The following is a 56710-nucleotide window of genomic DNA, read 5'->3' as shown; positions in this document are numbered from 1 at the left end:
GGCGGGCACGAATCAGGCGCAGGGAACGGTGACGGCGGTGCGCGCGACGGGCGGAGACGAGGTGGGCCAGGGAGGCGTGCTGTACGAGGTGGATCTGCGGCCGGTCGTCGCAGCCGCCGGTGCGACGCCGGCGTTCCGGGCTCTCTCCCGCGGCATCGAGGGTGCCGATGTCGCCCAGCTGCAGACGATGCTCGCCGCCCTGGGCTTCTACGACGGCGAAGCCGACGGCGAGTTCGGTGCGCAGACCCAGGCTGCGGCCCGGGCCTGGCAGGAGTCCCTCGGCTTGGACGGCGACGGCACGGTCAGGGCGGGCGACCTCGTCTTCATCCCCAGCCTGCCGGCCCGGGTCACGCTCGACACCGAGGTCGTCTCCCGCGGCGCGTTGCTCACGGGCGGCGAAGCGGTGGTGTCGGGTCTCTCGCCGGAGCCGGTCTTCACGATCCCCGCGACGGTCTCCCAGGCCGCGGGCATGCCGGCCGGCACCGCGGTCGAGATCACCTTCGAGAACTCGGTGTGGTCGGCAACGGTCGCCGGGCAGACACCCTCGCCCGACAGCGGGGACCAGGTCGATATCGCCCTGCAGGGCGTCGACGGCGCACCCGTCTGCGGCGACGAATGCGGCCTGCTGCCCATCGAGGGCCAGAACCTGCTGTCTTCCAGGATCATCACCCAGGAGACCGTACGCGGCATCGTCGCCCCGTCGGCGGCGCTGCGCTCGGACGCCGACGGCGCGGTCAGCGTGATCGACGAAGGCGGGGATGCCCACCCGGTACGGGTCGTCGCCTCCGCCCGTGGGATGTCGGTGGTCGAGGGGGTGGATGCCGGAATCAAGGTGCGCATCCCGGCATCCACCGCTGGCGCCGTCGAATGAATCCGCGCCTCGCGGCCGACGGGCTCACCTTCCGGTACGACGCGGGGACTCCGCTGATCGAAGGGTGGGCTGCGGAGTTCGCCGCCGGGGAGGTGGTCGCCGTGACCGGTCCGTCCGGTCGCGGGAAGTCCACCATGCTCTACCTGCTCGGGCTCATGCTGAGGCCCACAGCGGGTCGCGTGCTCGTCGACGGCGAGCCCTTCCACGGGCGTGCAGATGCGGACCGGGCCCGATTGCGCGCGGCTCGCTTCGGATTCGTGTTCCAGGATGCCGCGCTCGACCACTCGCGTACGGTGCTCGACAACATCCTCGAATCCACCCTCTATCGCCGCGGGGACCGTCGTGCCGACACGGAACGCGCGCACCGGCTGATGGACCGCTTCGGGGTCGGGCTCCGGGCGAACGCGAAACCCGGGCAGGTCTCCGGGGGCCAGGCCCAGCGCATCGCGCTCTGCCGTGCGCTGCTCGGCGACCCCGACATCGTCCTCGCCGACGAACCGACCGGCAATCTGGATCCCGACTCGTCCGACGTCGTGATCGATGCCTTCCACGAACGTGCCGCCGCCGGTGCGACCGTCGTCGTCGTCACCCACGATCCCGCACTCGTGCAACGCTGCGACCGGAACATCCGGCTATGAGACGACGCCCCGGCCGACACGCAGCCGCACTCGTCAGAGAGGCGGTCGCCGCCGCGATCGCCGCACCCGTCGCCTCGCTCTTGACGATCGCCATGATCGCGGCGATGTGCCTCGCCGTGCTGCTGACGGCCGGCCGCACCGTCGGCGCGGAACAGGCGGTGATCGGCTCCATCGACTCGGCCGGGACCCGATCGATCGTCGTGCGGGCGGACCCCGCGGCAGGGCTCGACAGCAGCGTGCTCGACCGCATCGCGAACCTCGAAGGCGTCGAATGGTCCGGCGCGTTCGGCTATGCCGAGGATGTGCAGAATGCCGCCTTCCCCGGCGGCAACCGCGTCCCGCTCCGGCTCGCGTACGGCACCGGGTGGGCGGAGCTCTCACTCCCGGACGAACTGCCGGGCGCAGGCGATGTCGCCTTCGCTTCCGCCGCGGCGCTCGAGCAACTCGGCATGACCGATGCCGTCGGCAGGATCGACGGCGGCGGCAGCGGGTTTGCGATCGGCCGACGCGTCGCCGTGCCGGACCACCTGCGCTTCCTCGAACCGGTCCTCATCGCGCCCCAGCCCGGGAACCCGGCCGAACCGGTCGGAATCGTCGTCGTCACCGCCGCGCGACCCGACCTCGTCGCCCCCGTGGCGAGCGCGGTGACCGGCGTCCTCGGTGTCGCGGATGCGACGAAGGTCACCGTCGAGACCAGTGAAGACCTTGCGACCCTTCGCGCGCTCGTCGAGGGGCAGCTCGGGCAGTTCGGCCGGGCGCTCACCCTCGGCATCCTCGTCCTGACCGCGCTGCTGACGACGGCGATCCTGTACGGCCTCGTCATGATGCGCCGCAAGGATTTCGGGCGACGGCGAGCGCTCGGGGCGAGCCGTTCGCTCATCATCGCCCTCCTGTTGACGCAGACCGGGCTCCTGGCGTTGCTCGGGGCATCCGTCGGCAGCATCGCCGCCCTCATCGTCCTCGGAGCGACCGGCGACCCGCTTCCGGGGGCCGCCTATACGTGCGCGATCGCGGTGCTCGCAGTGGTCGTCGCCGTCGCCGCGGCGCTCCTTCCCGCGACCGCCGCCTCACGCCGGGAACCCATCGCCGAGCTTCGCGTGCCCTGACCTCGGGCGCGCGGCCGCGCTCACTCGGCAGGGGCGAGCCGCTCCAGGAGTTCGTCCATCGTGCGGCCGACGATGGCGGGCATGTCGACGGCGTCGGGGTTCAGGAGCCACCGCATCTGCAGGCCGTGAGGGTGGATGCGGGGCTCGCCGCCCGACCTGGCCCGCCTCGGCGGCGGCTGCCCGTTCCGCGCCCGGTGCGCCTTCGCCTGGGACGCCTGCGCCGCCGTGACCCCCGCGCTCACCGCCCCCGCGCTCACGGCCCCCGGCCTGCCTTGCCCCCTCCGCCGGGACCTTGGAGTGCCGATCTCCCGTTCAGCGACGCGCAGGAGTGCCGATCTCCCGTGGGAGTACCCGGAAGTCGGCACTCCGGCGGGAGATCGGCACTCCTGCGGGAGAGCGAGGCTGCCCGCTACGCGGCGGACGCCGGAGCGGTGCGCGCGAGGCTCAGGCGGCACTCGACGGGGGCGGGCTCGAGCGAGGCGACCTCGAGCGGCCCCTCGGAGCGGGCGAGCACGCTGCGGATGAGGCGGAGGTGCACCTGGCAGAGCACCGGCCCGGCGCTTTCGTAAAGGTCTGCGAAGGGGCAGCGCAGTCGCACGTCGAGGGGGCTTGCGGCATCCACACCCGGCTCGAAGCCGCAGCGGTCGAGGTGGTCGATGAGCACGTCGAACTGGGCGGCGGCGTCTTGCAGGTTGGCCGTCTCCTCACGGATCGGAGTCGCGGCCTGCGGAGTGCCGGTGCTCGCCGGGCACGCGTCCGGCGCTCCGCCGGACCCGCCCGCGGGCGCCGGCACCCCGGCGGCGCCGCCGGCACCGCTCCCGTACATCGCCCGGTACGCGCGCCCGATCGCGAGCGCCCGCGCGGTCTGCGCGTCGGCGCCGGGGGCGCGGCGGTCGACGCCGTCGGCCCAGGCGAAGAGGACGCGGGGGCGGCCGCGGGTGCCGCGGTGCTCGCGCTCGGCGACGACGAGCCCGGCGTCCATGAGGCGGCGGATGTGATCGCGCACGGTGTTCTCGTGCGCGCCGATCACCTCGCCGAGCATGCCGGCGGTCTGGGGGCCGTGCCGTTGCAGGGATTCGAGGATGGCCAGGCGCGGCTCGGAGTCGAGCACTCCCCGCATCTCCGCGATCGTCATGGCTGGATTCTACGCCTCGTAGAAGCATCTCGATTTTTCACGGCTGTCGCCGGAGCACCCCGCACGGGCGCCCGGATAGCGTGCGAATGCGCCCGGCATCCACCCCCCGACGCGGGCACACCGGCATCCACCGAGGAGGAACAGCCATGCTCACCGAGCAGACCCGCACCGTCGTCGCCGCGACCGCCCCCGTCATCGCGGGGCGCATCGACGACATCACGCCGCGCTTCTACGCGCGCATGTTCGCCGCGCACCCCGAACTGCTCGACGGCACGTTCAGCCGCGCGAACCAGCGCAGCGGCGAGCAGCCCAAGGCCCTCGCGGGCAGCATCGTGTCGTTCGCCGTCGCCCTGCTCGAGACCTCGGTCGCGCCGGCGGCCGTGCTCGAGCGCATCGCGCACAAGCACACCTCCCTCGCCGTCACGCCCGAGCAGTACGCGATCGTCTACGAACACCTCTTCGCCGCGATCGCCGAGAACCTCGGCGACGCCGCCACCCCCGAGGTCGTCGATGCCTGGACCGAGGTGTACTGGCTCTTCGCCGACCTGCTCATCGCCCGCGAGCGCAGCCTCTACGGCGCACAGGCCAACGACCGCATGTGGATGCCGTGGCGCGTCGCCGCGAAGACGCTGCGCACGGCATCCATCGTCGAGTTCACGCTTGAGCCGGCCGACGACACCCCCGTCACCGACGCCGTCGCCGGTCAGTTCGTGAGCGTGCGCCTGCCCGTCGCCGACGGGCTCCGCCAGGCGCGGGCGTTCACCCTGCTCGAGCCGGGCGCGACCCGCCGCATCGCCGTCAAGCTCGACGAGGACGGCGAGGTCACCCCGCTGCTGCACCGCGATGTCAACGTCGGCGATGTGGTCGAGCTGTCGAACCCGTACGGAGCGGTCACGCTCGGTTCGTCGGAGGCGCCCCTCGTGCTGGTGTCGGCGGGCATCGGCTGCACGCCGTCGCTGGCGTTCCTCGAGGCGCTGGCCGCTGCCGGCTCGGAGCGCGAGGTGCTCGTGCTGCACGCCGACCGCGACGCCGCCCAGTTCGCGTACGCCGAGCGCATCGCCGAGCTGGTGGATCGCCTGCCGAACGCCCGCCTCGACGTGCGGTACACGGGCGATGCCCGGGTGGATCTCGCCGCCGAGACCCTGCCTGCCGGTGCCGAGATCCTGCTGTGCGGGCCGCTCGGGTTCATGAAGTCGCAGCGGGACGCCGCGGTGCGGGCCGGCGTGCCCGAGATGCGGATCCGCTACGAGATCTTCGGGCCGGACGTGTGGCTCGCGCAGCCTGCCGCCGCCGCACCCTCCGAGGCCGAGGCGGCGTAGCACCCTCCGGTGGGGCGGCCGGCCCGGCCTCCCCGCCGCCGTCGGGCCCTGCGCCCGACCCCAGAACCCAGCCGGCTCCCCGAATGCCCCTTTCATCCTCGGGGAGCCGGCTGTCTGCATGCCCGGGTGGATGCCCCGGCGCGCCCCCGCCGCCCCCGCACGGTGCTAGACAAGACGGATGACCACTCCCGATGTGCGCTGGCCCCGGGCATCCGGCCCCCTCGAACTGCGCCCGGCGACGGCGGCCGATCTCGACGCGGTGCTCGTGTGGCGCAACCGCCCCGAGGTGACGCGCTGGTTCATCAACACCGTCGTCGACCCCGATGCGTTCCGGGCGCGCTGGCTGACCGCCGTCGACGACCCGAAGGACCATTCGGCGATCGCCGTCGCGGGCGGCGACGTCGTCGGCTTCGGCACGCTCGAGCTCGACGACGGGCTCGGCCAGACCCACGGCGACCCCGCGAACACGCGCCTGGTCGAGGCGCAGCTCGGCTACATGATCGACCCCGCGCACGCCGGCAGGGGGTATGCGACGGCGCTGGCGCGCGGCCTGCTCGAGGTCGCGTTCGAGGAGGTCGGCGTGCGCCGCGTGACCGCCGGATGCTTCGCCGAGAACACCGCCTCATGGCACGTCATGGAGCGGGTCGGCATGCGCCGCGAACAGCACGGCGTGCGCGACTCCTGGCACGCCGAGCTCGGCTGGATCGACGGCTACACCTACGCCCTCCTCGCCGACGAGTGGATGCCGGGGGCGGCCGCTGACCGCTGCTCCGCGTCAGCCGGCGATGAGCGGATCCGCGACGGCACGTCGCCGGTTCGCGACGACGAGGAGCCAGATCGCGGCGCCGACCCAGGCGACCACGATGATCCCGAAGGCCGTGATCGGAAGCACCGGGGAGGGGCACTTTTCACGTCCAGGACGTAGCGATCAGGCCCCTACCCCGTGAAAACCCGAGGTTAGGGGCGGGTGTAACTCGCGACCCTCGAATGGGTCTGGTGATGGAACAACCAGCGACTACATTCCGGGCTCGGCTACACGCCCGAACCATCCACTATTTCCTGCCTATAGGCCCCGAACAGGCCTACCAACCCGCAACGAAAAACGGCCGAACCCGCGACAACCGCGGGTTCAGCCGTTCGCAATGTCCTGAGACATCACACCGAGCCGATGACGGGAATCGAACCCGCGCTGTCTGCTTGGGAAGCAGAAGTTCTACCATTGAACTACATCGGCGTGCGGCATCCGGGGGATGCGCCAGCCCATCGTAGCAAGGCGTGCGGCCGTGCGCCGCATCGGCGTGCGCCGGCGCGGCCTGTTTTCGGAACGCGGCGGGCACGAGCGCCCGACCGCCTCGCGTCAAAGCGCGCCCCGGCGCGGCGCGCACCGGCATCCACTCGGGGAAGGGACGGCCGCGAGGCGTTAGTCTTGCCCCGTGCTTCTCTCGGATCGCGACATCAAGGCCGAACTCGATCAGCAGCGCATCCGCCTGGAGCCGCACGATCCGTCCATGCTGCAGCCGAGCAGCGTCGACGTGCGCATCGACCGGTATTTCCGGCTGTTCGACAACCACAAGTATCCGTTCATCGACCCGGCCGAGGATCAGCCCGAGCTCACCCATCTCATCGAGGTGAAGCCCGACGAGGCGTTCATCCTGCACCCGGGCGAGTTCGTGCTCGCATCGACCTACGAGTCCGTGACGCTGCCCGACGACGTCGCCGCGCGCCTCGAGGGCAAAAGCTCGCTCGGCCGCCTCGGCCTGCTCACGCATTCGACCGCGGGATTCATCGATCCCGGCTTCACCGGGCACGTCACTCTCGAGCTCTCGAACGTGGCGACGCTGCCGATCAAACTGTGGCCGGGCATGAAGATCGGGCAGATGTGCTTCTTCCGCCTGTCGTCGCCGGCCGAGCAGCCCTACGGTTCGGCCGGATACTCCTCCCGCTACCAGGGCCAGCGCGGGCCGACGGCGTCGCGCTCGCACCTGAACTTCCACCGCGTCGACGTGAGCGTCACCGACGCGGGGGCCTCGGGCGAGTAGCGCGCCTCGCGCGGGGCGGGCGCGCGGCGGCATCCATCGGTGGATGCCCCGGCGCACCCGGCCCGGCCGTGCCGGCTCCAGCGCTCGCCGCTGAACCTTCCCGGGGTCGGATCCCGCCATCGCGAAGCGGAACCCGCGGCCGAAGTGGCGGGATTCGACCCCCGGAAGCATGGTTTGCCGGGCCTGTGGACAACCGCGGATGCCGTTCGCCGGGTCTGGCTACGCTCGACGCCCATGACCCGAACACGACGAATCCTGCCGGCGGCTCTCGCCGTCCTCGCCCTCGGTGCCGCGCTCAGCGGGTGCGCCGATGCGGAGGAGAAGAGCGCCGCAGAACGTAGCGATGACGAGCTGCGCACCGTCGCGGAAGAGCAGTGGCGCACACCCGTGACACCGGTGGGTTCGTCGACCCCGATCGTCGACGGGGTCGCGATGGCGTACGCGACCGACGATGCCGGCGAGCTGCTGCTGATCGGGGTGGACGTCGAGACCGGCGAAGAGGCCTGGAGCTGGCCGGCGAGCACGGCGGACGTCGGCGCGGGCACGGTCCTGTACCCCCGCATCGTCACCGCCGACGACCGTGAAGCGCGCGTCGTCGTCATCACCCCGCCGTCCGTGAAGGTGAATGAGGACTACGGGCACCGGTTTCGGATGATCGAACCCGGTACGGGGTCGCAGATCGCCATCAGCGATCCGATCTGGGTCACCGACCCTCGCAGCTGCGAGACGGTCTCCGGGATCTGCTTCGAAGGCCGAACGGATCCGGAGGCCGAACCCGTGACGATGCGGCTCGACAGCCAGACCGCCGAGTTCGCACCGTCGACGAGCGGGGTCTGAACGGGTACGCCTCGTCGAGGAACCTCGGCGGGGGCGTGTACGCGGTGGATGACGACGGCACCGAGAAGCTGATCAGCGTCGAGGATCACGACATCGACACCGATGCGGCGGACGTCGCCGACGACCCGGTATGGACGGTCGATGCGGCAGGGCTCTTCGGAGATGACCGCTCCCCCACCTACGGCATCGGCAACGAGCAGATGCATGTCTCCGACGACGAGCGAACGCTGCTCGTGTGGCGAGGGTCGCTTGCGCTCGGTCAGGACGCGGTCCGGCTCGAGAGCAGCCGCCTCGTCGCCATCGATGCGGACTCGGGCGACGAACTCTGGCGGAAGGACGGGGTCTCGCTCTGCAAGTGGTCGTCGATCTGCACGGGCGACATCTCCTGGGAGAAGATCGAGGGCAGCACCCTCGGCACGAACACCAGGTTCCGTTCGGTGATGGGTGCGGTCGAACTCACGCACATCGACCCGCGCACCGGTGAGGGCGAGTGGGATCTCGCGATCGACGACTTCAGCGACGACACGGTCGATGCGGCGTCGTTCGCCGGCATCGACGGGTACTACCTGATCGGCGACGGGGGTCGTGCCCTACTCGTCGATGAGGAAACGGGTGAGACCCGCGGCCTCGAAGAGGGCGAGCATGCGGCCTGCCAAGTCGACATCGGCTTCTCGGCGCCCGAGGGCTCGAACCCGCTTCGTCATCAGGTGTCCTTCGTGCGTTCGGGCATCGCGGCGCAGTCCTGCGGCGCGGACGGACCCGACGACTCGCCCCTTTCGATGGCGGCGGTGCGGACGGCCGGCACCACCTGGGCACCCGAGGACGAGGAGTGGCGGACGCTCGAGGACGGCCCCGGCGACGACGACCCGATGGACCATTGGAACGACGATGCCGACGACGACGCACCTCGCTGGCGCGTGGTGCAGACGGAGGATGCGCTCATCGGGTACCGCTTCTGACGGTGTGTCGCGCGGGGCGGGCGGGCGACGGCATCCACCGGTGGATGCCCCGGCGCACCGCTTCCCTCGCGCGCAGCCGCGCAGCCGCGCAGCCGCCGACTGGCATCGCGCCTATCCGCACACCGCGCACCCGTTCCGGGGGTCGGATCCTGCCACCGCGAAGCGGATTTCGCCGGCGATGTGGCGGGAATCGACCCCCGGAAGCGCGTTATGCGGATCGGCCGACCCGCGGCATCCACTCGCGGACCGCGCCAATCGTGCCGCGCACGACGCGGGCGCGCGCGCTCAGAACCCCGAGGTCGCCACGAGGCGGCCGACGACCTTGCCGTCGGCGAGGCGCTGGATGCCGTCGGGGATCTCGTCGAAGGAGATCTCGGTGATGGCCGGGTTCAGCTCGCCGGTGGCGAAGTAGTCGTAGACGCCCTGCACGTCGTCCTTCGTGCCGCCGACCGAGCCGGCGAGGGTGACGGCCTTCGTGATGAGGTCGCGGGTGTTGATCGTCGCCTCGAGGCGGCCCATGCCGACCTGCACGACGCGGCCGCCGGGGCGGACGGTCTCGATCGCGTCGGCGGTCGTCACGCCGAATCCGGCGAAGTCGACGATGACGTCGAGGCCGACGTCGGCGAAGTCGCGGATGCTCTTCGCGACCCCTTTCACGCCGGCGGCGCGCACGTTGTCCCACACGGATTCGTTGACCTCGGCGACGTACACTTCGGCGCCGGCGAGCACGGCGACCCGTGCGCCGATCTGCCCGAGCCCTCCGAAACCGATGACGCCGAGCTTCGTGCCGGCCTTCACGCCGCCGGTCGCGATGACCGCGTGGTGCGAGGTCATGCCGGCGTCGGTGCCGGCCGCGCCGTAGGCGAACGACACGTTCTCGGGAATGCGCACGAGCGCGATCCGGTCGACCGCCATCTTCGGCGCGAATCCGCCGTCGAACGCGTACCCGGGCGCCCCCGCGTCGGTCGTCGGGCAGACGCCGACGCGGTCGCCGACCTTCCAGTCCGTGACGCCCTCGCCGACCTCGGCGACGACGCCGGCGACCTCGTGCCCGATCGTGATCGGGCGCTTCGCGAGCAGCGCGAGCCAGCCCTCGTCCTCGAGCAGGCCGACGTCGGAATGGCACAGGCCCGCGGCCTTCACCTCGATGACGACGCCGCCCGGCGCCGCGGTCGGCTCAGGCACGTCGTTCATGACGAGCGGCTCGTGCGTGTTCGTGAACTGCCAGGCGTGCATGTGCGTTCCTTCCCCAGAGGATCGTTCGTCTCGATCGTCCCACGGGCCGCCGGTCGGCGCCAGGGGTGCGGATGCCGCGGCGCGCCGGGGCGAGGGGTGCGGATGCCGCGGCGCGCCGCTACCCGACGAACGCCGCGACCGCGTCGAGCACCGCGTCGTCGCCGAGGATGCGTGCATGCCCGGCACCCTCGGTCAGCAGCAGCCTGCTGCCGGGGTTCGCCTCGTGCAGGCGGAGGCTCTCGCCGACGGGCACCTGCCGGTCGCGCCGGTCGTGCACGATGAGGGTCGGCACGGGCAGCGCCGCTGTCGTCGCGTCGAACCGTTCGTAGGGTGCATCGATATCGCGCAGCACCCGTCTGGCGTACCGGCGCGAGATGCCCTCCGCGGTCTCGGCGCCGAGCCCGATCGCACCGGTGAATGAGTGCGTGACCGAGCGCGCGGCCGAGAGTCCGGCGATCGTCACGAGCCGGCCGGTGGTCGCGGCGCCCTCGTGCACGGCGACGGCCGCGGCGAGCGCCCCGAGCGAATGCGCGACGATCGCGTGGAGGCTTCCGTGGCGTGCGCTCACGGCATCCACCGCGGCGAGGTAGTCGCGCATGTCGGTCGTGCGGCCGGGCGAAGCGCCGTGCCCGGGCGCGTCGAAGGAGACGAGCCTGAAGCCGCTGCCGCGCAGTTCGCGGATGAGCGGGGCGAACTGGGCGGCGCGCCCCCGCCAGCCGTGCATGAGCAGCACCGTGTCGCGGCCGCCGCCCCATTCGTAGGCGGCGAGTTCACGCCCGCGCACGCGGAGCACGGATCGGCGCGCCTGCTCGTGCACGCCGCGCTCATCGCGCGCGACGGGCAGGCGCGGCGCGGTGGAACGCATGAGCGGCAGCGCGAGCTCGGCCGCGAGGCCCGGGGAGACGCGTTCGGCGGCGCGGATCGCGGTGACCGCGATGCCGAGCGCGCCTGCGGTCCGCGGGGGTGCGGCGGGTGGTTCGGGTGCGGATGCCCGGGGGCGCCCTTCAGCGCCGCCCAACCGTTCCGGGGGTCGAATCCTGCCACCGGAATGCGGTTCCGGCACCGAATGTGGCGGGATTCGACCCCCGGAAGCAGTGGAGGTTCCCGCAGGAACGAGTGCGGGGTGGGGATCGGGCGCGGTGGACAGGCGCTCAGTGGGCGGGCGCTCGGCGAGCTCCGGGGGTGCGGTTCTGCGGTCGGGCATCGGTGCTCCTCGTGGTCGGCGGCGCCGGAGCGACGCAATGTGTACGAACGGTCGTGCGTTGAGTATACGAACGATCGTGCGTAAAATCGACCCCATGACGGACGATGGGCGGCGACGGCGCGGCGACGCATCCCGCCGCAACGTGCTCGAGCACGCCGCCGACCTCGCATCCATCGCCGGCCTCGACGGCCTCTCCATCGGCCGCCTCGCGACCGCCGCCCGCGTCAGCAAGAGCGGCGTCGCCACCCTCTTCGGCAGCAAAGAGCAGCTCCAGCTCGCCACGGTCGCCGCCGCGCGCGAACGCTTCATCGACACGGTGATCACCCCCGCCAGGCGAGAGCCCCGCGGCATCCACCGCGTGCTCGCGCTGCTCGACGCCCAGCTCGCGTACTCGCAGGGCCGCGTCTTCCCGGGCGGATGCTTCTTCGCCGCCGCCATGGCCGACGTCGACGCGAAGCCCGGGCCGGTTCGGGATGCCGTGATCGCGGCCGACGCGGAGTTCGCCGGATACCTCACGGCATCCATCGGATACGCCATCGAGCTCGGCGAACTCGCCGCCGACACCGACGCCGCCCAGCTCGCCTTCGAACTCGCCGCCCTCTACGAGCACGCGAACACGCACGGTGTGCTCACCGATTCCGAGGAACCCTATGCCCGCGCCCGCCGCGCCCAGGCCGCCCGGCTTCGCGCCGCCGGTGCGCCGGTGGATGCCCTGGCGCGCTTCACCCGCTGACCCGCCGCGCGCCGGCGCGCGCTCCGTCGGCTGCCGGGCCGCACGACGGCGCGGCAGCCCCCGCGGCCCCCCGGGGCGGGCCGCGCCTCAGGCGGGCCAGGCGTCGACGAAGCGGCGGAGGAGCGCGGCGAACTGGGTGCGCTCCTCGTCCGAGAAGCCGGCGAGGGCCGTCTCGATGGATCCGCGGCGCATGCTGCGCGCCTCTTCCAGATGCGCGCGCCCCGCATCCGTCAGGACGATCGAGGTGCGGCGGGCGTCGTCGGGGTCGGCCTCGCGGCGCACGTGCCCGATCTCGACCGCGCCCTGCACGAGGCGGCTCGCGCGCGGCTGGTCGACGCCGATCGCCGCGGCGATCTCGCCGACCGACATCGGAGCATCCGACCGGGCCAGGGCGACGAGCATGCGATGGGCGGCGCCGAGCATGTCGCGCCCGCGCGGGCCGCGCATGCCGCGGTGGATGCCGGGTCCGCCCTCATGCGGGCCGCGCCCGTGCGGGCCGCCGCCGGAGGGCTGCCCGAAGGGTTGACCCGAGTGCTGGCCGGGCTGCTCGCCCTCGGCGCGCGGGCGGCGCCCCGCGCGCGGATCGCCCCAGGGGCCGCCGCGCCGGCCGTCCGCACCGCCCCACGGCCCGGGCCGCCCGAAGGGGCCGGGGTGACGCAGGCGGGCGATCGAGGTCTCGATGTCGGCGAGCGGATCTTCGGCGGGCATGATCCGATTTTACATGTATGTTGACATCTAATCGGGCGCATGTCACACTACATATACATGTCATTCGACATGCATCGGCGCGACCGGTCCGGTTCCGCCGCACCGCCCGATCCGGGCACGAGCCCACGGGCCACTCGAAAGGACCACCCCATGACTTCCCAGAACGACACTCCAAACACCCCGAACACCCCCGAGGAGCAGGGCGAGACGGCATCCGCACCCCGACGCCCCCTCGGCGCCCTGCTGAAGCGCGTCGACCGGCTCATCCGCCGCGAATTCGACGAGCTCTTCGCCGGCCGCGGCCTCACCCGCGGCGACTGGCGGCGCCTGAACCTCATCGCCGGCCTCGTCGACGACCCCGAGGCCGCCGACCGCCTCGAGCGGCGCCCCGACCGCGTCGAACGCCTCGTCGCGCGCGGCTGGGTCGCCGGCCGCCCCGGCGAGCGCCGCCTCACCGACGACGGCCGCACCGCCCTCGACGAACTGACGGGGCAGGTGAGCGGGCTCCGCGCACGCATCGCCGGCACCGTCTCCGACGAGGACTTCCGCACCACGCTGCGCACCCTCGCATCCATCGCCGACGAGCTCGGGGGTGCGGATGCCGGGTCGCGCCCCGACCGCCCGCGCCGCGGGCACCACGGGCGCGGCCGCCGCGGCCGCCGCTTCCGGGGCGGCTACGCCCCCGTGCCCGGCTTCGGGCCGGAGCCCTGGTTCGGCCCGGCCCCCGGCGCCTGCGGGCACGGCCACCAGGGCCGGGCGTTCCAGGGCCGCGAGCCCTACGCCGGCTGCGAGCACCCGCACCACCACGGGCACCCGCACCACGAGCACCCGCACGGCGCCGACCGGCGCGCCTGACCGTTCCGGGGGTCGAATCCCGCCGCATCGGGCGCCCCATCCGCATCCGGATGGCAGGAAACGACCCCCGGAACGCGTGCGCGCACCGGCATTCACGCACCACCCGGGCGCAACGCGCCACGGCATCCACACCCCGGCCGAGCACACTGCGCACCGGCATCCGCACCCCGCCGACGCGGCCCGCGCACCGGCATCCGTTCGCCCTGCGAGAACTCGGCCGACAGCCTGCTCTCGCGGCTTGACTGCCCCCCGGCCCCGTGCGAGGCTCAACTTCTCTGCATGTCGCTTCGGGGGCGCGACACCCCGCATCCGGCCTCGCGCTCACGCGCCGTCCCGGATCCGCGACCACTGCACGCTCCCTCCACGATGCCGCCGGCCCGCGACAGCTCCGAGGGCGCCTCGACCCCGTCCACCGAAGGACCTCATGCTCGGAAAACTGCTCGTCCGCTATCTGAAACCGTACGTCTGGCTGCTCGTCGGGGTGCTGGTGTTCCAGCTCGCTTCCGCGTTCGCCAGCCTCTACCTGCCGACCCTGAACGCCGACATCATCGACAAGGGCGTCTCCCAGGGCGATGTCGGCTATATCTGGGCCCGCGGCTCCCTCATGCTCGCGATCTCGCTCGGGCAGATCGCCTGCTCGATCACGGCGACGTACTTCGCCGCCCGCACCGCGATGTCGCTCGGCCGCGACATCCGCAACGACGTGTTCGAACGCGTCGCGTCGTTCTCCGAGCGCGAGGTCACGCGCTTCGGTTCCGGCTCCCTCATCACCCGCAACACGAACGACGTGCAGCAGGTGCAGATGCTCACCGTGATGGGCGCGACGATGCTCGTCATGGCGCCGGCCCTCGCGATCGGCGGCGTCGTCATGGCGTTGCTGCAGGACGTCGGGCTGAGCTGGCTGATCGCCGTCTCGGTGCCGGCGATCCTGCTGATCGCGGGCCTGGTGATCAGCCGCATGGTGCCGCTGTTCCGCAGCTTCCAGCAGAAGCTCGACAACGTCAACCGCATCATGCGCGAGCAGCTGACGGGGGTGCGCGTCGTGCGCGCCTTCGTCCGTGAGGGCATCGAAGAGGAGCGGTTCCGCGGCGCCAACACCGACATCATGGTCGTCGGCCGCAGGGTCGGTTCGCTGTTCGTGCTGCTGTTCCCGCTCGCGATGCTCGTGCTGAACGTCACGGTCGTCGGGGTGATCTGGTTCGGCGGCATCCAGGTGGATGCCGGGAACGTGCAGATCGGAACCCTGTTCGCGTTCATGCAGTACGTCGGTCAGATCCTCATGGGCGTGCTCATGGCGAGCTTCATGACGATCATGATCCCGCGCGCCGCGGTCTCGGGCGAGCGCATCGGCGAGGTCCTGGATGCCGAGAGCACGCTCGTCGCCCCCGAGCACCCGGTCACCGAGTTCCCGGAGCACGGCACGGTCTCGTTCCGCGACGTCGAGTTCTCGTACCCCGGCGCCGAGCAGCCGGTGCTCTCGGGCATCGCGTTCGAGGCGGCGCGCGGCGAGACCGTCGCGATCGTCGGCTCGACCGGGTCCGGCAAGACGACCCTCGTCTCGCTCATCCCGCGCCTGTTCGACGCCACCGGCGGCGAGGTCTTCGTCAACGGGGTGGATGTCCGCGAAGCGGATCTGCAGACGCTGTGGTCCACGATCGGACTCGTTCCGCAGCGACCGTTCCTGTTCACCGGCACGGTCGCGTCGAACCTCCGCTTCGGGCGGGAGGACGCCACCGACGAAGAGCTGTGGCACGCGCTCGAGATCGCACAGGGCCGCGACTTCGTCGAGGAGATGGACGGCAAGCTGGACGCCCGCATCGCCCAGGGCGGCACGAACGTGTCGGGCGGGCAGCGGCAGCGCCTCGCGATCGCCCGCGCCCTCGTGCACCGGCCCGAGATCCTCGTCTTCGACGACTCGTTCTCGGCGCTCGACCTGCGCACCGACGCGAACCTCAGGCAGGCGCTGTGGCGCGAGCTGCCCGAGGTGACGAAGATCGTCGTCGCCCAGCGCATCTCGACCGTCACCGACGCCGACCGCATCATCGTCCTCGACGACGGCCGCATGGACGGCATCGGCACCCACGAGCAGCTGCTGGAGACATCCGCCACATACCGGGAGATCGTCGAGAGCCAGCTCGGCGCCGGTCAGCAGGGAGTGGAGGCCCAGGCATGACGAACCAGACTCCGCTCACGGCGGAAGAACAGGAAGAGCTCGAGCTCGCCGAGAAGGCGCGTCTCGGCTCCGGCGACGTGGACGGCGGCGGGATGCCGCCCGGCAAGCCGGCGAACTTCGGCAAGAGCTTCGCCCGCCTCATCGGGCTGCTGAAACCGCACGCCTTCGCGTTCGCGTTCGTGTCGCTGCTCGGCGCGATCGGCGTCGTGCTGACCGTGGCCGCCCCGAAGGTGCTCGGCGAGGCGACGAACCTCATCTTCGAGGGCGTCGTCTCGAAGCAGATGCCCCCGGGGGCCACGAAGGAGCAGGTCGTCGAGGGCCTCCGCGCCGGCGGCCAGGACCAGGTCGCCGACATGGTCTCGGCGATGGACAGCCTCGTGCCCGGGCAGGGCGTCGACTTCGTGGCGCTCAGCCGGGTGCTCATCATCGTGCTCGCGCTCTACATGCTCGGCTCGATCCTGACCTGGCTGCAGGGGTACGTCATCAACGTGATCATGGTCCGCACCATGTGGACCCTGCGCGAATCGGTCGAACGCAAGATCAACCGGCTGCCGCTCTCCTACTTCGACAAGGTGCAGCGCGGCGAACTGATCTCGCGCGTCACGAACGACATCGACAACATCACACAGACCATGCAGCAGTCGCTGTCGACGGTCGTCACCTCGGTGCTCACCGTCATCGGCGTGCTCATCATGATGTTCTCGATCTCGTGGCAGCTCGCGCTCGTCTCGCTCGTCTCGCTGCCGCTCATGGGCGTCATCTTCGGCGTCATCGGCCCGAAGTCGCAGAAGGCCTTCGGCATCCAGTGGCGCAAGGTCGGCCGGCTGAACGCCCGCGTCGAGGAGTCGTTCTCGGGCCACGCGCTCGTGAAGGTCTTCGGCCGCGAGGAGTCGAGCCGCGAGGCGTTCAAGAAGGAGAACCAAGAACTCTTCGAGGCCTCCTTCAAGGCGCAGTTCCTGTCGGGCATGATCATGCCGGGCATGATGTTCATCGGCAATCTGACCTATGTCGGCATCGCCGTGCTCGGCGGCCTCATGGTCGTCACCGGTCAGCTGCGCCTCGGCGACGTGCAGGCGTTCATCCAGTACTCGCAGCAGTTCACCCAGCCCCTCTCGGAACTCGGCGGCATGGCCGCGGTCGTGCAGTCCGGCACGGCCTCGGCCGAGCGCGTCTTCGAACTGCTCGACCAGGACGAGGAGTCGGCCGACCCCGAAGACGCCCCCGAGCCGGCCGCCGGAAACGGCACGATCGAGTTCGAGAACGTCTCGTTCGCGTACACGCCCGAGCGGCCGCTCATCAACGACCTCTCGTTCCGCGTCGAACCGGGTCAGACGGTCGCGATCGTGGGCCCGACGGGTGCCGGCAAGACGACCCTCGTGAACCTCATCATGCGGTTCTACGAACTCGACTCCGGCCGCATCCTGCTGAACGGGCAGGATATCGCCGACCTCACCCGGCGCGACGTGCGCGCGAAGACGGGCATGGTGCTGCAGGATCCGTGGCTGTTCGCGGGCACGATCCGCGACAACATCCGCTACGGCCGTGAGGACGCCACCGAGGACGAGATCCTCGAAGCGGCACGTGCGACCTACGTCGACCGATTCGTGCACTCCCTGCCCGACGGCTACGACACGGAGCTCGACGAGGATGCGTCGAACGTGTCCGCCGGCGAGAAGCAGCTCATCACGATCGCCCGCGCGTTCGTCGCCCGGCCCTCGGTGCTGATCCTCGACGAGGCGACCTCCTCGGTCGACACCCGCACCGAGCTGCTCCTGCAGCACGCGATGAACGCCCTGCGCCAGGGCCGCACCTCGTTCGTCATCGCGCACCGCCTGTCGACGATCCGGGATGCCGACCTCATCCTCGTCATGGAGCACGGCGACATCGTCGAGCAGGGCACGCACGACGAGCTCATCGCGAAGAAGGGCGCCTACTGGCGGCTCTACAACTCGCAGTTCGAGCAGGCGGCGACCGATCTCGACGCCGAGCTCGAGGCGCTCTCGGGCGCGCCGGCGGACGCCGCGGCCGAGGCCGAGCCGGATCGCACCGCCGAACTCGCCGAAGCGGGCGCCGCGGTCGGCGAATCCCAGGGCGCGGTCGGCGCGAACCTCATGGGCGCATCCGCTGCGGACGCGGCCGCCGAGGCCGACAGCGACGGCGAGGACGCCCCGAAGCAGGGCTGAGCTTCCGGGTGCGGATGCCCTGGGGCATCCGCACCCGGTCGTCGCCGCTCCGGTCGCGCCCAGGATGCGGGTCTCGAGACGCTCGCTCCTCGACCGGCGGAGGGTCGCCGGTCGAGTAGGCCGCTCCGCGGCCGTATCGAGACCCGGTGCGCCCCGGGGTGCGGGTCTCGAGACGCTCGCTGCGCTCACTCCTCGACCGGCGGAGGGTCGCCGGTCGAGTAGGCCGCTCGCGGCCGTATCGAGACCTCCGGGCGGAGCCTACGCGTCGAGGCGCGCGACGCGGAGCACCTCGAGGGCGCGGTAGCCGAGGCCCTCGTAGAGGGCGATCGCCCCGTGGTTGACGCCGAAGACGTGCAGCCCGATCGAGGCGGCGCCGTGGCGGCGCGCCTCCGACTCGGCGGCGAGCATGATCGCGCGGCCGTGCCCGCGGCGCCGGTGCCCCTCGTGAACGGCGACGTCGAACACGAAGGCGTGTCGCCCGTGCCCGCGATCCTCGAACCCGAGCCAGAGAATGCCGACGTCCTCGCCGTCTGCGCGCGCCGTGTACAGCGCATGGCCGGGGGTCCGGATGCCGTCGGGGAGTGCCTCGTCGAACTGGCGGTGCGACTCGGCATCCGCCTCGGCCCGGGTCATCCGCCCGGTCGCCACCAGGTCGTCGGCGAACTCCGCGACCGACGGTTCGACGTACGCCTCGAACTCGGCCGGCGTCATCGGGCCGAGGCGCAGGGCGCCGGCGGGCGCTTCCCGGTCCGGCAGCGGATCCCGCACCATCTGGATCGACGACGCCTCGTAGCGCGGGCTCCGGGTCAGCGCGGCAGCTGCAGCGTCCTGCACGAACACGTCGACGCTCAGCCGCGTCGCCCCGAGCTCGCGGGCGATGCGTTCGATGCCGACGGCGATGCGCGGCAGGGCTTCGTTCCCTGCGGCATCGGCGGCATCCGCACCCGACATCCGGTAGTCGACGAGCAGCGCCTGTTCCCCGGCGACCTCGAGCCAGGCCGTGCCGATCTCGCGGCCGCCGACCGTGACGGCGAACACATGCTGGTGTTCGCTCGCCGGCCCGTCGCCGAGGCGGTTCGCGACGATGCCCTCCGCCTGCTGCACGGCAACCTCTGGCGTGCGGAGCCCAGAATCGCGGCGGAGGGCCGCGAGGTGGGCGACCGTCTCAGCCTTCCACCCGTCGAATCGCTCGGGCGGCAGCGCACGGAACTCGGGTTCGGGATGCATGCCCCTACCTTCCCATCCCCGCGGCGGCCGCACCGCGCGGCGAAGTGGCGCAAACGGTCGCTCGCCCAGAGCACGAGGCACCGATTGCGTCACCTCGCGGGCGCGGCAACGACGACCTCGACAGCCGGCGCCGGGGGTGCTCGCCGGTCGAGTAGGCCGCTCGCGGCCGTATCGAGACCCGGTTGCGCCGGGGTGGGGGCGGCCCGCGACGAACGGCGGCTCAGACGGGCGCGATGGATGCCGTGAGCGCGGCGACCTCCTCGGCGCAGCCCCACGAGGTGGTCACGCCGGCGCCGCCGTGGCCGTAACAGGCGATGACGGCGCCCGGGGCATCCACACCCGAGATACCCTGCGCCGCACCCGCAGGATCAGAGCCCCACGCGGCATCCACACCCGAAGCAGCAGCCCCCGCCCCGGTGGAGACCGTGCCCGACGCACCCGAAGAGCCCGCCCGGCGCACGACCTCGAGGCGCACCTCCGTGCGGCCGGGGCGCAGTCCCACCGCGCGCGAGACGATCGGGGCGTCGGCGAGGGCCGGCACGAGGCCGCGTGCCCGTTCGAGGATCGCGGTCTCCGTCGCCGGGTCGACGGCGGTGTCCCCGGAGGCGGTCGCCGTTCCGCCGCAGACGACGTCGCCGCTGCGCGGGATGACGTAGGCGAGGCCGTCGGCGTGCTGTTCGTCGAGCGTCCATTCGTCGATGCCGGGGTTCGCGAGGCGCACCACCTGGCCGCGGATCGGCGCGAGTTCCGGGTCGCCGCCGAGCAGTCCGCCCGAGGCGAGGCCGGCCGCGATCACGGCGACATCGGCGTCGGCGAGCGCGGCATCCACCCCCGGGACGAGGCCCGGCTCGATGCGGACGCCGAGCCGCCGGCACCGCCCCTCGAGCCAGGCGAGGTAGACGGGCATCTCGATGACCGGCAGCTCGACGCGGAGACCGGCGGCGACTCCCGCGGGCAGCTCGGCGGCGTCCATCGGGCGGATGCCGGGGACCCACGCCCGCCACGCGTCGTCGAACGTGTCGGGGTCGCGCACGAGGATGCGGCCGGGAGCGATACGCACGCCGGTGCCGGGTTCGGCGGCGAGCTCGGTGAAGCGGCGGAGGGCGGCGATCGACCAGGCTTCGACGCGGTCGGCGGGGAACGCCTCGAACGGGAACCACACGGCCGCCGCCAGCAGCGACACCCGGTCGGCGGCGTCGCCGCGCACGGTGACGGTGTGGCCGGCCGCGGCGAGTTCGTGGGCGATCGACAGGCCGATGACGCCGGATCCGATGACGGTGACACGGCGTGGCATGGGGCTCCTTCGGTGCGGGCGGTGGCCGGGCCATCGTATCGGCGGCGGTGGTGTCGATCTCCCGCGTAGGAGTGCCGATCTCCCGCGGGAGGTCCGACTTCCCGGCACTCCGGCGGGAGATCGGCACTCCGAGCACGCCGCACACACCTCCGAACCCGAACCCCCTTGCACCTATACCCCCTAGGGGTATACTGATCCCCGCCGCCGTCGACCCCGACGGCTCGAGCGAAGGAGTCCCGCATGAGCCAGCCCACGACCGCCACCGCCGACTACCTCGTCGAAGGGATGACGTGCTCGCACTGCGTCGCGAGCGTGAGCGAGGAGCTCGGCGAACTCGCCGGCGTCTCCGCGGTCTCGGTCGACCTCGTCGCGGACGGCGCATCCCGCGTCACGGTGTCCGCCGACGCTGCGCCTTCCGATGACGACGTGCGGCAGGCCGTCGAGACGGCCGGGTACCGCTTCGCGGGGCGCGCATGAGTTCAGCGGGCGCCGCATCCACCGTCGAACTCGACATCACCGGCATGACGTGCGCCTCGTGCGCGATGCGCATCGAGCGCAAGCTGGGCAAGCTCGACGGCGTCGAGGCGACCGTGAACTATGCGACCGAGAAGGCCCGCGTGCTCGCTCCGGCGGGCATCGACGCGGCCGAGCTGATCCGCACCGTCGAAGCGGCCGGGTACGGCGCGAGCGTTCCGCCGCCCCCGCAGCCCGCACCCGATGCGTCGGCCGAGCCGGGCACGGACGCGAAGGCGCCCGACGGCACGCGCGCCCTGCGCACGCGGCTGCTGGTGTCGCTCGTGCTGACGGTTCCGGTTGCGGCGATGTCGATGATCCCGGTGCTGCAGTTCGATAATTGGCAGTGGGTCTCGCTGACGCTCGCCGCCCCGGTCGCGGTGTGGGGGGCGTGGCCGTTCCACCGGGCGGCGGCGATCAACGCACGGCACGGCGCCGCGACGATGGACACGCTGATCAGCCTCGGCGTGCTCGCCGCATTCGCCTGGTCGGTGTACGCCCTGCTGTTCGGCGGCGCCGGCATGCCCGGCATGCGCATGGAGTTCACGTGGTTCGCCGACCCGGCCGGCGGCACGCCGGAGATCTATCTGGAGGTCGCGGCGGCGGTCACGGTGTTCATCCTCGCCGGCCGGTACGCGGAGGCGCGCGCCCGTCGCGAGTCGTCCGCCGCGCTGCGGGCCCTGCTCGAGCTCGGCGCGAAGGATGCGGCGCTGTTCCGCGGCGGCGTCGAGACGCGCGTGCCGGTCGCCTCGCTCGTGCCCGGCGACCGGGTCGTGGTGCGGCCGGGCGAGAAGATCCCGTCCGACGGGCTCGTCGTCGAGGGCGCCTCGGCGGTGGATCGCAGCATGCTCACGGGCGAATCCGTCCCCGTCGAAACCGGCGTCGGCGACCGCGTCGCGGGCGCGACGGTGAACGCCGGCGGCCGCCTCGTGGTCGAGATCACGCGCGTCGGGGCCGACACCGAACTCGCCCGCCTGGGCCGCCTGGTCGAGGAGGCGCAGACCGGCAAGGCCCGCGTGCAGCGCCTCGCCGATCGCGTGTCGGCGGTGTTCGTGCCGGTCGTGATCGTGCTGGCGGTCGCGGCGTTCACCGGGTGGATGCTCGCCGGCGGCAGCCTCGAACAGGCGTTCACGGCGGCGGTCGCGACGCTCATCATCGCCTGCCCGTGCGCCCTGGGGCTCGCGACGCCGACGGCGCTGCTCGTCGGCACCGGGCGCGGTTCGCAGCTCGGCATCGTCATCCGCGGCCCGCAGGTGCTGGAGCAGACGCGCACGGTCGACACGATCGTGCTCGACAAGACGGGCACGGTGACGACGGGTGTCATGTCGGTCGCCGAGGTCGTGGCCGTGCCGGGGGTGGATGCCGCGCAGCTGCTCCGCGTGGCCGCCGCCGCCGAGGACGGCTCGGAGCACCCGATCGCCCGCGCGATCGTCGCAGCGGGTGCGGATGCCGCCGCGCACGCGTCCCGTCCGGGCGCGGATGCCGCCGCACACGCGTCCCGGCCGGGCACCGCCCGTATGGCGCACCCCATTTCTCCCGCGGGGGTCATATCCCGCCACGATTCTGCGAAAACCACCGCTCCGATGGCGGGATATGACCCCCGGAACGCTGCGGATTCTCCGCACGCGGGTTCCGGCGGCGAGCAGCGCCCCGCGGCATCCACCGCGGCCGCGCGCCCCGCCACCCCGACCGCCTTCACCGCCACCACCTCGACCGCGCACCCCGCCCCGACCGCGTTCACTGCCCACGCCGGCGCCGGCGTCGAAGCGGCCATCGACGGACGCACGGTGATCGCCGGCCGGCCCGCGTGGGTCGCCGAACGCGCCACCGGGCTTCCGGGGGCCATTTCCCGCCACGTTCCCGCGGAGAACACGCTCGAAGTGGCGGGATTCGACCCCCGGAACGATGAGGGTGCGGCCGCTGCCGAGCGGGCCGGGGGCGCCGAGCGAGCCGGGGGCGCCGAGCGGGCCGAGGGCGCCGAGCGCGCCGGGGCATCCGCACCCGCACTCGCCGAGCGCGGCGGGGCATCCACACCCGAGCGCGCCGGAGCATCCGCACCCGCCGAGCGCGGCGGGGCATCCACACCCGAGCGCGGCGGGGCATCCACACCCGAGCGCGCCGGAGCATCCGCACCCGCCGACCTCGCGGAGCGCATCGCGCGCGCCGAGGCGGGCGGCGGCACCGCGATCGCCGTCGCCTGGGACGGCGCGGTGCGCGGCGCGATCGTCGTCGCCGACGCCGCGAAGCCGACGAGTGCGGAGGCGATCCGCCGGTTCCGTGCGCTCGGCCTGCACCCGGTGCTGCTCACGGGCGACAACGCCGGCGCGGCCGCGCGCATCGCCGCGGAAGTCGGCATCGACGACGTGCACGCCGGCGTCACTCCGGCCGGCAAGCTCGAGGCGGTCCGCGAGCTGCAGGCCCGGGGCCGCGTCGTCGCGATGGTCGGCGACGGCGTGAACGACTCGGCCGCCCTTGCGGCGGCGGATCTCGGCATCGCGATGGGCGGCGGAACCGATGCGGCGATCGAGGCCGGCGACCTCACGATCGTCAGCGGCGACCTGCGGACGGCGGCGGACGGCATCCGCCTGGCCCGCCGCACGCTCGGCACGATCAAGGGCAACCTGTTCTGGGCGTTCGCGTACAACGTCGCGGCGATCCCGCTGGCGATGCTCGGCCTGCTGAACCCGCTCGTCGCGGGTGCGGCGATGGCGTTCTCGAGCGTGTTCGTCGTGACGAACAGCCTGCGGCTGCGCCGCTTCCGGGCGGGGTAGACCGCGCGGGCGGGGTAGACCGCGCGGGCGGGGTAGGCCGCGCGGGCGGGGTAGACCGCGCGGGCGGCATCCGCACCCGTCCGCGCGGGGCGGCGCAGGCCCGCGCCCTACCGCGTCGCGCGCACGAAGGCGTCGATGCGTTCGCGCGCCGCGCGCCCGTCCGCGGTCGGGAAGAACGGGAACACGTGCACGCCGCCGGGCGCCTCGACGAGTTCGAGCGGGTGGCCGGCCTCGCGTGCGGCGGCGGCGAGCCTGTGGGCGTCGGCGTTCAGCAGGTCGCGGGTTCCGCTGGCGATGAGGATCGGCCCGAGGCCGGTGAGCGGCGCGTGGATCGGGCTCACGCGCGGGTCGCCGAGCGGCAGGGCGCCGCGCCAGCGTTCGGCGGTCGCGTGCAACCCGGGCAGGGCGAGCCACGGGTCGCGCGGCGCGAGGCGCAGCGCCTCGGGGTCGTCGAATGCGAGGTCGAGCGCGGGCGAGATGAGCACGACGGGGGCGGCCGGCCCGCCGGCGTCGCGGAGCACGCGGGCGGCGGCGAGCGCGAGGGTGCCGCCTGCGGAGTCGCCGAGCAGGACGAGCGGGCGGGCGGCATCCACCCCGTGAATGGATGCCGCGAGCGCCGCGATCCGCCCGACGACCTCGCCGGCACGTCCCCCGTCCTGGGCGAGCGGGTAGATGGGCACGACGATCTCGGCGCCGGTGCGGGCGGCGAGTCCGGCGGCGTAGCGCCACTGGGTGGGCACGATCTCGTTCGTGAACGACCCGCCGTGCAGGTAGACGACGACGGGTGCGGATGCCGGATCGCGCCGCTCCCCCGCGACAGCGCCGCGGGTGCCGCCGCCGCGCGGCCGTAGCCGGAACACGGGCATCCCCTCCGCGTCCTCCCGGGAGACGTCGACGTCGCGTGCGATGCCCGCGGGCGGTTCGAACGGGGCGGGCGTGCGGTGCATCGCTTCCATGCGGGCGCGCGTCGCCTCCGTGCTCCGGCTGCGACGACGCCGCCCGGTCAGGCGGATCACGGGCGGCAGCAGGAACGCGGGCAGGCTGGGCATGCGGCCCATCCTGCCAGGCGTGCGGGCCGAGTGGATGCCGCGGCGCCCCGCCCCGGGCCCGCACCCCGCCCGCCGCCCCTCGCCGGTCGAGGAGGCGCGCAGCGCCGTATCGAAACCTCTCGGGGTCTCGATACGCCCCTCGTCCCTCGGGGCTACTCGACCGCCGGATGTCCGCCCTCGCCGGCCGAGGAGGCGCGCAGCGCCGTATCGAGCCCCAGCCCCACCCCGCCCCGCCGGTCGAGTAGGCGCGCAGCGCCGTATCGAGACCCCGCCCCAACACGCCCCGTTTGCAACGATCCGGCATTGACCGTCGGTCAACGAGTGCGCTCGGCATCCATTCGCGGCTATGATTCCCCGACCGGCCGTCCCCGCAGGTACCGAAGGAGCTACCCCGTGCTGCAGACCGAAACCCCGCTCGCCGTCCCGCTCGACCCGGAGGCGAACGCGAGCGATCTGCTCGCCCTCCGCGTCGCGGAAACCCCTGATCGCGTGATCTTCTCGCGCCCCTCCGGCGATGGCTGGGAGGATGTCACGGCCGCCGAGTTCGAACGCGAGGTGATCGGGCTCGCGAAGGGCTTCGCGGCCTCCGGTATCGAACCGGGCCAGCGGATCGGCTTCATGTGCCGCACGAGCTACGAATGGGCCCTCGTCGACTTCGCCGCCTGGTACGCGGGCGCCGTGCTCGTGCCCGTCTACGAGACGAGCGCCCCCGAGCAGATCCGCTGGAACCTCGAGGATTCGGGCGCGATCGCCTTCCTCGGCCAGACCGACGACATGTTCGCCCGCTTCGACTCGGTGCGCGAGCGCCTGCCGCTCGTCGCACAGCACTGGGTGATCGACCAGGGCGGGCTCGACGAGCTCGTCGCCGCCGGCGCCGGCGTGCCCGACGAGGAGATCCAGCGCCGCCGCCGGCTCGCGGTCGGCGACGACCTCGCGACCCTCATCTACACGTCGGGGTCGACGGGCAAGCCGAAGGGCTGCGTGCTCACCCACTCGAACTTCGTGGAGCTCTCGCGCAACGCGGCGACCGTCATGCCCGAACTCGTGAGCACGCCCGGCGCATCCACGCTGCTGTTCGTGACGATGGCGCACGTCTTCGCACGCTTCATCTCGGTCCTGTCGGTGCATGCGGGCGTGCGCGTCGGCCACCAGTGGGACACGACGCAGCTGCTGCCTGCGCTCGGCTCCTTCAAGCCGACGTTCCTGCTTGCGGTGCCGCGCGTGTTCGAGAAGGTGTTCAACTCGGCCGAGCAGAAGACGGTCGCCGAGGGCAAGGGCAAGATCTTCCGCAAGGCCGCCGAGGTCGCGGTCGCCCATTCGAAGGCGCTGGATGCCGGCAAGGTGCCGCTCGGCCTGAAGCTGCAGTTCGCGGTGTTCGACAAGCTCGTCTACGCGAAGCTGCGCGCCCTGCTCGGCGGCAACGCGGTGTGGGCGATCAGCGGATCGGCGCCGCTCGGCGACTTCCTCGGCCACTTCTACCGCTCGCTCGGGGTGACGATCCTCGAAGGGTACGGCCTGACCGAGACGACCGCGCCGGCGACGGTGAACGTGCCGACGAAGTACAAGATCGGCACGGTGGGGCCGGCGCTTCCGGGGGTTTCGCTGAAGATCGCCGAGAACGGCGAGGTGCTCGTGAAGGGCATCGACGTCTTCAAGGAGTACTGGAACAACCCCGAGGCGACCGCAGCCGCATTCACCGAGGACGGCTGGTTCAAGACGGGCGACCTCGGCACCCTCGATGAGGACGGCTACCTCACGATCGTCGGCCGGGTGAAGGAGATCCTCGTCACCGCCGGCGGCAAGAACGTCGCCCCCGCCGCTCTCGAAGACCCGATCCGGGCGCATCCGCTCATCGGCCAGGTCGTGGTCGTCGGCGACAAGCGCCCCTTCGTCGCCGCCCTCATCACCCTCGACAGCGAGATGCTGCCGATGTGGCTCGGCAACAACGGGCTCGACGCGAAGATGACGGTCGCCGAGGCGGCCGTGCACGAGACGGTGCGGCGGGTCGTCGGCGAGGCGATCGCCGAGGCGAACACGCTCGTGTCGCGGGCGGAGTCGGTGCGCGAGTTCACCATCCTCGACACCGAGTTCACCGAGGCCAGCGGGCACCTGACCCCGAAGCTGTCGATCAAGCGCCACGTCATCGTGCAGGACTTCTCGGTCGAGATCGACGCCCTCTACGAGCGGGCGGCGGCGAACCGGCAGTCCGCGTAGGGGCGCGCTGCGGGGTGTCGCGCTCGGCATTCTGCGCCCCTGCCCGATCCGGGGTGTGGATGCCCTGGCGCGCCCCGCAGCATCCACACCCCCGCGCTTGCGCGCCCCCGCACCCGCGCCGGTCGAGGAGGCGCGCAGCGCCGTATCGAGACCCCGCCCAGCACCCCGCCCAGCACGCACCCTCCAACCTTCCGGGGGTCAATTCCCGCCACCACGACCGTCATTTCCGCGAAAACGTGGCAGGAAATGACCCCGGGAAGCGACCGAATCCCGGCCGCGGCGACTGCCCGGTCACCGTTACCGCCCGGTCACCGCCGACCGCCACGTCACAGCCGATGCCCCGGGTCGCGGCGTAGTCTCAGCGCATGACGAAGACGATCGGCCTCGTCCTGCATCCCACGAAGTCCGTCGAGGATTCACTGGAGGTGCTCCGCGCGTTCGGCCCGCGGGCCGGGGTGCGCCTCATCGCCCGCGAACGCGACGCCGCCCGTACCGGAACCGGCATCGACGTCGTCGCCGACGACGCGTTCCGCGACGAGGTGACCTCGATCGTCGCGCTCGGCGGGGACGGCACGATGCTCGGGGCGATGCGCGACGTCGCCGACCGCCCGGTGCCGGTGCTCGGCGTCAACTACGGCAACCTCGGGTTCCTCGTCGAGGTCGAGCCGCGCGATCTGCCGGCCGCGCTCGGCCGGCTCGTCGACGGCGACGTGCAGCTCGAGCCGCACCATGCGCTCGAGCTCGGGCTCAGGGGGCGAGCGGATGCCGCGCCGCGCTCCTTCCTCGCGTTCAACGATCTCGCGATCGCCCGTCGCCCCGGCGTGAGCTCGGTGTCGGCGGACTTCAGCGTCGACGGAACCGCCTTCGGGTATTACCGCGCGGATGCGATCGTGATCGCCACGGCGGCGGGATCCACCGCATACAACCACGCCGCGGGCGGGCCGATCCTGTCGCCGGCGGTCGAGGCGATCGTCGTGACACCGGTCGCCCCGATGTCGGGCATCGACCGCGCCGTCGTGTTCGGGGCGCACGAGCATCCGCACCTCGCCATCGCCGACCGCACCGCGGACGCCGCGCTCGAGGTCGACGGGCAGGTGCTCGCCGAGCTCTCGGCCGGCGACGAGCTCGACATCCGCCTCCGCCGCGACGCCGGCATGGTCATCCGCCTCGACGCCGGCCGCCACGCCCGCAAGGGACGTATCAAGCTGAGCCTCCTCGACCTGCCCGTGCGGCAGGATCAGCTGCTGGAGCTGATCCCGTCGGACCTGCGCATCCACCGCCCGGCGAAGTAGCGACCGCGCGCCCCGGCTGCTCCCCCGCCGCGCGCCCTGCCGCGGCGCGCCGTTCGCGCCCCGCGGAACTTCTTGGGAGTCTCCGCAGAAACGCCCGCGGGAGCCTTGCGGCACGCCCCGAGGTTCGGAATCGTGGGCTGCTCGCCGACCATAGGAAGGGAGCATCATGCTCACACTCACCGAAACGGCAAGCACCGTCGTGAAGACCATCGTCGCCCAGAACGGGGGTTCCGAGCAGGGCGGCCTCCGCATCAATGCGCCCGACCAGGCGTCCACCGACTTCGCGGTCAGCGTCGTCGAGACCCCCGAGGCGCTCGATGCCGTCGTCGAGAACGACGGAGCCCGCGTGTATCTCGGCGAGAACGCCGCGATCGCGCTCGACGACAAGATCCTCGACGCGGAGATCGGGCAGGACGGCACGGTCCGCTTCGCGATCGCCACCCAGGCCTGAGCTCCGCCCGAACCGCCCGCCCCGCCGGCGGGCGGTTCGTCGCATCCGGCCGCACCTCTCTCCCGCCCCCTGCCCCGTCCCTCCTCTGTCTCTTTCTGTCTCTCTGTCTCTCTGTCTCTCTGTCTCTCTCTATCTCCCCTGCCTCCCTGCGTTCTGCGCCCCCTGCGTTCTGCGCAATGCAGGAACGCACCCGTGTCGCGGGCCCGCGTGCCGCATGACGCCGACGACACGCCGAGTGCGTTCCTGCATTGCGCAGAAGACCACGGCGGCGGATGCCGGAGCGCGGTGGATGCCGGAGCGCGGTGGATGCCGGAGCGCGGTGGATGCCGGAGCGCGGTCTCAGTCGGCAGGCGGTGCCGGGTGCGGCTCCATGGTGGGGCAGACGAGATCTCCCGGATCGTCCGGGGCGGCGGTCGGGGCGTGCGCCGGGACGTCGGGCGAGGCCGCCGAGCCCTGTTCCGGCAGCGTCCCGGTCCAGACGTCGGGCTCGACGGGCTGGAAGGTCATCGCCGGCAGTTCGTCGCCCGGCAGCATTCCGTCCGGCAGCACGCAGAGCACTTCGATATCGCTCGGGTCGAACGGCGCGATCGCGAGCGGCGGGTCGTCCGTCAGGGCGGGCTCCTGCACGGTCTCGGTGCGCTCGACCACGTCGAGGGCGTCGACGGCATCCCACAGCTCGGCGTAGCTGAAGCCGCAGGTGTCGCGAGGAATCTCGACGCGCACGGCGGTGCCGTCCTCCTGAACGAGCCAGAGCGGCGGGCGGATCTCCATCATCGCCATGCATGCCGTCGTCGGCCCGGGCGGCGGCCCGTCGGGGCGCGCCAGCTCGGCGAGCACGGTATCGAGGTCGCCCTCGAGCCGCTCCAGCACGACGGCGAACGTCGTCCGGCCCGTATCGGCTGCCTCGCCGGTCTGCTGCGAGCACCGCAGCACCGCGACGGCCTCGGCGTCGTCACCGACCCGCGTCGGGGCGGGCGCCTCTTGACCCTCGGTCGACGGCGGCTCCTCCGCGGGCGGCACGACCCCCTGCGCCAGGGCGAACTCGGCTGCGCAGTCGATGGATGCCGGATCCACCCCCGCCGGCCGCATATTCCACGGCGGCGCATCGGGCCCGCTGCCGGGCGGCACGGCGCCGGGCGGCGCAGCGCACGCGGCGAGCGCGAGCAGCGCCCCCGCGACGAGCGCCGCGCCCGCGGCGAGCGCGGCCCCCGAGCCGGCCGCCCCGGCAGGGTGGGCGCGCCCGGGCATCCATCGTCGCGACATGCTCGTATCCTCACGGCCGGCCGCACCCGGCGCAAGCGCCCCGCGCAAACTGTCACCGTTCCGAGACCGAGCCCCGGCATCCACTCGGCCCGGCCACCCCCGCACCTGCACCCGCACCTGCACCCGCACCTGCACCTGCACTCGCACGCGCACCCGCGTGCACCGCACACCCCCGGCACCGTGCACCCCCTGCGCAATGCAGGAACGCGCACGGCGTGTCGCCGTGCCCATGCGGCGCGCGGCCCCACGACACGCGCGCCCTCCTGCATTGCGCAGAAACCGCCCGGGCAGCCTCCCACCGCGGCGCGCGGCGCCCCATTTGCGCAGGGGACAGCCCCGGCAGCCACTCGCCACGGCGCGCGGCGCCGCCCCATTGCGCAGGAGAACAGCCCCGGCAGGCACCCACCGCGGTGCGCGGGGCCCTGTTGCGCAGAAACCGCCCGGGCAGCCTCCCACCGCGGCGCGCGGCGCCCCAATTGCGCAGGGGCCCGTCCCGCCCTACTCGGCCGCCGCCGGGCACTTGCCGAACTTGGCCATCTTCTCCTGCGCCTGCTCGAGCGACCACGGCAGCTCGACGAAGGGGCGCTCGCGACCCTTGGCGGCGTCGGCCTTCGCGCCGATGGATGCCATCGCGAACGCGGTCTCGCGCACGAGCGCCGACCCGGAGGTCGAGTTGTTCAGCGCGACGACGACGGTCAGTCCGCTGCCGGCGTCGGCGAAGACGGCGGTGAGAGCGCCGGGCACTTCGCCCGCGATGCCGCGCAACGGCCCGTACTGTGCGGCGCCGAGCCCGTAGTCCTGCCAGCCGGCGGCCTTGCTGCCCATCGGGATCGCGGCCCACTGCGCCTCGGCCGATTCCTCCGAGAGCAGCGCCCCCGAGGCGAAGGCCTGCGCCATGGTGTGCAGTTCGGCGAGGGTCGAGACGGCACCGGCCGCGCCGCCGCCGGTCGAACTCGAGCTCGCGCCGAGATCGAGGCGCTGGTCGCAGACGGGTTTCTTGTCCGAGAAGGCGGCCGAGTAGCCGTGCAGGGATCCGGCGCCGAGTTTCTCGGAACCGGCGGGCAGGCGCGTGTGCTCGAGTTCGAGCGGGTCGAAGACGTAGCGTTCGGCGAGGCTGTTCCACGAACTGCCGGTGGTGCGTTCGAGCGCGAGGGCGAGCAGCAGGATGCCGCCGCGCGAGTACGAGAAGGTGTGCCCGGCGGTGCCGGTGCGCTTCATCGCCAGCGCGTTCGAGATGAGCTCGAGGGTGGACCATTCGCGTTGCGGGTTGCCGAGGAACTGCGGTTTCAGCTGCCCGTAGTAGTCGGCGATGCCCGAGGTGTTCTGGCAGAGTTGCGCGGGCGTCGCGCCGTGCAGCCCGGGCATGTCGCGCAGCAGCTCGGCGACGGGCGCATCCGGGTCGATCTTGTCCTCCTCGGCGAGCCGCAGCATGATCGTGCACGTGATCGCCGCGGTCGAGGTCGCCATGCGGATGCCGGTCTTCTCCGTGACCGGGGCGCTGCCCTCCTCGAAGCTCTCGGTGCCGACGGCCGCGGTCCATTCGCCGGCCCACGGCGACCAGACGCCTGCGATGCCGCCGCTGGATCCGCTGAGGCGCACGGCCTCTTCCAGGACGCCCTGCAGTGCGGCGGCGCGATCGTCGTCGAACGATCCCGCGACCTGTTTGTAGCGATCCGTCGCCGGCGACGTGCATCCGGCCAGCGCGATGAGCGCGACGATCGCCGTTCCGACGACGAGCACGCGCCGGATTCCCCCCAGTCGTTCAGCCACGTAGCCCCCCTAGCCATGTGTCTGCCTCTGGCGAGTCTAACCAGTCAGCTCGCGTTCCGCACCAGCCATGAATCGTTCGACGTGTTCGTCGACGATGATGTCGCTGGGTCTGAGGCCCCGTGCGAGGTAGAGGCCGTTCAGGCCGGTGAGCCGTGAGAGGGCGACGTAGGTCTGCCCGGGGCTGAAGACGCGCGCCCCGAGGTCGATGATCGCGGTGTCGTAGCTCGCGCCCTGGGCCTTGTGGATCGTGACGGCCCACGCCAGGCGCAGCGGGAACTGGGTGAATTCGGCGACGATCTGCTTCTCGAGCGTTTTGCGGGCCGGATCCCACCGGTATTTGAACTGCTCCCAGGTGCTCGGTTCGACCTCGTATTCGGCGCCGTCGACGTCGACGCGCACCTCGCCATCGAGGCGGGTGACGGTGCCGATGGTGCCGTTCACCCAGCGCGGGCCGTCGCCGCCGACGCGGGTGTCGTTGCGGAGGAACATGACCTGCGCGCCGACCTTGAGTTCGAGGCGTTCGTCGGCGGGGTAGGCGCGGCCGGCATAGTCCCCGTCGATGGATGCCTGGTTGGCTAGCGCGGTGCCGGGCAGTCGTTGCAGCTGCAGCCGGTTGATGCGGGTGACGGCGTCGTTGCGGGTCGCGAGGGTGATCGCGCCCTGTTCGGGCACGGGGCGGCGGGCGCCGATGCCGTTCAGCCGCCCGCCGATCTCGGGGGTGACCTGCCCGTGCCGCACGGCGTTCAGCATGTGCTTGAACTCGTCGTCGTGCTGGCGGTGCACCTCGCCGAGCTCGAAGATCCGCAGGGTCGCCTCGTCCCAGACCTTCGCGTCGAAGAACCACATGGAGCGGTACGTGTCGGCGAAGTAGGCGCGTTCGTGGGGGTCGCGCGGCGGCACGGGGGCCAGCTGGTAGGGGTCGCCGAACAGCACGAGCTGCACCCCGCCGAAGGGTTCGGCCTTGCGTTGCCTCGCCTGGCGCAGGGCGCGGTCCATCGCATCCATGAGGTCGGCGTTGACCATGGAGACCTCGTCGACGACCAGGGTGTCTGCGGCGTTCAGGATCTTGCGGACGGCGTCGTTCTGCTCGATGTCGTGGTCGGCGATGACGCCGATCGGCAGGCGGAACAGGGAGTGGATCGTCTGCCCGCCGACGTTCAGGGCGGCCACGCCGGTGGGGGCGCAGATGACGATCTGCTTCTGCGTGTTCCAGTTCAGGTGGTTCAGCAGGGTCGACTTGCCGGTGCCGGCACGGCCGGTGACGAAGATGTTGTCGCGGGTGCCCTCGATCGCCGCGAACACCGCCTGCTGTTCGGGGGTGAGGGTGACGGTCACGGGGTGCTCCGGGCGGGGTCGGGGTCGGCGAGTGGATGCCGGTGCGAGTGTATCCGCGGGGCCTGGATGCCGGGGGCATCCATCCCCAACCCCGCTCAGGGGGTCGGCGGCGACCTCCCGGCCTTCTCGCCGGTGCCTCACCCTAGACTGTCCGGGTGGGGAAGCGGTCCAGGACTCGGAGCGGCGTGTCGCCGCTCGTCGTGCTGGGCTGGTCTGGGGCTGCCGCGCTGCTCATCGGGGCGTTCTTCGGGGCCTTCGCGATCCTGAACCAGACCGTCTACGGGCCGGCCAGTTTCGTCGAGCGCTACCTGACCGCGATCGCCGACGACGACATCCTCACCGCGGCATCCACCCCGGGAGTCGCGCTCGACACCGACGAGCTCGCCGAGCTCGGCCTGCCCGCCGACACCTCGCGCGCGATGCTCCGCGACGGCGTCATCGAAGCCGGCCCCGAAGACATCAGCGTCACCGTCGGCGAAGCGCAGGGCGACGGCGTCTACGCCGTCACCGCGAACTATCGCGTCGGCACCGAGATCGTCGAGACGACGTTCCACGTGAAACGCATCGCCCCCCTCTACGGGGTGCTGTCGCGGTGGGCGTTCGCCGAGAGCCCGCTCGCGGTCATGAACGTCACCGTGCAGCACGGCTCCTTCTTCACCGTCGGCGAGAACGGGCTCACCCTCGACACCCGCGCGACCAAGAGCGGCGAGGAGCTGACGGCCTTCACGCAGTCCGCGCCGTACCTGGTGGTCGCGCCCGCGGCGTACTCTCTCGACTTCGACGACCCGCTGCTGCACGCCGACGATGTCGACGCGGTGGCCGCGCCCGGCGAACGCGCCGACGTCGTCCTCGACGTGCAGGCGACGGATGCCTTCGTCGAACGCGTGCAGACGAAGCTCGACGAGCACCTCGCCGCCTGCGCCGAGCAGCACGTGCTGCAACCGGCCGAATGCCCCTTCGGCACCTACATCGACGACCGAGTCACGAGCGAGCCGAAGTGGTCGATCGCGAACTCCCCCGTCGTGACCCTGACCCCGGGCGACGGCGCCTTCGAGCTCGCGCAGACCCAGGGCGTCGCCCACCTCTCGGTCGAGGTGCAGTCGCTCTACGACGGAACCATCGAACAGCACGAGGAGGACGTGCCGTTCACGATCTCCCTCACCGCGCGCATCAAACCCGACGGCAACATCGTCGTCAGCCTGCGCTGACGCGCCCCCGCCGGTCGAGTAGGCGCGCAGCGCCGCCGGTCGAGTAGGCGCGCAGCGCCGCGCCGGTCGAGTAGGCGCGCAGCGCCGTATCGAGACCCAACCCCGCACACCCGCCGGTCGAGTAGGCGCGCAGCGCCGTATCGAGACCCAACCCCGCACACCCGCCGGTCGAGTAGGCGCGCAGCGCCGTATCGAGACCCAACCCCGCACCCAACCTTCCGGGGGTCAAATCCTGCCATCCGAATGCGGTCCTGCACGGAAACGTGGCAGGAAACGACCCCCGGAACGGAGATCGCCGCCCGAGATCGCAGCGTGCGCCATCGCAGCGCGCCCCGGCATCCACTCGGGCAACGGCTGGCCGCCGCACCCGTGCGGCCGACCTACTCCTCCGAATCGCGGACCGCGAGCCGCTGCAGGCGCGCGTTGTACTCCTCGAGCTCGGCTTCGCCGGTGCGGTCGGCGTGCCGGTCGCGGCGCTTCGTCTCCTTCTCGTCGCTGCGCGCCCACTGGACGGCGACGCTGATCGCGAGCGCGAGCGTCGGGATCTCGCCGATCGACCAGGCGAGCCCGCCGCCGACGCGCTGGTCGGCGAGCGCATCGGTGCCCCAGCCCATCGCGCCGTACCAGTCGGCGAGCAGCAGCCCCGTGCTCGACATGATCGCAAGCCCGAAGAACGCATGGAACGCCATCGTGCCGAGCAGCAGCAACAACCGGAACGGGTACGGCAGCCGGAAAGGCACCGGGTCGATGCCGATGAGCGACTGCACGAACAGGTACCCGGTGATGAGGAAGTGCGCGATCATCCACTCGTGGCCGATGTGGTCGAGCATCGTCCAGCGGAACAGCGGCGAGTAGTAGAAGACCCAGAGGGAAGCGACGAACATCACGGCCGCGAAGATCGGGTTCGCGATGACGCGCGCGAAGCGGGAGTGCACGGCCAGCAGCACCCATTCCCGGCCGCCGCGGCTGCCGTCGCTCCGGCGTTCGACGGCGCGGGCGATGAGCGTGACCGGAGCGCCCGGCACGAGCAGCACCGGCACCGCCATCGTCAGCACCATGTGCGCGCCCATGTGCGCCGAGAACAGGTACTGCTCGTAGGCGTTCACGCCGCCGTTGGTGATGTATGCCAGCAGCAGCATGCCCGCGATCCAGAGCACCGCGCGGTAGATCGGCCAGCGGTCGCCGCGGCGGCGGAGGCGCCGCACGCCGGCGAGGTAGAAGAAGATGCCGAACCCGGCGGCGAAGAGCCAGATCAGGTCGGGCCGCCACTCCGTGAAGAAGCGCCACCATTCCGGCCAGGGCGGCAGCGGTTCGCCGGTGAGGATCTCGGCGGGCGTCTGCCCGATCGACGGCACCGTCTCGGCGACGGGGGTGGGCGTGCGGGCGAGGGCTGCGGCCACGCCCGAGGCGATGCCCATGAAGGCGAGCTCTGCGACCACGATCGCCCAGAAGTCCCGAGTGGATGCCGGTCGCCGCCCTCCCCGCCGGCCCCCGCCCCCACGGCACCCGCCGAACCCGCACCCGCGGCGCGCTGCGACGCGGCATCCGCACCCGAGAGGCGACGGATCCAGAAGCCGCGCTGCCACGCCCCGAACAGCCCGAGCGCGATGAGCGCGGCGACCTTCGCGATCACGAGCCCGCCGTACGGGGTCGCGAGCTCGGCCCACTCCCCCACGCGCAGGGCGGCACTCGCGTACCCGGAGACGGCGACGACGATGAAGCAGATGAGGGCGATGCTCGAGTAGCGCGCGAGCACGATCGGCAGACGGCCGGGCTCGAAGCTTCGCTGCAGCAGCACGAGCGTGAGCAGCCCGCCGAGCCACACGGCCGCGCCGACGAGATGCAGGCCGAGCGCGGTGATCGCCTCGTTGTGGCCTACGGACCCGGTGGCGTGCCCCTGTTGCGCCATCGGCACGAGCGCGACGACGGCGAGCACGGCGACGAAGACGAGCGCGGTGTGATTGCGGACGGCGAAGGCGAGCACCGTGACGGCGGCGGCGATGAGCGTCGTCGCGAGCCACGCCTGCCCGAGGGGGATCGCCGTGAGGAACTGTCCGAGGCTCGCCCCGAACGCGTCGTCGAACGCGACCGATTTGCCGGTGACGAGCAGGAAGCTGAGGAACCCGGTGGCGGCGCTTGCGACCGTGAGCACGCCCGCCGAGGCGGCGGCGACGTCGAGGGCGCGGTCGAACTCGCGCCGCTCGGGGCTGAGCGCCCACACCGCGAGCACGAGCGCGCCGATCATTCCGGCCGCGCCGAGGTTCACGAACAGCTTCGCGATCGGCACGCCCCAGCGGGTGACGGGGCCGGGATCCTGGAAGTCGAGGGGGGCGGCGCCGCCGCCGGCGGAGAGCGCGACGACCGTCGCGATGAGTGCGACGGCGGTGAGCACGGCGGGGCCGAGCACGCGGACGGAGCGGGGCACCGATCCAGCCTATGCGAGCCCGCTGTGAGCCCGGCCCGCGCCCGCCCGGTTCGGGATCCACCCGCCCGACTCCAGTACGTGTCCGCACCTGCCCCGGCTTCGCCGTGTGCGATCGCTTCCTGGGGTCGATTCCCGCCATCTGGAAGCGATTCGAGCGATGGAAGTGGCGGGATTCGACCCCCGGAACGGAAGGGGTGCGAGAACGAGGGGCGGAGCGCCCCGGCATCCGCCGCCCCGTCGCGAAAGCAGGCCGCAGCGATCCCGCCCACGCTGATTCGGCCTGCTTCCGGTGACGCCCGGTCGCTTCGGCCTGCTTTCGCCGCGCCTCGCTCCACCGGATCAGAACCTCGCGGCAAGGGCCGCCCCGGGCACGGCGAAGGGGCGCGAGCCGAAGCCCGCGCCCCTTCGGAGGCCGTCTTACTTCGCGGCGGCCTTGAGCTTGGAGCCGGCCGAGACCTTGACCGAGTAGCCGGCCGGGATCTCGATGGTGGCGCCGGTCTGCGGGTTGCGGCCGGTGCGTGCGGCGCGGTGCGTGCGCTCGACGGCGAGCCAGCCCGGGATGGAGACCTTGGTGCCCGAGCCGACGGACTCGGCGAGCGCGTCGAAGAGACCGCCGAGCACGGCGTCGACGGTGGCCTGGCTCTGCCCGGTCGACGCAGCGACCTTGGCAACGAGCTCGGTCTTGTTGAGCGACTTGTCAGCCATTGAGTGTCCTCCTCGGACCTTCCACTGTTGGAACAGCTTGATCGTGATGTCGGGCGCGGTCGGTCGGCTGCCCCCGGTGGCCTGATCGGCCGTGCTCGAATGTAGCAGAGTTCCGCGGAATCCCGCGGATTTCCGGGGCTTTGCGGCATTTGCGGCCCGGCGTGTCGAGGGCGCCTCGGCATCCATTCGGGGCACGTGAACGACCCGCGAGCGGATGCCGCGGGCATGCGAAAGGGCGCCCCGCGGAACGGGGCGCCCTTCGGACGCGTCGCGCCGAAGCGCGGGCGTGGATGCTTACCAGCTCGACTTGGTGATGCCGGGCAGCTCGCCCTTGTGCGCCATGTCGCGGAAGCGCACACGCGAGATGCCGAACTTCGTCAGCACGCCGCGGGGGCGGCCGTCGATGGCGTCGCGCGAACGCAGACGCACCGGCGAGGCGTTGCGGGGCAGCTTCTGCAGGCCGATGCGGGCGGCCTCACGGGACTCGTCGGTGCCGTTCGGGTCGACGAGCGCCTTCTTCAGCTCGAGGCGCTTGGCCGCGTAGCGGTCCACGATCACCTGGCGCTGGTTGTTGCGCGCGATCTTGCTCTTCTTGGCCATGTCTTAGCGCTCCTCTCGGAAGTCGACGTGCTTGCGCACCACGGGGTCGTACTTCTTGAGCACGAGGCGGTCGGGGTTGTTGCGACGGTTCTTGCGGGTCACGTAGGTGTACCCGGTGCCGGCCGTCGAACGGAGCTTGATGATGGGACGGACGTCCTGCTGCTTGGCCATCAGATCTTCTCCCCGCGGGCCAGGATGTCCTTGACCACCGCTTCGATACCGCGTGCGTCGATCACCTTGATGCCCTTGGCGGACACGTTGAGGGTGACGTTACGACGCAGCGACGGCACGTAGTAGGTCTTCTTCTGCACGTTCGGGTCGAAGCGGCGCTTCGTCCGGCGGTGCGAGTGCGAGATGTTGTGACCGAAGCCGGGAACGGCGCCGGTCACCTGGCACACTGCTGCCATTGGTTTCCTCCAATACCGAGGGGCGATGCCCCTCCCAAGATCTCTTGTCGGCAGACGCGCCCCCACCCGGTCGCCCGGTCAGATACTGGGGATGCGTCTACGGCATGGGCAGTGGAAGTGCCCAGCCAAAGGAACAGTCTACACGAAGCGCCGGTCACGCCCGAATCGGGGCGCCTCCCGGCATCCGCACCCGCCCGAGCTAGCATATCTAAAGGAATGAAAAGATCTAAAAACCTCTAAAGGCGGCCACCATGCCCGAGAATCCCTTCAAACCATCCTTCGGGAGCACTCCACCGGTGCTCGTCGGGCGCGATGACGAACTCGAAGACTTCGCCATCGGCCTCGAGGAAGGGCCGGGCTCGCCGAACCGCGCCACCATCTTCACCGGCGCACGCGGGGTCGGCAAAACCGTCATGCTCACTGAGGTCGCCTCCCATGCCCTGAGCGCCGGCTGGATCTCAGCCGATGCGACCGCCGAGGCCGGCATGCTCGAGGAATTGCACGACCAGCTCCTCGTGAAAGGTCGTGAACTGCTCCCCTCTCCCTCCCGCGACGTCACATCGTTCGGAGCCGGAGGGCTCAGCATCGGCATCGCACCGGGCGACCGTCGCGAGCTGAGCTGGCGCCAACGAATGGAAGCGATCATCCGCACGCTGAACGAGCGCGGTGCGGGCATCCTCATCACCGTCGACGAAGTCCACTCAGGAGTCGAGGAGCTGCGCCGTCTCGCCGCGGCCTATCAGCACTTCGTTCGCGATGACCTCGACGTCGCGATCGCATTCGCCGGGCTGCCGTCAGCGGTGTCCGCGCTGCTGAACGACAAAGTCCTGACATTCCTTCGCCGGGCTCACCGGGTCACGCTCGAGGACGTCCCGCTCGAAGCTGTGGAACGTGCGCTGCAAGCGACGATCACGGGCCACGGACGGCGGATCGACCCGGAAGCGCTCCGGGCCGCGGCCGAAGCGACCCTCGGGTACCCGTTCCTCATCCAACTCGTGGGATTCCACATCTGGCGTCAGCATCCGGCTCGTGCGGTCATCACGCACGAAGATGTGGTGGCGGGCATCAGCGCGGCTCGCCGGCGCCTGGGAACCACCGTGCACGAAGCCGGACTCGCAGACCTCTCCGACGTCGACCGGACGTTCCTCGTCGCCATGGCACAGGATCCGGAGCGGAGCAAACTCGCGGCGATCGCAGCCCGAATGGGTGTCACGGCCGGCTACGCCAGCCAATACCGAGCCCGGCTCATCGAAGCCGGGATGATCGCACCGGCCGGGCACGGCTTGGTCGTGTTCGCCGTTCCGTATCTGCGCGAGTATCTGCATGAGCATGCGGCATCCCTCGGCCTTGATACGCTCAAGCTGGACCGCCCCGAGAACGGACTCGTGTAGCCCCGCCCCTCAGTGATGGAACCCCGAGTGCAACCCCTCGGCCGGCATGGGCGCCTCGAGCCCGTCGAGGTAGGCGGTCTCGGTGCGGATGTCGTCGAGCAGTTCGCCGGCGAGGTCCATGGAGAGGCCGTTGCGCACGACGATGCGCTGCACGGTGAGGTCGGTCAGGGCGTCCGGCATGGGGTAGGCGGGCACGAGCCAGCCCTTCGTGCGCAGGCGTTCCTGCAGGTGGTAGAGGTTCCAGTTCGAGGTGTGGCCGGGCTTCAGCCGCCACGCGAAGACGGGGATGTCGGTGCCGTCGTTCCAGAGCTCGAAGGCGCCGATGGCGGCGATGCCCTTCGCAAGGTGGACGGCGACGTCCTGGCAGGTCTGCTGCACGGTGCGGTACCCGTCGCGCCCGAGGCGGAGGAACGTGTAGTACTGCAGCAGCACCTGGGCGCCGGGGCGCGAGAAGTTCAGGGCGAAGGTCGGCATCCGCCCGCCGAGGTAGCTGACCTGGAACACGAGGTCTTCGGGCAGCAGCGAGGCGTCGCGCCAGACCGCCCAGCCGAGGCCCGGATAGGTGAGGCCGTATTTGTGCCCGGAGGTGTTGATGGAGTGCACGCGGTCGAGGCGGAAGTCCCATTCGAGGTCGGGCTGCAGGAACGGCGCGACCATCGCCCCCGAGGCCCCGTCGACGTGGAGGGGCACGTCGAGCCCGGTCTTCGCCTGGATCGCGTCGAGGGCTGCGGCGATCTTCGCGACGGGTTCGTACATGCCCGTGTAGGTGACGCCCATGATCGCGACGACGCCGATGGTGCGTTCGTCGATGCGGTGTTCGAGGTCGTGCCCGTCGAGGGTTTTGTGCGCTTCGCTGATCGGCACGAAGCGCGCTTCGACGTCGAAGTAGTTGCAGAACTTCTCCCAGCACACCTGCACGGCGCTCGACATGACGAGGTTCGGGCGGTCGGTGTCGTGGCCGCCGGCACGGCGGGCGTGCTGCCAGCGGCGTTTGAAGGCGAGGCCGGCGAGCATGCACGCCTCCGATGAGCCGACGGTGGATGTCCCGATCGCCTTGGACGGGTCGGGCGCGTGCCAGAGGTCTGCGAGCATGCGCCAGCAGTGCTCTTCGATCGCGGCGGTGCGCGGGTACTCGTCCTTGTCGATCATGTTCTTGTCGAACGCGTCGGCGTAGATGCGTTGCGCCTGCTCGTCCATCCAGGTGCCGACGAAGGTCGCGAGGTTCATGCGCGCGTTGCCGTCGAGCATGGCCTCGTCGTGCACGATCTGGTAGGCGGTCTCGGCGAGCGACTCGTGCTCGGGAATGGTGCGCCGCGGCGCCGCGGTCCGCTCGCCGGGCCTGGCGAAGTCCGGCTCCTGCTCGGGCGTCTCGTGCGACGCCGCGTCGTGCTGTTCGCTCATGCGTTCCCCCGTTCCCGACGATAGGCCGCGCCGAGCGCGGGTGTCCATCCCCGGCCCCGAGTGGATGCCGCACGCGGTGGATGAATGTCAGATAAACGGCATCGGGCAGGCCTCGTTGAGTTCGTCGAGACGGGTGAACAGCTCTTCCTGGTCGATCATCGTATACGGTGTCCATTCGCCGCTGCCGTCGCGGAACTCATGGAATGAGGGCGGCTCGGGGATCTCGAAACCCTCTTCGTTGAGGCATTCCCTCAACTCAACGACCGCTTCGTAGAGTCGCTCATAATCAGCGTCGCTCAATTCTACTTCACCTCCGCCGGCTTCGACCGTACACGCGTCGTTGTCTTCGGTGAATGCGGATTCCTGTTCGAGCGGCACCTCGAACTCGGCAGTTCCGTCCGCTCCAGGGGTCGAACTCCAACCGCGGGCATCCATACATGCGGCCAACCGCTGCTGGAAATCCTCTGCCGAAGTCGCCCGCGGGACCGATGACTGGTGCTCGGGCAGCGCAGCGCATCCGGAAAGCGTCCCACACAGTGCCAGAATCCCGGCACCGCATATGACTCTCCAGCTATTCTGGGGCATGTTGTCTTCCTGATCTGAGGTGGCCACGAGTGGTGCCGAACACCCTTGCACGTAAGTGGCCTTCTGTCCACAGCACACGAAAGGCGGCGACCCCCGAGGGGGTCGCCGCCTTCACTGGGGCGCGACTTACTTCGTGAGCGAGTCGACGTACTCCTGGTTGTCGGAGATCCACTGCTCCACGATGGGGCCGTAGTCGTCCGTGTCGTTCTCGTTGAACATGACGTTCTCGAGCGAGTAGAGCTGGTCGGAGTCCATCTTGAAGTTCTTCAGCCAGCCCGCGAGGGTCGGGAAGTTCTTCTCGAAGCTCTTGCCGCCGAACGAGTGGATGCCTTCGGAATCGCCGAGGGCGCCCTTCGGGTCCTCGAGGTCCTTGATGGGGAACGCGTCGTAGGCCCAGTGCGGGCGCCACAGCGTCACGGCGACGTTCTCACCGGCATCCGTCGCAGCCTTCAGCTCGGCGAGCATGGCCGGGGTCGAGGACGTGGTGTACTCCATGTCCTCCAGACCGTATTCGGGGATGACGTTCTCGGTCGTCACGCGGTTCAGGCCGGAGCCCGACTCGATGCCGACGAGCTGGTTGTTGAAGAGGTCCGCGTTGTCGGCGAGCTCCTCGAGCGAGTCGATGGGGGCGTCCTCGTTCACGGCGATCGTGAGCACGGCGTCGTCGTTCCACGAGCCGAGGTCGACGAGGTCGTCGCCGTACTGCTCGATGTAGTCCTGGTGCGTGATCGGCAGCCAGGTGTCGAGCGTCACGTCGTAGTCGTCGGTCGTGAGACCGGAGTAGACGGGCGCCGGGTCGGCGTACTCGAGCTCGACGTTGTAGCCCTGCTCGGTGAGCACGGCCTTCCAGAGCTCGGACGCGGCCACGCCTTCATCCCAGCCGTTGAACACGGCGATGGTGACGTCCTTCCGGTCGCCGTTCTCGAGGGTCTCGCCCCCGTCGTCGCCGCCTTCGGTGGAGCAGCCGGCGAGCACGAGTGCAGCAGCGGCCGCGAGGCCGATGGCGCCGAATGTGCGCTTCTTCATGGTGATTCCTTTCCTCCCGTGTGCTGTGTTCACGGGTGTTGGGGAGCGCCGCCCGATCGGGCGGCGAATCGTGCGGCGGTGGATGCGGCATCCACCGCTCAGGCGTTCCGCACCGGCCCCTGCGCGGGCGCGACGGTCGTCTCGGTCTCGGCGTCTTCCTCCTCGGTGGATGCGTCGGTGCGCTGAGCGGCCCGCGAACGGAACAGCGGCTTGCGTTTGCCGCTGCCGAAGGCGCCGGTGACGCGGTCGAGGATGATCGCGAGGATCACGACCGACAGGCCGGCTTCGAAGCCGAGGCCGACGTCGAGGCGTGTGAGCGACTGCACGACGTCGCCGCCGAGGCCGCCGGCGCCGACCATGCCGGCGATGACGACCATCGACAGGGAGAGCATGATGACCTGGTTGATGCCGGCCATGATCGACGGCATCGCGAGCGGCAACTGGATCTGCCGCAGGATGCGCCACGGCGAGGAGCCGAAGGCCTGGCCGGCCTCGACGACCTCCTTGTCCACGCCGCGGATGCCGAGCTCGGTGAGCCGGACGCCCGGGGCGAGGGCGAAGACGATGGTCGCGACGATGCCGGGGACGACGCCGACACGGAAGAAGATGAGCGCCGGGATGAGGTACACCATCGCCGGCATCGTCTGCATGAAGTCGAGGATCGGCCTGATGATGCGCGAGGCCATCTCGCTGCGCGCGGCGAGGATGCCGAGCGGGATGGCGAAGACGACCGCGGTGATCGCCGCGACGAGCACGAGCGCGAAGGTCGACATGGCGTTGTCCCACTGGTCGACGCCGACGATCACGAGGAGGCCGATGACGGTGCCGAGCGCGAGCTTCCAGCCCTTCGCGAGGAACGCGATGGCACCGAGCACGATGATGACGACCCAGAACGGGGGCGCCTGCAGCAGGAAGTCGACGCCGTCGTAGAAGCCGGCGAAGATCGCCCGGACGACGGCGAAGAAGCCGGCGAGCGCGTCGGTGAGCCAGTCGACGACGGCCTCAGCCCAGTCGCCGAGCGGAATGCGGAACTCGCCGTTCACGATGCGCTCCCTTCTTCGGCGGCCGGCACCGCGGGGCGGGCACCGGCATCCGCACCCGTCTCGCCTGGCGAGGCACCGGCATCCGCGCCCTGCCCGAGGTCGTCGGGTTGCGGGATCGCCGCGACGGGCACGCCGCCCGCGTCGGCGGCGGCACGGTCGAGGGTGGCCGTGATGATCTCGACCGGGATGGTCGACGGCGGCTCGGCGACGACGATCTCACCGGTGTCGGTGGTGACGTTGCCGAGGGCGGCGAGCAGGGTCACCCGGGGCACGACGCCGAGCAGCCGGCCGCGTTCGTCGGTGACGGCGAGGGGCACCTGGTTCTCGACGGAGCTTTCGAGGAGGTCCGCGAGGTGCTCGTCGGGCGAGACCTTCGACACATCGGCGAGGATCGCGGGCTGCAGCGTGCGCTCGCCCTTCTGCACGAGGCGCAGCACGTCGCGGTCGTGGGCGACGCCGACGAGGTTGCGGCCGCCCGAGACGACGAAGACGACCGAGGTCTCCTGTTCGAGCATGGTGCGGAGCGCTGCGCGGGGGCCGGCGGATGCCGGGACGACCGCACGCGGCGCCTGCATCACATTCGCGGCGGTGAGCACGCGCGCCCGATCGACGTCGGCGACGAACTGGGCGACGTAGTCGTCGGCGGGGTCGGTGAGGATCTCTTCGGCCGAGCCCTGCTGCACGATGCGGCCGTCGCGCATGACGGCGATGCGGTCGCCGAGGAACATGGCCTCGTTCAGGTCGTGCGTGATGAAGACGATGGTCTTGCCGAGCTCCTGCTGGAGTTCGACGAGCTGTTCCTGCATCTCGCGGCGGATCAGCGGGTCGAGGGCGCTGAACGCCTCGTCCATGAGCAGGATGTCGGTGTCGGCGGCGAGCGCGCGGGCGAGGCCGACGCGCTGCTTCATGCCGCCGGAGAGCTGCGAGGGGTACTTGGCACCCCAGCCGCCGAGGCCGACGCGCTCGAGGATCTCTTCGGCGCGGCGCGTGCGCTCGGCCAGCGGCACGCCCTGGATCTCGAGGCCGTAGGCGGCGTTGTCGAGCACCGTGCGGTGCGGCAGCAGCGCGAAGTGCTGGAACACCATGGAGATGTGGGTGCGACGCACCTCACGGAGGCGCTTGGCCGAGATGCCGGCGATCTCCTCGCCCATGACGCGGACACTGCCCGCGGTGGGCTCCAGCAGGCCGTTCAGCATGCGGATCAGGGTCGACTTGCCGGAGCCCGACAGGCCCATGACGACGAAGATCTCACCCTGGTTGACGGTGAACTCGGCGTCGACGACGGCGGCGGTGCCGAGGGCGGCGACGTCGGCACGGCTTGCGCCGGCGCGGAGGCGCTGCACGGCCTCGTTCGGCTTCCTCCCGAAGAACTTCGTGAGTCCTCTGGCTTCGATCGCCGGGGTGACGGGTTCGTTCACGATGCTGTACTCCAGAATGCGCGATGCGCGCGCACGGGGGTGGGGCGCGGCACGGGGTGCGCATTCGGTTGCGGCCGGGTTCGATCGCGAGCAGGAGGCCTCTGCTCAAGCGCGGCATGCCTTCGCACGTCACCGGCGAACCGAGTCTCCATCACGGGCGGCCATCGGAGCCGCTCACCTCGCTGCCGAACCATACGCTCCCCCATTCGAATGCTCGACGAAACTCGTGTGAACAAGCGGATGCAGGACCGCGGACTGGGCGGGGTGGTCCGTGAGGACCAACCGCCAGTCTATCGGCGACCCTCGACACGCCCCAAACGGACGCACGCGAAAATGGTTGTGACCGGCGCTTTCTTACCGAGACGCTGCGACTCGCGGCATCCGCCACGGCGGCTCGTGGCGGTGGCGGATGCCCGGGCGCCGAGCTCCCGCGAGCACCCGCACTCCAAGCACCCGCGAGCACCCGCACTCCGAGCACCCACACTCCAAGCACCCGCGAGCACCCGCACTCCGAGCACCCACACTCCAAGCACCCGCGAGCACCCGCACTCCGAGCAATCACGCTTGCGGGGGTCGAATCCCGCCACATTCTCGCGGGAATCCGCATTCCGGTGGCAGGATTCGACCCCGTAAAGAAGAAGGAGTGCGTTTCGGGGCAGTGGATGCCCGGACGCGGCGGGAGATGCCTGCGCGCGTTCGGGATCGGCGCCCTCGGGCATCCACTCGCTGCCCGGAGGAGTACCGATCGCAGCGCAACACGTAGGAGTACCGATCTCCCGTCGGAGTGCCGACTTCCCTGCACTCCGACGGGAGATCGGCACTCCTGGGTGCCATGAGGCGGCGGATGCCGGGGGCAGTGGATGCCGGGTCGCGCCGACCCTGGCGGCGGCCCCGAGTTCGACGTAGCGTAGAAACATGCCCCGGGACGAAGCGGACGCCAAGGCGAGAGCCCTCGAGTACCGCCTGGAGCGCGCGATGCCCGAGCAGCGTCGCGACTCGGATGAGGTGACCGCGCCCGCGGCGGCCCTCGCCGGCGAGCGGGCCGCCGTCATCGAGACGGCGATCCAGCAGGCGATCCGCGCCGGCGAGTTCGACGATCTGCCGGGTGCCGGCAAGCCGTTGCCCGGGCTGACGGGGCGCCACGATCCGGACTGGTGGATCCGCCGCAAGATCGAAACCGAGCGCCTGACGGGCCTCGGCCCGGCCGCGTTCACCCTGCGCACCGAGGATACGCAGCTGAACGACCGCCTCGATCGCATGCAGCGCGAGTCGGAGGTGCGCGGGGCCCTCGACGACTTCAACCGGCGGGTGCGCGAGGCGCGCATGCAGTTGCTCGGCGGCCCGCCCGTGGTCACGCCGCTTCGCGAAGTGGATGCCGAGATCGCCGCCTGGAGGCAGCGCCGCGCCGCCCGGGCCACTCATGCCGCCGGTACCGCCACCGTTTCGGAGAACGCCACGGATTCGGATGGATCCGGCCCGATCCATCCGAAATCACGGTTTTCTCCGAAACCGTGGTGGCGTCGCAGCGCGCGGCGCCGCTCCGCCCGCTGACCGCAGGGGCACCGCGCACCGGCAGCGCCCACCCATCGCACGGCAGCGCCACCCCGCGCACGGCAGCGCCACCCCGCGCACGGCAGCGCCCACCCATCGCGCGGCAGCGCCACCCCGCGCACGGCAGCGCCAGCTCAGCGCACGGCAGCGCCACCCCGTGCACGTCAGCGCCCACCCCGCGCACGGCAGCGCCAGCTCAGCGCGCGGGATCGGCGCGCCGATCGTGCCACTCGTGCCGCCGCCGTTTCGGAGAACGCCACGGATTCGGATGGATCCAGGCCGATCCATCCGGAATCACGGTTTTCTCCGAAACCGTGGTGGCGCTCCAGCGCGCAGGGCGCACGCCAGCGCACAGGGCGCGCGACAGCGCGCTACAGCGCCCCCGTCCCGGCATCCACTCGCCCCTCGCCGCGGAACTCGCGCTGGCAGAACTCGGTGAGGGCGCTCACCTTGGCGGTCGGCCGGGTGCCCTGCGCGACGGCGACGACGACGGCGTTGTCGGGCATCTCGTCGGCGATGCGGCGGTAGACGATGGGCAGTCCGTCGTAGGTGCGGTCTCCGTAGGGGCGGCCCATGATGATGGTGTAGCCGAGGCCGCGGGCGACCATGGAGCGGATGGTTTCGACGTTCGTGGAGCGCCAGCGGACGTTCGGGTGCATGCCGGCGGCGCGCAGGATCTCTTCGACGTGGCCGATCGCCGGTTGCACGCCGAGGAGGATGGCCGGTTCCGCTTCGAGGGCGGCGAGGGGCACTTCGTCGAGTTCGGCGAGTGGATGCTCGGGGGCCAGTGCGAGCTGCAGGCGCACGGGGATGACGGGTTCGCCGACGACGCCGGGGCCGAGGTGGTTGCGGTAGAGCAGGGCGACGTCGAGTTCGCCGGCGCGCAGCAGCGCCTGCAGTTCGCTCGACACCCCCTCGTGCAGTTGCAGGTCGATGCCGGGGTAGGCGCGGGCGAAGTGCGCGGCGATGCGGGGGAACAGCCAGGGCGAGAGCGTCGTGAAGCAGCCGACGCGCAGGGGGCCGGCGAGTTCGCCGCGCACGGCCAGGGCGACCGAGCGGATGTCGTCGGCGCGTTCGAGGACGGCTCTGGCGTGGGCGTAGGCCCAACGGCCGGCGGGGGTGACGCCGACGCCTTTGCCCGGGACGCGGAGGGTGAGCTGGACCTGCAGGGAGTCTTCGAGCTGTTTCATGGCGAACGAGACGGCGCCCGGAGAGACGCGGAGTCGGCGGGCGGCGTCGGTGACGGATTCTTCGTCGACGACGGCGACGAAGTATTCCAGTTGGCGCAGCGAGAACTCACTCATGCAGGAATCCTAAACAAGCCATCCAGATAATTGACATTGCTTGAGGAAGGACGTTCAGGCACGGTGGCTACAGTGCCCGAACGCGAGCGCGTCGGCCACGCACCACTCCCCTTCCTGAAGAGGCTCAACGATGAGATCCACCCCCGCAGACGCCGGCGCGAGCACGGCAGCCGCCGCAGCCGCCACCCCCGCCGACGCGAGCACCGCCCCGAACGACTCCCTCAACACGCCGCAGATGCGGCGCATCCTGACCTCGAGCTTCCTCGGCAGCGCCATCGAGTTCTACGACTTCATGCTGTACGCCACGGCATCCGCCGTCGTGTTCTCGAAGGTCTTCTTCGCCGACCTCGACCCGGCCATGGCGACCTTCGCCTCCTTCGGCACGCTCGCCGCCGGCTACGTCGCACGCCCCCTCGGCGGCATCGTCTTCGGCCACTTCGGCGACCGCCTCGGCCGCAAGGGTGTGCTGGTGACGACGATGCTCATGATGGGCCTGGCGACCACGGCGATCGGCCTGCTGCCGACCTACGCGCAAGTCGGCGGCATCGCGCCGCTGCTGCTCGTGGTGCTCCGCCTCGTACAGGGCTTCGCGGTCGGCGGCGAGTGGGGCGGCGCGATGCTGATCGCCCTCGAGCACGCACCGGGCGGCAAGCGCGGATTCGCGGCGTCGTTCGCGAACCTGGGCGCCCCGGCGGGGTCGCTGCTGTCGGCATCCATTCTGGCGTTGTTCAGCCTGCTGCCCGACGACGCGTTCTTCTCGTGGGGCTGGCGCGTGCCGTTCCTGCTGTCGATCGTGCTGGTGCTCATCGGCATGTTCGTGCGCCTGAAGGTCGTCGAGAGCCCCCTGTTCCAGAAGTTCAACGCGGAGGCCGAGGATCGCCGCGTCCCCATCGTCGAGGTGTTCACCAAGTCGTGGCGGAACCTCGTGCTCGGCATCATGGTCGCGATGACGCAGCTGACGATCTCGGGCATCGCGAGCGTGTGGGCGGTCAGTTACGCCGTCGCGCAGGGCGCCGACAAGACGGGCGTGCTGAACTCGAAGGCGTTCGCGGCGATCGCCCTGTTCCTCTGCACGATCATCGCCGCACGCCTGTCCGACCGGTTCGGGCGGAAGCCCGTGATCGCGTTCGGCATCATCGCGGCGATCGCGTTCGCGTACCCGCTGCTGCTACTCGTCGAGAGCGGCACGACGGTCGGGTTCACGGTTGCGGTCATGGTGGGGCAGGGCATCCAGGGCATCATCCTGGGGCCGCTGGCGGCGTTCCTGGCCGAGCTGTTCCCGACGTCGGTGCGGTTCACGGGCTCGTCGGTCGCGTTCCAGGGCGCGTCGGCGATCGGGGCGGGCTTCACGCCGATCATCGCCTCGGCGCTCGTCGCCTCGGCCGGCATCGGTCTGCTCGGCGGGGTGTGGATCGGCGTGCTCGTCCTGTGCCTCGTCGCCCTGTTCATCGCCTCCGAGGGCCGCAAGAAGGATCTCGCGAGCATCTGATCGTGTTCCCGAGTGGATGCCGGGCGGCATCCGCTCCCCGACCCCCTGTATGAGAAGAGGAACCCCATGAGCGAGGTTTTCGACGCCGACGTCATCATCATCGGCGGCGGGCCGGTCGGCCTGACGGCGGCGATGGATCTCGACGCCCGCGGCGCGACGAGCATCGTCATCGAGCGCCGTGCGTACCTCGAGGCGCCGAGCGTGAAGTGCAATCACGTGTCGGCGCGTACCATGGAGCGGTTCCGGCAGCTCGGCGTCTCGCAGAAGGTGCGAGCGGCAGGCCTGCCGGCCGATCATCCGCAGGACATCGCGTTCCGCACGACGATGACGGGCGAGGAGCTCGGGCGGATCCCGATCCCGGCCGCGGCCGAGCGCTACACGTCCACGGAGGGGCCCGACACGCGCTGGGCGACCCCGGAGCCGCCGCATCGCATCAACCAGACCTTCCTCGAGCCGATCCTTCAGGAGCATGCGGTGTCGCTGCCGCGGGTCGACGTGCGGTTCGGCTCGGTCGCGACCGATTTCGCGCACGACGCGTCGGGCGTGACGGTGACGTTCGGGCCGGTCGGCGGCGGCGAGCCGGTGCGGGTGCGCGGCCGGTTCATGATCGGTGCCGACGGCAGCAAGTCGGCGGTCCGCAAGCGGATCGGCGCGAAGCTGTCGGGCGACCCGGTGCTGCAGCATGTGCAGTCGACGTGCATCCGTTCGCCGCGGCTCGGCGAGGTGCTCGCGGGCCGCCGTTCGTGGGGCACCTATACGTTCAACCCGCGCCGCAACGGGCATGTCTATGCGATCGACGGCCGCGAGGTGTTCCTGCTGCACAACCACCTGACGGCGGCGGAGTTCGAGGCCGGCAGTGTCGACCGCGATGAGGCGATCCAGGCGATCCTCGGCGTCGACGAGGCGTTCCCGTACGAGATCGTGTCGGAGGAGGACTGGGTGGCCCGCCGCCTCGTCGCCGACCGCTTCCGCGACGGCCGCGTGTTCATCGCGGGCGACGCCTGCCACCTGTGGGTTCCGTATGCCGGGTACGGCATGAACGCGGGGATCGCGGACGTCCTGAATCTGACGTGGATGCTCGGGGCGCACCTGGCGGGGTGGGCGGATGCCGGCATCCTCGACGCGTACGAGGCCGAGCGGCTGCCGATCACCGACCAGGTGTCGCGTTTCGCGATGGGCCACCAGCGCAAGATCGTCGCCGCCGATGTGCCCGCCGAGATCGAGGACGACACTCCGGCCGGTCGTGCCGCCCGCGAACAGCTCGGCCGCGAGGCCTATGAGCTGAACGTGCAGCAGTTCGCCGCCGAGGGCCTGAACTTCGGCTACTCGTACACGGGTTCGCCGATCATCGCCTATGACGGGTCGACGCCCCCGACGTACACGATGGGCTCCTACACCCCGTCGACGGTTCCGGGGTGCCGGGCCCCGCACTTCTGGCTCGACGAGCTCACCTCGGTGTACGACGTGCTGGCCCGCGGCTACACCCTGCTCCGTTTCGGCGATGCCGAGGGCATCGCCCCGCTCGTGACGGCCGCAGTGGATGCCGCGCTCCCCCTCGCCGTGCTGCCTCTGCCCCGTGAGCTCGCCCCCGCGGGGTACGAGCACCGCTACGTCATCGTCCGCGACGACCAGCACATCGTCTGGCGCGGCGACACCGCCCCGGCCGACCCGGCCGCCCTCGTGGCCCTGCTCCGCGGCGCGGCGCCGGCCGCGACCGTCGGCAGCTCGCCGGTAGAGGCCGTCGCCGCGGTCTGATCGGGCGGGGGCCCGCCCCCGCCGTCAGGCGGCGTGAGCCTATGCTGCCCGCCGACGCTTCCTGAGCAGGGCGACGAGCCCCGCGACCCCGAGGGCCACCACAGCCAGAGCGAAAACGGCGAGGCCCCCATAGCTGGCCGCCGCCACCCAGTCGGGGGCCGGAATCGGATCGAGCCGCTGCTCCTCGCGCACCCGGTACTTCACCCCCTCGATGATCGTGAGCACGACCGTCACGAGAAGCCCCACCCCGCCCACGACCGCCAGCGAAACCCAAAGCCGCTTCATCGCTCGACCGTACCGGGCGGCGAGCCGCTGCGGCATGTGCCGTGCGGCAGAGGCGGCCCACCATTCGGGGGGTACCGCGGGAGTGAGTGCACTGCTTGGATGACGGGATCGCCGACCCGAGGGGGATATGCATGTCCGTCACCATCGAACGACCCGACATCCGACCGACTGCCGCGATCGTGTCATCGCGGCCGTTCCTTCGCGAGGCTTTGGCGGTCATCGTGGAACGGTTCGGCGTTACAGCACTGCGGATCGATCGTGGATCGGAGTTGAGCAGGGCCCGCACAGACGGAACCGCGCACATCGTCGTCCTGGATGCTGTTGACGCGCCCGACGACATCCGCATTGAGGACGTGCTGCACGGGGCCGACCCGCTCCCTGTCGTGGCGATCGGGAGCTGGGATCCACACCCCAATATCCAGGGCGGAACCCCATGGGAATGCGCGAACGGCAAACGTGCCTGGCTCGCAGACTGGTCCCACCATCAAGACAAGGTGGTCGCCGTCATCCGTGCTGCTCTCGCGGACGTCGGTGGAGCGACACACGGTCCTACGCCGACACCACGTCAGATCGATGTCCTCCGCCTCCTCGATCGAGGCCTGTCGACCGAAGAAGTCGCGCACGAGTTATTCATCAGCCCCGGCACGGTGAAACGTCACCTCGAAGACGCATACGAGCGCCTCAACGCGACCTCACGGACTGAAGCCCTGCACACGGCCCGCCGCTTCGGGTATCTCTGACGGGCCTCGTAGAGCGGGACGCGCTTCCATTCCCGCCCGCCGGATGTCTTGCATTGGGCACGGCGACAGTGCTCGTGGAAGGCGTTGGCGGCGGGCGGAAGGCGCGGAACGGATCCATCACCGCGACCACCTCGGGCAGTTCTTCGGCGACGGCGGTCTTGAACCGGCCGAAGCCGTCCCGCTCGACGACCTCGTTACAGTCCCGCCGTGGCCGTAAGCGAGCGGCGAGCCAAGAGTGGCGGCCGCGCCTTGGCGACGGCCCCCACGCTCCTGCGCTTTCTTGCGGACGCGCTATGCGGTGCAACCGATCGACGCCCAGTTCCCACCCGGGCCTGCGACGCTCGCGCTTGAAACATGGACGTGGCCAAACGTCCTGGATATGGTGGAGATCGTCCCCCCGTGGTTCGCGACCCAGACGTTCGTCAAGGAAGATCCGAGCTTTTGCTGGGCGTGTGTGATGTTCCCGGTGCCGTTACCGGTGGTAAGCACGTCTTGCGAGCTCTGGTCGGTTCTGTAGCAGCTGTAGTTCTCCCAGTAGCGTTCTACCGCGGCGGAAGCGGAGGGTGCCACTACAACACCGATACCGCCCAGAGCGAGAACCGTAGTTACCAGGAATTACAATCTTGTGGCGCACACTATCTCCTCAATCATTGTTTCTGTTCCTGCAATGGGCATGTCATCCGTAGATTCCCTCCGGTATCTGCGGGCACGCACGCTCGACCTCTATCGCCTGGCTCGGCGGCACTTCCGTCATCGGCTGCCATCCGCCGTTTCGTGGATAGTTTTCGATGAAGCTCTGTAACGAGGGCGGGTCTGAGACGGCGATGTCATAGCTGTGCAGGCAATCTCGGAAGTCGTTCACGAGATAGTCGTACAAGAAGCGGAGTTGCGACTCGTTCAGCTGGTCGTAGTAGACCGCGTCGACCGGATAGCGAGCTTCACAGATGTACTGGACAAGGGCGGCGTTCGAGACACTCTGGTACGAAACACCGCCGCCGTCAGCCTCAGTCGGTATCCCTTCCTCGGTCATGCATGCGGCGATGGTGCTCGACCACTCGTGAAGCGCAATCGTGCGCTCTTCCGTGACGTCGGGCCTCTGCGCATCCGGAAGCCCAGTGGATGCCCATACCTCATCCAGGTGCTCCTGCTGCAAGGCGTCCGACCGGGCCGGCGAAAGCTGGTTGGGTGTCGGCCGAGGAACGGGCTCAGGTGTTGCGGAGCAACCCGTAAGGCCAGCCGCAAGAGTCACGGCGATAGCCCAGAATGCAGGATTCCTCATAGGTTCAGTCCTTTACTGGCTCTTCGGACATCTGTGGGGTGAGGGTCGCCGGGTGATGGTTGGCGGGTAGGGGTCGAGGTCCCCGAGGATCAGAAGCGCTAACTCTCCGATCGATCACGAGGACCTCGACGTGCTTCACCCTACTTCGGCGCGCTCTGCCGTGCTCCCTGCCGCCTGTCCGTGCCCGCGCTGCGACCTGCTGGTCGGTCTCAATGGCGTGCATGTCGAGCACGTCGATCGCTGCGACGGGCTGCTGGTCGTGACGGTCTCGAGCTCGCCGGCACCGACCGGGTGCCCGGGATGCGGGGTCGTCGCCATCGGTCGTGGGCGTCGCCGCCGGGTGCTGCATGACGTGCCCGGCATCACACGGGTTCGGATCGTGTGGCGGCAACGCGTGTTCCGCTGCGGCGATGCCGACTGCGCCAGGAAGACGTTCGTCGAGCAGATTCCGTCGTTGGTCGGCGCCCGCGGGTCGATCACGACCCGCGCCATCGCTTGGGCGATCGGGCAGCTGCGACGCGAGCACGCGACCATCGCCGGGCTCGCCCGTCAGCTCGGGACATCGTGGAAGACGGTGTGGCGGGCCGTCGAACCCGAGCTGATCAAGCTCGCCGAGGACGAGTCCCGGTTCGAGGGCGTCACGATCCTCGGTATCGATGAGCATGTCTGGCATCACGTCGACCCGCGCAAGCGGGGACCGAAGGAGCTGACCGGGATGGTCGACCTCACCCGCGACAGCAGCGGGAAGACACGGGCGAGGCTGCTGGATCTGGTGCCCGGCCGGTCCGGGAAGGCGTACGCGGGCTGGCTCGGTGAACGCGGCGACGCATTCCGGAAGCAGGTGAAGATCGCCGCGCTGGATCCGTTCGCCGGATACAAGACCGCGATCGAGGACACGCTCGACGACGCCGTCGCGGTGCTGGACGCGTTCCATGTTGTCAAGCTCGGCACCGCCGCCGTCGACGAGGTCCGCCGACGCGTCCAACAGGACACCCTCGGGCATCGGGGCCGCAAGGGCGACCCGCTCTACGGAGTGCAGACCATCCTCCGCGCCGGAGCCGAGAACCTCACCGACAAGCAGCGCTCCCGCCTCGCGAAAGCGATCGAAGCACATCCTGCGCACGAGGAGGTGTTCGTCGCCTGGCAGTGCGCGCAACAGCTGCGCTCTGCGTACCACCAGAAGGATCTCGCAGAGGGACGACGGATCGCCGAGCAGGTCCTCGAGTCGTTCCACACCTGCCCGATCCCCGAGATCGCCCGCCTGGGCCGCACCCTCCGCCGGTGGCGCGACGCGTTCCTGGCGTACTTCACCACCGGCCGCTCATCCAACGGCGGCACCGAAGCCGTGAACGGCATCATCGAACTCCACCGCCGCCTGGCCCGCGGCTACCGCAATCGACACAACTACCGGCTCCGCATGCTCCTCGCCGCCAGCGGCCTCACCCCATGACCCCCACCGGATGTCCGAAGAGCCCCTTTACTCCCCTGCTCTCCATGTCATCTCCTGGGTGGCTCTTGTGTTTGCGACGGTACCGCTCGCTTCGCATCGTCACACTGTGCTAGATCGCACATTGTCGGGCCCCTGGCACTTCAGTAAGCTGTTCCTTTCGAAGCATCTGGAGGCCCACTTGAGGACGCACTTCTTCCTGGCCGCAGCAGCCTCCCTCACGCTTCTCCTCAGCGGCTGCGCCCTGTCCGCTCCAGCGATCGTCGAGGCGGCACCGAAAGCGTCCGCGCCGGGCGATCGCCTCAAACCCGACGAGTCCCTCGAAGAGAACACTGCCGCCGAACCGCCTGAGCCGTCCGCGGTCGACCTGGCCTGCAGCTCGCTCGGCGAACCTGTCTCGTTGGCCCACAACGCCTGGCTCAATTTCGAAGACGGTGCTCTCACCGAAAAGCAGCGGAACAGCGATCTCAACCGGGCGTCCGAGCTCTTCCGCGGGGCGGAAGCGAGCGGGACGCCTGCCATCGACGACGCCGTGCTCCAGATTCTCGCGTGCATCGACGAGTCATCCCCTGACGAGACCGGTCGACCCTACGACCCGGGAACCGATGAGTTCTTCCGCCTCAATTCGGCGATCGGAAAGGCATGCGCCGACCTCGGCTCCCACCTCTACATGCAGGGCGGTTAGGCCGTTCGGCCCGTCATCCGCATACGCCGACAGTCGAGTAGTCGGATCCATGCAGTATCGGAATATTCTGATAAACTCGGAGTATCGCGATAACCAGATAATCCTCCGGGGGACACGATGCGAATCGCACGACTGCATGCACCCGCCGATTTCGGGCTCGCCATCCAGCAAGCACGCATCGGACGCGGCCTGACCCAGCAGGAGCTCGCCGACCTGCTCGGCATACCGCAGAGCACGGTCAGTGAAATCGAATCGGGCAAGTCCACCATCTACTTGCGCCGGATCCTCAGCCTGATGCGAGAAACCGGTGTCGAACTCACGGCAACGTGGGAGGACGAACATGCGCCTCGCAGTTGAACTGTACGACACTGTGATCGGCACGCTTGACGGCTCCCCTCGCACGTTCGACTTCACCGCCGCGGAGGCCGGAATCGAACGGTTCGGCATGAACAGCCCGGTGCTTTCGACGACGATCCCCCTCGTCCCCGCGCCACGTCGGGGCCAGGCGACGAGACGTCGAAACTGGTTCGCGGAGTTGCTGCCGGAAGGGGACCAATACGCGTCGATGCTCCGCCAGGGTCAGCTCCGAGACGGAGACGTCCCCGGTTTCCTCGCTCGCTATGGCCGCGATATCGCCGGAGCGGTTCAGCTCTGGGACCTCGATGATCCGACCGAGCCGAAGACCCCGTCCTCTCGACCCGTGACGGCAGAGCAGATCCGCGAAATACTCGAAGACCCCCTGGGTACGCCGCTGGCGAACGCCCCGATCCTCGGAAAGTCTTCCCTCGGTG

At 70.8% G+C, this 56710-nt stretch carries 53 protein-coding genes and 1 tRNA gene (2 of these 54 cut by a window edge); 27 read left to right on the top strand and 27 right to left on the bottom strand.

The features are described 5' to 3' along the window. The 3 genes in view from G127AT_RS08280 to G127AT_RS08270 are tightly spaced (each overlapping or abutting the next) and all read left to right on the top strand, a layout consistent with a single transcriptional unit that may run on beyond the window. On the top strand, positions 1–871 hold the 3' portion of the coding sequence (locus G127AT_RS08280) for a peptidoglycan-binding domain-containing protein (RefSeq protein WP_210895898.1). Its footprint begins 224 nt before the window's first position; 871 of the gene's 1095 nt are visible here — the last part of the coding sequence; its start codon lies beyond the left edge, outside the window; the stop codon is at positions 869–871. Further along, positions 868–1509, top strand: a complete 642-nt coding sequence (locus G127AT_RS08275) for an ABC transporter ATP-binding protein (protein ID WP_210895896.1) — start codon at positions 868–870, stop codon at positions 1507–1509. Before G127AT_RS08280 ends, G127AT_RS08275 begins: the two co-directional genes overlap by 4 nt. Continuing rightward, complete coding sequence (locus tag G127AT_RS08270; RefSeq protein ID WP_244857487.1) at positions 1506–2615, top strand: ABC transporter permease; 1110 nt, start codon at positions 1506–1508, stop codon at positions 2613–2615. Before G127AT_RS08275 ends, G127AT_RS08270 begins: the two co-directional genes overlap by 4 nt. 20 nt (positions 2616–2635) lie before the next feature. On the opposite strand, the gene G127AT_RS08265 is transcribed toward G127AT_RS08270, so the two are convergent. Together G127AT_RS08265 and G127AT_RS08260 are read right to left on the bottom strand one after the other, a co-directional pair. Beyond that, a complete protein-coding gene (locus G127AT_RS08265) occupies positions 2636–2872 on the bottom strand; it encodes a hypothetical protein (protein ID WP_210895894.1) in 237 nt (78 codons plus the stop codon). A gap of 152 nt (positions 2873–3024) precedes the next feature. Then, on the bottom strand, positions 3025–3750 hold the full coding sequence (locus tag G127AT_RS08260) for a helix-turn-helix domain-containing protein (RefSeq protein WP_210895893.1): 726 nt from the start codon (positions 3748–3750) through the stop codon (positions 3025–3027). A 146-nt stretch (positions 3751–3896) separates the two neighbouring features. Here G127AT_RS08260 and G127AT_RS08255 point away from each other — a divergent pair, with 146 nt between their 5' ends. After that, positions 3897–5069: a globin domain-containing protein gene (locus tag G127AT_RS08255; RefSeq protein WP_210895891.1), complete on the top strand. Its 1173-nt coding sequence runs from the start codon at positions 3897–3899 to the stop codon at positions 5067–5069. Between the two features lie 178 nt (positions 5070–5247). Continuing rightward, entirely contained in the window at positions 5248–5994 is a 747-nt protein-coding gene (locus G127AT_RS08250) for a GNAT family N-acetyltransferase (protein WP_210895889.1), read from the top strand. Positions 5995–6232: 238 nt separating this feature from the next. Here G127AT_RS08250 and G127AT_RS08245 read toward each other — a convergent pair. Continuing rightward, positions 6233–6303, bottom strand: a tRNA-Gly gene (locus tag G127AT_RS08245). A gap of 199 nt (positions 6304–6502) precedes the next feature. On the opposite strand from G127AT_RS08245, the gene dcd reads away from it, so the two are divergent. From dcd to G127AT_RS08230, 3 genes are all read left to right on the top strand, one after another. Then, positions 6503–7108 carry a dCTP deaminase gene (dcd, locus tag G127AT_RS08240; RefSeq protein WP_210895888.1) on the top strand — a complete coding sequence of 202 codons (606 nt, stop codon included), beginning with the start codon at positions 6503–6505 and terminating at the stop codon, positions 7106–7108. 234 nt (positions 7109–7342) lie between these two features. Beyond that, a complete protein-coding gene (locus tag G127AT_RS08235) occupies positions 7343–7945 on the top strand; it encodes a hypothetical protein (RefSeq protein ID WP_210895886.1) in 603 nt (200 codons plus the stop codon). Between the two features lie 35 nt (positions 7946–7980). After that, entirely contained in the window at positions 7981–8904 is a 924-nt protein-coding gene (locus tag G127AT_RS08230; protein WP_210895884.1) for a hypothetical protein, read from the top strand. Between the two features lie 285 nt (positions 8905–9189). On the opposite strand, the gene G127AT_RS08225 is transcribed toward G127AT_RS08230, so the two are convergent. Next, the gene (locus G127AT_RS08225) at positions 9190–10140 is read right to left on the bottom strand and encodes a zinc-binding dehydrogenase (protein ID WP_210895882.1); all 951 of its coding nucleotides are present in this window, start codon (positions 10138–10140) and stop codon (positions 9190–9192) included. Between the two features lie 118 nt (positions 10141–10258). Beyond that, complete coding sequence (locus G127AT_RS08220) at positions 10259–11158, bottom strand: alpha/beta hydrolase (RefSeq protein WP_210895880.1); 900 nt, start codon at positions 11156–11158, stop codon at positions 10259–10261. A 280-nt stretch (positions 11159–11438) separates the two neighbouring features. On the opposite strand from G127AT_RS08220, the gene G127AT_RS08215 reads away from it, so the two are divergent. Continuing rightward, complete coding sequence (locus G127AT_RS08215) at positions 11439–12077, top strand: TetR/AcrR family transcriptional regulator (protein WP_210895878.1); 639 nt, start codon at positions 11439–11441, stop codon at positions 12075–12077. Between the two features lie 87 nt (positions 12078–12164). Here the strand turns inward: G127AT_RS08215 and G127AT_RS16085 are convergent, their stop codons facing one another. Continuing rightward, on the bottom strand, positions 12165–12785 hold the full coding sequence (locus G127AT_RS16085; RefSeq protein ID WP_244857486.1) for a MarR family winged helix-turn-helix transcriptional regulator: 621 nt from the start codon (positions 12783–12785) through the stop codon (positions 12165–12167). Between the two features lie 150 nt (positions 12786–12935). Here G127AT_RS16085 and G127AT_RS08205 point away from each other — a divergent pair, with 150 nt between their 5' ends. The 3 genes from G127AT_RS08205 (at position 12936) to G127AT_RS08195 (ending at position 17996) form a co-directional block, all read left to right on the top strand. After that, on the top strand, positions 12936–13640 hold the full coding sequence (locus tag G127AT_RS08205) for a MarR family winged helix-turn-helix transcriptional regulator (protein WP_210895876.1): 705 nt from the start codon (positions 12936–12938) through the stop codon (positions 13638–13640). A 424-nt stretch (positions 13641–14064) separates the two neighbouring features. Next, the gene (locus G127AT_RS08200) at positions 14065–15813 is read left to right on the top strand and encodes an ABC transporter ATP-binding protein (RefSeq protein ID WP_210895874.1); all 1749 of its coding nucleotides are present in this window, start codon (positions 14065–14067) and stop codon (positions 15811–15813) included. Then, positions 15810–17996 carry an ABC transporter ATP-binding protein gene (locus G127AT_RS08195; protein ID WP_210895873.1) on the top strand — a complete coding sequence of 729 codons (2187 nt, stop codon included), beginning with the start codon at positions 15810–15812 and terminating at the stop codon, positions 17994–17996. The genes G127AT_RS08200 and G127AT_RS08195 overlap by 4 nt, the downstream gene beginning before the upstream one ends. A 258-nt stretch (positions 17997–18254) precedes the next feature. Here G127AT_RS08195 and G127AT_RS08190 read toward each other — a convergent pair whose 3' ends face one another. Together G127AT_RS08190 and G127AT_RS08185 are read right to left on the bottom strand one after the other, a co-directional pair. Beyond that, the gene (locus tag G127AT_RS08190; protein ID WP_210895871.1) at positions 18255–19223 is read right to left on the bottom strand and encodes a GNAT family N-acetyltransferase; all 969 of its coding nucleotides are present in this window, start codon (positions 19221–19223) and stop codon (positions 18255–18257) included. A gap of 220 nt (positions 19224–19443) precedes the next feature. Beyond that, positions 19444–20517, bottom strand: a complete 1074-nt coding sequence (locus G127AT_RS08185; RefSeq protein WP_210895869.1) for an FAD-dependent oxidoreductase — start codon at positions 20515–20517, stop codon at positions 19444–19446. A 240-nt stretch (positions 20518–20757) separates the two neighbouring features. Here G127AT_RS08185 and G127AT_RS08180 point away from each other — a divergent pair, with 240 nt between their 5' ends. Beyond that, positions 20758–20994 carry a heavy-metal-associated domain-containing protein gene (locus tag G127AT_RS08180; RefSeq protein WP_210895867.1) on the top strand — a complete coding sequence of 79 codons (237 nt, stop codon included), beginning with the start codon at positions 20758–20760 and terminating at the stop codon, positions 20992–20994. Next, the gene (locus G127AT_RS08175) at positions 20991–23801 is read left to right on the top strand and encodes a heavy metal translocating P-type ATPase (protein ID WP_210895865.1); all 2811 of its coding nucleotides are present in this window, start codon (positions 20991–20993) and stop codon (positions 23799–23801) included. The genes G127AT_RS08180 and G127AT_RS08175 overlap by 4 nt, the downstream gene beginning before the upstream one ends. A gap of 107 nt (positions 23802–23908) precedes the next feature. Here G127AT_RS08175 and G127AT_RS08170 read toward each other — a convergent pair whose 3' ends face one another. Then, positions 23909–24850: an alpha/beta hydrolase fold domain-containing protein gene (locus G127AT_RS08170; RefSeq protein WP_210895862.1), complete on the bottom strand. Its 942-nt coding sequence runs from the start codon at positions 24848–24850 to the stop codon at positions 23909–23911. Positions 24851–25243: 393 nt separating this feature from the next. Between G127AT_RS08170 and G127AT_RS08165 the strand changes: the two genes are divergently transcribed. From G127AT_RS08165 to G127AT_RS08155, 3 genes are all read left to right on the top strand, one after another. Next, the gene (locus G127AT_RS08165) at positions 25244–27064 is read left to right on the top strand and encodes an AMP-dependent synthetase/ligase (protein WP_210895860.1); all 1821 of its coding nucleotides are present in this window, start codon (positions 25244–25246) and stop codon (positions 27062–27064) included. 365 nt (positions 27065–27429) lie between these two features. After that, complete coding sequence (locus G127AT_RS08160; protein ID WP_210895858.1) at positions 27430–28356, top strand: NAD(+)/NADH kinase; 927 nt, start codon at positions 27430–27432, stop codon at positions 28354–28356. A 166-nt stretch (positions 28357–28522) separates the two neighbouring features. Further along, positions 28523–28807, top strand: coding sequence for an iron-sulfur cluster assembly accessory protein (locus G127AT_RS08155; protein ID WP_210895856.1), 285 nt, complete (start codon positions 28523–28525; stop codon positions 28805–28807). Between the two features lie 339 nt (positions 28808–29146). On the opposite strand, the gene G127AT_RS08150 is transcribed toward G127AT_RS08155, so the two are convergent. The 3 genes from G127AT_RS08150 to G127AT_RS08140 form a co-directional block, all read right to left on the bottom strand. Continuing rightward, entirely contained in the window at positions 29147–30070 is a 924-nt protein-coding gene (locus G127AT_RS08150) for a hypothetical protein (RefSeq protein WP_210895853.1), read from the bottom strand. A 498-nt stretch (positions 30071–30568) separates the two neighbouring features. Continuing rightward, a complete protein-coding gene (locus G127AT_RS08145) occupies positions 30569–31840 on the bottom strand; it encodes a serine hydrolase domain-containing protein (protein WP_210895852.1) in 1272 nt (423 codons plus the stop codon). A gap of 36 nt (positions 31841–31876) precedes the next feature. Continuing rightward, a complete protein-coding gene (locus G127AT_RS08140) occupies positions 31877–33175 on the bottom strand; it encodes an ATP-dependent DNA helicase (RefSeq protein WP_210895850.1) in 1299 nt (432 codons plus the stop codon). Between the two features lie 155 nt (positions 33176–33330). Here G127AT_RS08140 and G127AT_RS08135 point away from each other — a divergent pair, with 155 nt between their 5' ends. Then, a complete protein-coding gene (locus tag G127AT_RS08135; RefSeq protein WP_210895847.1) occupies positions 33331–34383 on the top strand; it encodes a hypothetical protein in 1053 nt (350 codons plus the stop codon). Here G127AT_RS08135 and G127AT_RS08130 read toward each other — a convergent pair. From G127AT_RS08130 to rpmB, 7 genes are all read right to left on the bottom strand, one after another. Next, positions 34370–34585 (bottom strand): hypothetical protein, encoded by a 216-nt coding sequence (locus tag G127AT_RS08130; protein ID WP_210895845.1) that lies wholly within the window; start codon positions 34583–34585, stop codon positions 34370–34372. The genes G127AT_RS08135 and G127AT_RS08130 overlap by 14 nt on opposite strands. A 178-nt stretch (positions 34586–34763) precedes the next feature. Further along, positions 34764–35588, bottom strand: a complete 825-nt coding sequence (locus tag G127AT_RS16310) for a cytochrome c oxidase assembly protein (protein ID WP_342344068.1) — start codon at positions 35586–35588, stop codon at positions 34764–34766. A 47-nt stretch (positions 35589–35635) separates the two neighbouring features. Beyond that, the gene (locus tag G127AT_RS16305) at positions 35636–36808 is read right to left on the bottom strand and encodes a copper resistance D family protein (RefSeq protein WP_342344032.1); all 1173 of its coding nucleotides are present in this window, start codon (positions 36806–36808) and stop codon (positions 35636–35638) included. Between the two features lie 417 nt (positions 36809–37225). Continuing rightward, entirely contained in the window at positions 37226–37513 is a 288-nt protein-coding gene (locus tag G127AT_RS08120) for an HU family DNA-binding protein (RefSeq protein WP_210895843.1), read from the bottom strand. Positions 37514–37807: 294 nt separating this feature from the next. Further along, positions 37808–38113: a 30S ribosomal protein S14 gene (rpsN, locus tag G127AT_RS08115; RefSeq protein ID WP_210895841.1), complete on the bottom strand. Its 306-nt coding sequence runs from the start codon at positions 38111–38113 to the stop codon at positions 37808–37810. A gap of 3 nt (positions 38114–38116) precedes the next feature. Next, positions 38117–38284 carry a 50S ribosomal protein L33 gene (rpmG, locus tag G127AT_RS08110; protein WP_011187086.1) on the bottom strand — a complete coding sequence of 56 codons (168 nt, stop codon included), beginning with the start codon at positions 38282–38284 and terminating at the stop codon, positions 38117–38119. Further along, positions 38284–38520, bottom strand: a complete 237-nt coding sequence (gene rpmB / locus G127AT_RS08105; protein ID WP_210895839.1) for a 50S ribosomal protein L28 — start codon at positions 38518–38520, stop codon at positions 38284–38286. Before rpmB ends, rpmG begins: the two co-directional genes overlap by 1 nt. 251 nt (positions 38521–38771) lie before the next feature. Between rpmB and G127AT_RS08100 the strand changes: the two genes are divergently transcribed. Next, a complete protein-coding gene (locus G127AT_RS08100; protein WP_210895837.1) occupies positions 38772–39911 on the top strand; it encodes an AAA family ATPase in 1140 nt (379 codons plus the stop codon). A 9-nt stretch (positions 39912–39920) separates the two neighbouring features. On the opposite strand, the gene gad is transcribed toward G127AT_RS08100, so the two are convergent. From gad to G127AT_RS08075, 5 genes are all read right to left on the bottom strand, one after another. Further along, the gene (gene gad / locus G127AT_RS08095; RefSeq protein ID WP_210895835.1) at positions 39921–41312 is read right to left on the bottom strand and encodes a glutamate decarboxylase; all 1392 of its coding nucleotides are present in this window, start codon (positions 41310–41312) and stop codon (positions 39921–39923) included. 87 nt (positions 41313–41399) lie between these two features. Further along, the gene (locus G127AT_RS08090; RefSeq protein ID WP_210895833.1) at positions 41400–41924 is read right to left on the bottom strand and encodes a hypothetical protein; all 525 of its coding nucleotides are present in this window, start codon (positions 41922–41924) and stop codon (positions 41400–41402) included. 99 nt (positions 41925–42023) lie between these two features. Next, a complete protein-coding gene (locus G127AT_RS08085) occupies positions 42024–42923 on the bottom strand; it encodes a glycine betaine ABC transporter substrate-binding protein (RefSeq protein WP_210895831.1) in 900 nt (299 codons plus the stop codon). A 98-nt stretch (positions 42924–43021) separates the two neighbouring features. Beyond that, a complete protein-coding gene (locus tag G127AT_RS08080) occupies positions 43022–43966 on the bottom strand; it encodes an ABC transporter permease (RefSeq protein ID WP_210895829.1) in 945 nt (314 codons plus the stop codon). Next, positions 43963–45384: a quaternary amine ABC transporter ATP-binding protein gene (locus G127AT_RS08075; protein WP_210895826.1), complete on the bottom strand. Its 1422-nt coding sequence runs from the start codon at positions 45382–45384 to the stop codon at positions 43963–43965. The genes G127AT_RS08080 and G127AT_RS08075 overlap by 4 nt, the downstream gene beginning before the upstream one ends. A 915-nt stretch (positions 45385–46299) precedes the next feature. Between G127AT_RS08075 and G127AT_RS08070 the strand changes: the two genes are divergently transcribed. Continuing rightward, positions 46300–46935, top strand: coding sequence for a DnaJ family domain-containing protein (locus G127AT_RS08070; RefSeq protein WP_210895824.1), 636 nt, complete (start codon positions 46300–46302; stop codon positions 46933–46935). 371 nt (positions 46936–47306) lie between these two features. Here the strand turns inward: G127AT_RS08070 and G127AT_RS08065 are convergent, their stop codons facing one another. Next, the gene (locus G127AT_RS08065) at positions 47307–48239 is read right to left on the bottom strand and encodes a LysR family transcriptional regulator (protein ID WP_210895822.1); all 933 of its coding nucleotides are present in this window, start codon (positions 48237–48239) and stop codon (positions 47307–47309) included. Positions 48240–48369: 130 nt separating this feature from the next. Here G127AT_RS08065 and G127AT_RS08060 point away from each other — a divergent pair, with 130 nt between their 5' ends. After that, a complete protein-coding gene (locus G127AT_RS08060; RefSeq protein ID WP_210895820.1) occupies positions 48370–49728 on the top strand; it encodes an MFS transporter in 1359 nt (452 codons plus the stop codon). A 66-nt stretch (positions 49729–49794) separates the two neighbouring features. Beyond that, positions 49795–51483: an FAD-dependent oxidoreductase gene (locus tag G127AT_RS08055; protein WP_210895817.1), complete on the top strand. Its 1689-nt coding sequence runs from the start codon at positions 49795–49797 to the stop codon at positions 51481–51483. Positions 51484–51522: 39 nt separating this feature from the next. On the opposite strand, the gene G127AT_RS08050 is transcribed toward G127AT_RS08055, so the two are convergent. Continuing rightward, positions 51523–51768: a hypothetical protein gene (locus tag G127AT_RS08050; RefSeq protein ID WP_210895815.1), complete on the bottom strand. Its 246-nt coding sequence runs from the start codon at positions 51766–51768 to the stop codon at positions 51523–51525. Between the two features lie 131 nt (positions 51769–51899). Here G127AT_RS08050 and G127AT_RS08045 point away from each other — a divergent pair, with 131 nt between their 5' ends. Beyond that, a complete protein-coding gene (locus G127AT_RS08045; RefSeq protein WP_210895813.1) occupies positions 51900–52508 on the top strand; it encodes a response regulator transcription factor in 609 nt (202 codons plus the stop codon). Between the two features lie 676 nt (positions 52509–53184). On the opposite strand, the gene G127AT_RS08040 is transcribed toward G127AT_RS08045, so the two are convergent. Beyond that, positions 53185–53787: a hypothetical protein gene (locus tag G127AT_RS08040; protein WP_210895811.1), complete on the bottom strand. Its 603-nt coding sequence runs from the start codon at positions 53785–53787 to the stop codon at positions 53185–53187. 130 nt (positions 53788–53917) lie between these two features. Between G127AT_RS08040 and G127AT_RS08035 the strand changes: the two genes are divergently transcribed. From G127AT_RS08035 to G127AT_RS08020, 4 genes are all read left to right on the top strand, one after another. Continuing rightward, positions 53918–55237: an ISL3 family transposase gene (locus G127AT_RS08035; RefSeq protein ID WP_425305845.1), complete on the top strand. Its 1320-nt coding sequence runs from the start codon at positions 53918–53920 to the stop codon at positions 55235–55237. 10 nt (positions 55238–55247) lie between these two features. After that, positions 55248–55919 carry a hypothetical protein gene (locus G127AT_RS08030; protein WP_210895809.1) on the top strand — a complete coding sequence of 224 codons (672 nt, stop codon included), beginning with the start codon at positions 55248–55250 and terminating at the stop codon, positions 55917–55919. Between the two features lie 117 nt (positions 55920–56036). Continuing rightward, complete coding sequence (locus G127AT_RS08025) at positions 56037–56276, top strand: helix-turn-helix domain-containing protein (protein ID WP_210895807.1); 240 nt, start codon at positions 56037–56039, stop codon at positions 56274–56276. Continuing rightward, a protein-coding gene (locus tag G127AT_RS08020) for a type II toxin-antitoxin system HipA family toxin (protein ID WP_210895806.1) crosses the window boundary here: on the top strand, positions 56260–56710 show its 5' portion. It continues 743 nt past the right edge of the window; only the first 451 of its 1194 coding nucleotides appear in the window; the start codon lies at positions 56260–56262; its stop codon lies beyond the right edge, outside the window. Before G127AT_RS08025 ends, G127AT_RS08020 begins: the two co-directional genes overlap by 17 nt.

The sequence above is a fragment of the Agromyces archimandritae genome, from assembly GCF_018024495.1.
Taxonomy (GTDB): Bacteria; Actinomycetota; Actinomycetes; order Actinomycetales; family Microbacteriaceae; genus Agromyces; species Agromyces archimandritae.
The sequence above is the reverse complement of the archived record's forward strand: the minus strand, read 5'-3'. Positions and strand labels throughout refer to the sequence as shown.

Bases quoted from the DNA above. Each gene is read 5' to 3' on its own strand.
- rpsN (WP_210895841.1), bottom strand. From the start codon at position 38,113: ATGGCCAAGAAGAGCAAGATCGCGCGCAACAACCAGCGCCAGGTGATC.
- gad (WP_210895835.1), bottom strand. From the start codon at position 41,312: ATGAGCGAACAGCACGACGCGGCGTCGCACGAGACGCCCGAGCAGGAG.
- G127AT_RS08085 (WP_210895831.1), bottom strand. From the start codon at position 42,923: ATGAAGAAGCGCACATTCGGCGCCATCGGCCTCGCGGCCGCTGCTGCA.
- G127AT_RS08050 (WP_210895815.1), bottom strand. From the start codon at position 51,768: ATGAAGCGGCTTTGGGTTTCGCTGGCGGTCGTGGGCGGGGTGGGGCTT.
- G127AT_RS08100 (WP_210895837.1), top strand. From the start codon at position 38,772: ATGCCCGAGAATCCCTTCAAACCATCCTTCGGGAGCACTCCACCGGTG.
- G127AT_RS08060 (WP_210895820.1), top strand. From the start codon at position 48,370: ATGAGATCCACCCCCGCAGACGCCGGCGCGAGCACGGCAGCCGCCGCA.
- G127AT_RS08175 (WP_210895865.1), top strand. From the start codon at position 20,991: ATGAGTTCAGCGGGCGCCGCATCCACCGTCGAACTCGACATCACCGGC.
- rpmB (WP_210895839.1), bottom strand. From the start codon at position 38,520: ATGGCAGCAGTGTGCCAGGTGACCGGCGCCGTTCCCGGCTTCGGTCAC.
- G127AT_RS08190 (WP_210895871.1), bottom strand. From the start codon at position 19,223: ATGCATCCCGAACCCGAGTTCCGTGCGCTGCCGCCCGAGCGATTCGAC.
- G127AT_RS08055 (WP_210895817.1), top strand. From the start codon at position 49,795: ATGAGCGAGGTTTTCGACGCCGACGTCATCATCATCGGCGGCGGGCCG.
- G127AT_RS08180 (WP_210895867.1), top strand. From the start codon at position 20,758: ATGAGCCAGCCCACGACCGCCACCGCCGACTACCTCGTCGAAGGGATG.
- G127AT_RS08250 (WP_210895889.1), top strand. From the start codon at position 5,248: ATGACCACTCCCGATGTGCGCTGGCCCCGGGCATCCGGCCCCCTCGAA.
- G127AT_RS08045 (WP_210895813.1), top strand. From the start codon at position 51,900: ATGTCCGTCACCATCGAACGACCCGACATCCGACCGACTGCCGCGATC.
- G127AT_RS08025 (WP_210895807.1), top strand. From the start codon at position 56,037: ATGCGAATCGCACGACTGCATGCACCCGCCGATTTCGGGCTCGCCATC.
- G127AT_RS08185 (WP_210895869.1), bottom strand. From the start codon at position 20,517: ATGCCACGCCGTGTCACCGTCATCGGATCCGGCGTCATCGGCCTGTCG.
- G127AT_RS08205 (WP_210895876.1), top strand. From the start codon at position 12,936: ATGACTTCCCAGAACGACACTCCAAACACCCCGAACACCCCCGAGGAG.
- G127AT_RS08275 (WP_210895896.1), top strand. From the start codon at position 868: ATGAATCCGCGCCTCGCGGCCGACGGGCTCACCTTCCGGTACGACGCG.
- G127AT_RS08150 (WP_210895853.1), bottom strand. From the start codon at position 30,070: ATGTCGCGACGATGGATGCCCGGGCGCGCCCACCCTGCCGGGGCGGCC.
- G127AT_RS08260 (WP_210895893.1), bottom strand. From the start codon at position 3,750: ATGACGATCGCGGAGATGCGGGGAGTGCTCGACTCCGAGCCGCGCCTG.
- rpmG (WP_011187086.1), bottom strand. From the start codon at position 38,284: ATGGCCAAGCAGCAGGACGTCCGTCCCATCATCAAGCTCCGTTCGACG.
- G127AT_RS08160 (WP_210895858.1), top strand. From the start codon at position 27,430: ATGACGAAGACGATCGGCCTCGTCCTGCATCCCACGAAGTCCGTCGAG.
- G127AT_RS08155 (WP_210895856.1), top strand. From the start codon at position 28,523: ATGCTCACACTCACCGAAACGGCAAGCACCGTCGTGAAGACCATCGTC.
- G127AT_RS08270 (WP_244857487.1), top strand. From the start codon at position 1,506: ATGAGACGACGCCCCGGCCGACACGCAGCCGCACTCGTCAGAGAGGCG.
- G127AT_RS08040 (WP_210895811.1), bottom strand. From the start codon at position 53,787: ATGAGGAATCCTGCATTCTGGGCTATCGCCGTGACTCTTGCGGCTGGC.
- G127AT_RS08195 (WP_210895873.1), top strand. From the start codon at position 15,810: ATGACGAACCAGACTCCGCTCACGGCGGAAGAACAGGAAGAGCTCGAG.
- G127AT_RS08065 (WP_210895822.1), bottom strand. From the start codon at position 48,239: ATGAGTGAGTTCTCGCTGCGCCAACTGGAATACTTCGTCGCCGTCGTC.
- G127AT_RS08070 (WP_210895824.1), top strand. From the start codon at position 46,300: ATGCCCCGGGACGAAGCGGACGCCAAGGCGAGAGCCCTCGAGTACCGC.
- G127AT_RS08235 (WP_210895886.1), top strand. From the start codon at position 7,343: ATGACCCGAACACGACGAATCCTGCCGGCGGCTCTCGCCGTCCTCGCC.
- G127AT_RS08215 (WP_210895878.1), top strand. From the start codon at position 11,439: ATGACGGACGATGGGCGGCGACGGCGCGGCGACGCATCCCGCCGCAAC.
- G127AT_RS08170 (WP_210895862.1), bottom strand. From the start codon at position 24,850: ATGCCCAGCCTGCCCGCGTTCCTGCTGCCGCCCGTGATCCGCCTGACC.
- G127AT_RS08255 (WP_210895891.1), top strand. From the start codon at position 3,897: ATGCTCACCGAGCAGACCCGCACCGTCGTCGCCGCGACCGCCCCCGTC.
- G127AT_RS16085 (WP_244857486.1), bottom strand. From the start codon at position 12,785: ATGCCCGCCGAAGATCCGCTCGCCGACATCGAGACCTCGATCGCCCGC.
- G127AT_RS08225 (WP_210895882.1), bottom strand. From the start codon at position 10,140: ATGCACGCCTGGCAGTTCACGAACACGCACGAGCCGCTCGTCATGAAC.
- G127AT_RS08200 (WP_210895874.1), top strand. From the start codon at position 14,065: ATGCTCGGAAAACTGCTCGTCCGCTATCTGAAACCGTACGTCTGGCTG.
- G127AT_RS08030 (WP_210895809.1), top strand. From the start codon at position 55,248: ATGTCCGAAGAGCCCCTTTACTCCCCTGCTCTCCATGTCATCTCCTGG.
- G127AT_RS08120 (WP_210895843.1), bottom strand. From the start codon at position 37,513: ATGGCTGACAAGTCGCTCAACAAGACCGAGCTCGTTGCCAAGGTCGCT.